At 61.7% G+C, this 56,654-nt stretch carries 53 protein-coding genes (2 of these 53 only partly in view); 25 read left to right on the top strand and 28 right to left on the bottom strand.

The features are described from left to right. From exaC to ACYZTK_RS18575, 11 genes are all read left to right on the top strand, one after another. On the top strand, window positions 1-1,286 hold the 3' portion of the coding sequence (gene exaC, locus ACYZTK_RS18625; protein ID WP_462011189.1) for an acetaldehyde dehydrogenase ExaC. 235 nt of this gene lie to the left of the window's left edge; the window shows 1,286 of its 1,521 coding nt (coding positions 236-1,521); its start codon lies beyond the left edge, outside the window; it ends in the stop codon at window positions 1,284-1,286. A gap of 148 nt (window positions 1,287-1,434) precedes the next feature. Then, window positions 1,435-2,886, top strand: a complete 1,452-nt coding sequence (gene eat, locus ACYZTK_RS18620) for an ethanolamine permease (RefSeq protein WP_462011188.1) — start codon at window positions 1,435-1,437, stop codon at window positions 2,884-2,886. A 51-nt stretch (window positions 2,887-2,937) separates the two neighbouring features. Then, window positions 2,938-4,332: an ethanolamine ammonia-lyase subunit EutB gene (locus ACYZTK_RS18615; protein ID WP_462011187.1), complete on the top strand. Its 1,395-nt coding sequence runs from the start codon at window positions 2,938-2,940 to the stop codon at window positions 4,330-4,332. Next, window positions 4,329-5,165, top strand: a complete 837-nt coding sequence (gene eutC / locus ACYZTK_RS18610) for an ethanolamine ammonia-lyase subunit EutC (protein WP_462011186.1) — start codon at window positions 4,329-4,331, stop codon at window positions 5,163-5,165. The genes ACYZTK_RS18615 and eutC overlap by 4 nt, the downstream gene beginning before the upstream one ends. A gap of 108 nt (window positions 5,166-5,273) precedes the next feature. Beyond that, complete coding sequence (locus ACYZTK_RS18605) at window positions 5,274-5,735, top strand: GNAT family N-acetyltransferase (RefSeq protein ID WP_266011658.1); 462 nt, start codon at window positions 5,274-5,276, stop codon at window positions 5,733-5,735. Window positions 5,736-6,114: 379 nt separating this feature from the next. Further along, on the top strand, window positions 6,115-6,771 hold the full coding sequence (locus ACYZTK_RS18600) for a DedA family protein (RefSeq protein WP_462011185.1): 657 nt from the start codon (window positions 6,115-6,117) through the stop codon (window positions 6,769-6,771). A gap of 6 nt (window positions 6,772-6,777) precedes the next feature. Then, complete coding sequence (locus tag ACYZTK_RS18595; protein ID WP_462011184.1) at window positions 6,778-7,590, top strand: M90 family metallopeptidase; 813 nt, start codon at window positions 6,778-6,780, stop codon at window positions 7,588-7,590. Window positions 7,591-7,703: 113 nt separating this feature from the next. Then, window positions 7,704-8,231 (top strand): inorganic diphosphatase, encoded by a 528-nt coding sequence (gene ppa, locus ACYZTK_RS18590; protein ID WP_045061525.1) that lies wholly within the window; start codon window positions 7,704-7,706, stop codon window positions 8,229-8,231. A gap of 222 nt (window positions 8,232-8,453) precedes the next feature. Further along, window positions 8,454-9,206 carry a S24 family peptidase gene (locus tag ACYZTK_RS18585; RefSeq protein ID WP_462011183.1) on the top strand — a complete coding sequence of 251 codons (753 nt, stop codon included), beginning with the start codon at window positions 8,454-8,456 and terminating at the stop codon, window positions 9,204-9,206. Between the two features lie 594 nt (window positions 9,207-9,800). Further along, entirely contained in the window at window positions 9,801-10,055 is a 255-nt protein-coding gene (locus tag ACYZTK_RS18580) for a helix-turn-helix domain-containing protein (RefSeq protein WP_462011182.1), read from the top strand. Between the two features lie 118 nt (window positions 10,056-10,173). Then, window positions 10,174-10,413, top strand: coding sequence for a type II toxin-antitoxin system RelB/DinJ family antitoxin (locus ACYZTK_RS18575; RefSeq protein ID WP_462014928.1), 240 nt, complete (start codon window positions 10,174-10,176; stop codon window positions 10,411-10,413). A 39-nt stretch (window positions 10,414-10,452) separates the two neighbouring features. Here ACYZTK_RS18575 and ACYZTK_RS18570 read toward each other — a convergent pair whose 3' ends face one another. The 6 genes from ACYZTK_RS18570 to ACYZTK_RS18545 are packed head-to-tail and all read right to left on the bottom strand — an operon-like array spanning window position 10,453 to window position 20,605. Further along, window positions 10,453-11,259: a YfaP family protein gene (locus ACYZTK_RS18570; protein WP_462011181.1), complete on the bottom strand. Its 807-nt coding sequence runs from the start codon at window positions 11,257-11,259 to the stop codon at window positions 10,453-10,455. A 3-nt stretch (window positions 11,260-11,262) separates the two neighbouring features. Beyond that, window positions 11,263-12,882, bottom strand: a complete 1,620-nt coding sequence (locus ACYZTK_RS18565) for a DUF2300 domain-containing protein (RefSeq protein WP_462011180.1) — start codon at window positions 12,880-12,882, stop codon at window positions 11,263-11,265. Between the two features lies 1 nt (window position 12,883). Next, a complete protein-coding gene (locus ACYZTK_RS18560; protein WP_462011179.1) occupies window positions 12,884-17,449 on the bottom strand; it encodes an alpha-2-macroglobulin family protein in 4,566 nt (1,521 codons plus the stop codon). Continuing rightward, window positions 17,446-18,048, bottom strand: a complete 603-nt coding sequence (locus ACYZTK_RS18555) for a DUF1175 domain-containing protein (protein ID WP_462014927.1) — start codon at window positions 18,046-18,048, stop codon at window positions 17,446-17,448. The genes ACYZTK_RS18560 and ACYZTK_RS18555 overlap by 4 nt, the downstream gene beginning before the upstream one ends. Before the next feature lie 32 nt (window positions 18,049-18,080). Then, window positions 18,081-19,778, bottom strand: a complete 1,698-nt coding sequence (locus ACYZTK_RS18550; RefSeq protein WP_462011178.1) for a DUF2138 domain-containing protein — start codon at window positions 19,776-19,778, stop codon at window positions 18,081-18,083. A 35-nt stretch (window positions 19,779-19,813) separates the two neighbouring features. Further along, on the bottom strand, window positions 19,814-20,605 hold the full coding sequence (locus tag ACYZTK_RS18545; protein ID WP_462011177.1) for a YfaP family protein: 792 nt from the start codon (window positions 20,603-20,605) through the stop codon (window positions 19,814-19,816). A 355-nt stretch (window positions 20,606-20,960) separates the two neighbouring features. Here ACYZTK_RS18545 and ACYZTK_RS18540 point away from each other — a divergent pair, with 355 nt between their 5' ends. The 4 genes from ACYZTK_RS18540 (at window position 20,961) to ACYZTK_RS18525 (ending at window position 26,132) form a co-directional block, all read left to right on the top strand. Further along, the gene (locus tag ACYZTK_RS18540) at window positions 20,961-21,203 is read left to right on the top strand and encodes an exodeoxyribonuclease VII small subunit (protein WP_007894317.1); all 243 of its coding nucleotides are present in this window, start codon (window positions 20,961-20,963) and stop codon (window positions 21,201-21,203) included. Beyond that, window positions 21,200-22,087, top strand: coding sequence for a (2E,6E)-farnesyl diphosphate synthase (ispA, locus tag ACYZTK_RS18535; protein ID WP_462011176.1), 888 nt, complete (start codon window positions 21,200-21,202; stop codon window positions 22,085-22,087). The genes ACYZTK_RS18540 and ispA overlap by 4 nt, the downstream gene beginning before the upstream one ends. A gap of 104 nt (window positions 22,088-22,191) precedes the next feature. Next, on the top strand, window positions 22,192-24,090 hold the full coding sequence (gene dxs / locus ACYZTK_RS18530; protein ID WP_462011175.1) for a 1-deoxy-D-xylulose-5-phosphate synthase: 1,899 nt from the start codon (window positions 22,192-22,194) through the stop codon (window positions 24,088-24,090). Window positions 24,091-24,248: 158 nt separating this feature from the next. Further along, a complete protein-coding gene (locus ACYZTK_RS18525; protein ID WP_462011174.1) occupies window positions 24,249-26,132 on the top strand; it encodes a TonB-dependent receptor domain-containing protein in 1,884 nt (627 codons plus the stop codon). Between the two features lie 55 nt (window positions 26,133-26,187). Here the strand turns inward: ACYZTK_RS18525 and ACYZTK_RS18520 are convergent, their stop codons facing one another. The 7 genes from ACYZTK_RS18520 to ACYZTK_RS18490 are packed head-to-tail and all read right to left on the bottom strand — an operon-like array spanning window position 26,188 to window position 33,764. Then, window positions 26,188-27,369, bottom strand: coding sequence for a pyridoxal phosphate-dependent aminotransferase (locus ACYZTK_RS18520; RefSeq protein WP_462011173.1), 1,182 nt, complete (start codon window positions 27,367-27,369; stop codon window positions 26,188-26,190). 49 nt (window positions 27,370-27,418) lie between these two features. Continuing rightward, window positions 27,419-28,108: an ABC transporter permease gene (locus tag ACYZTK_RS18515; protein ID WP_462011172.1), complete on the bottom strand. Its 690-nt coding sequence runs from the start codon at window positions 28,106-28,108 to the stop codon at window positions 27,419-27,421. Between the two features lie 12 nt (window positions 28,109-28,120). Continuing rightward, entirely contained in the window at window positions 28,121-28,834 is a 714-nt protein-coding gene (locus ACYZTK_RS18510) for an ABC transporter permease (protein ID WP_462011171.1), read from the bottom strand. Window positions 28,835-28,873: 39 nt separating this feature from the next. Beyond that, window positions 28,874-29,644, bottom strand: coding sequence for a transporter substrate-binding domain-containing protein (locus ACYZTK_RS18505; RefSeq protein ID WP_462011170.1), 771 nt, complete (start codon window positions 29,642-29,644; stop codon window positions 28,874-28,876). Between the two features lie 54 nt (window positions 29,645-29,698). Beyond that, entirely contained in the window at window positions 29,699-30,511 is an 813-nt protein-coding gene (locus tag ACYZTK_RS18500) for an ABC transporter ATP-binding protein (RefSeq protein ID WP_462011169.1), read from the bottom strand. A gap of 33 nt (window positions 30,512-30,544) precedes the next feature. Then, window positions 30,545-32,128, bottom strand: coding sequence for a zinc-binding metallopeptidase family protein (locus ACYZTK_RS18495; protein ID WP_462011168.1), 1,584 nt, complete (start codon window positions 32,126-32,128; stop codon window positions 30,545-30,547). A 34-nt stretch (window positions 32,129-32,162) separates the two neighbouring features. Next, a complete protein-coding gene (locus ACYZTK_RS18490; RefSeq protein ID WP_462011167.1) occupies window positions 32,163-33,764 on the bottom strand; it encodes a 5-guanidino-2-oxopentanoate decarboxylase in 1,602 nt (533 codons plus the stop codon). 249 nt (window positions 33,765-34,013) lie between these two features. Here ACYZTK_RS18490 and ACYZTK_RS18485 point away from each other — a divergent pair, with 249 nt between their 5' ends. Further along, window positions 34,014-35,126, top strand: a complete 1,113-nt coding sequence (locus ACYZTK_RS18485; RefSeq protein ID WP_462011166.1) for a succinylglutamate desuccinylase/aspartoacylase family protein — start codon at window positions 34,014-34,016, stop codon at window positions 35,124-35,126. Window positions 35,127-35,132: 6 nt separating this feature from the next. Here ACYZTK_RS18485 and ACYZTK_RS18480 read toward each other — a convergent pair whose 3' ends face one another. The 12 genes from ACYZTK_RS18480 to nrdR all read right to left on the bottom strand — a co-directional run bounded on the left by ACYZTK_RS18480 (window position 35,133) and on the right by nrdR (window position 43,917). Further along, entirely contained in the window at window positions 35,133-35,933 is an 801-nt protein-coding gene (locus ACYZTK_RS18480) for a helical backbone metal receptor (RefSeq protein WP_462011165.1), read from the bottom strand. Further along, complete coding sequence (locus ACYZTK_RS18475) at window positions 35,933-36,352, bottom strand: MFS transporter (RefSeq protein ID WP_462011164.1); 420 nt, start codon at window positions 36,350-36,352, stop codon at window positions 35,933-35,935. The genes ACYZTK_RS18480 and ACYZTK_RS18475 overlap by 1 nt, the downstream gene beginning before the upstream one ends. After that, window positions 36,349-36,966, bottom strand: coding sequence for a GTP cyclohydrolase II (ribA, locus tag ACYZTK_RS18470; RefSeq protein ID WP_462011163.1), 618 nt, complete (start codon window positions 36,964-36,966; stop codon window positions 36,349-36,351). The genes ACYZTK_RS18475 and ribA overlap by 4 nt, the downstream gene beginning before the upstream one ends. Before the next feature lie 230 nt (window positions 36,967-37,196). Then, entirely contained in the window at window positions 37,197-37,931 is a 735-nt protein-coding gene (locus ACYZTK_RS18465) for a substrate-binding periplasmic protein (RefSeq protein WP_462011162.1), read from the bottom strand. 23 nt (window positions 37,932-37,954) lie between these two features. After that, on the bottom strand, window positions 37,955-38,458 hold the full coding sequence (locus tag ACYZTK_RS18460) for a phosphatidylglycerophosphatase A family protein (RefSeq protein WP_085697647.1): 504 nt from the start codon (window positions 38,456-38,458) through the stop codon (window positions 37,955-37,957). Then, on the bottom strand, window positions 38,455-39,420 hold the full coding sequence (thiL, locus tag ACYZTK_RS18455) for a thiamine-phosphate kinase (protein WP_462011161.1): 966 nt from the start codon (window positions 39,418-39,420) through the stop codon (window positions 38,455-38,457). The genes ACYZTK_RS18460 and thiL overlap by 4 nt, the downstream gene beginning before the upstream one ends. Before the next feature lie 18 nt (window positions 39,421-39,438). After that, entirely contained in the window at window positions 39,439-39,939 is a 501-nt protein-coding gene (nusB, locus tag ACYZTK_RS18450; protein ID WP_462011160.1) for a transcription antitermination factor NusB, read from the bottom strand. Further along, on the bottom strand, window positions 39,936-40,412 hold the full coding sequence (gene ribH / locus ACYZTK_RS18445; protein ID WP_003185938.1) for a 6,7-dimethyl-8-ribityllumazine synthase: 477 nt from the start codon (window positions 40,410-40,412) through the stop codon (window positions 39,936-39,938). The genes nusB and ribH overlap by 4 nt, the downstream gene beginning before the upstream one ends. Before the next feature lie 90 nt (window positions 40,413-40,502). Beyond that, window positions 40,503-41,594 (bottom strand): bifunctional 3,4-dihydroxy-2-butanone-4-phosphate synthase/GTP cyclohydrolase II, encoded by a 1,092-nt coding sequence (ribBA, locus tag ACYZTK_RS18440; protein ID WP_462011159.1) that lies wholly within the window; start codon window positions 41,592-41,594, stop codon window positions 40,503-40,505. Between the two features lie 16 nt (window positions 41,595-41,610). Next, window positions 41,611-42,276, bottom strand: coding sequence for a riboflavin synthase (locus ACYZTK_RS18435; RefSeq protein WP_462011158.1), 666 nt, complete (start codon window positions 42,274-42,276; stop codon window positions 41,611-41,613). A gap of 46 nt (window positions 42,277-42,322) precedes the next feature. Further along, entirely contained in the window at window positions 42,323-43,456 is a 1,134-nt protein-coding gene (ribD, locus tag ACYZTK_RS18430; RefSeq protein WP_462011157.1) for a bifunctional diaminohydroxyphosphoribosylaminopyrimidine deaminase/5-amino-6-(5-phosphoribosylamino)uracil reductase RibD, read from the bottom strand. Further along, on the bottom strand, window positions 43,453-43,917 hold the full coding sequence (gene nrdR, locus ACYZTK_RS18425) for a transcriptional regulator NrdR (protein WP_003228656.1): 465 nt from the start codon (window positions 43,915-43,917) through the stop codon (window positions 43,453-43,455). The genes ribD and nrdR overlap by 4 nt, the downstream gene beginning before the upstream one ends. A gap of 128 nt (window positions 43,918-44,045) precedes the next feature. On the opposite strand from nrdR, the gene ACYZTK_RS18420 reads away from it, so the two are divergent. The 3 genes from ACYZTK_RS18420 to trxA all read left to right on the top strand — a co-directional run bounded on the left by ACYZTK_RS18420 (window position 44,046) and on the right by trxA (window position 46,215). Next, window positions 44,046-44,510: a YbaY family lipoprotein gene (locus ACYZTK_RS18420; RefSeq protein WP_462011156.1), complete on the top strand. Its 465-nt coding sequence runs from the start codon at window positions 44,046-44,048 to the stop codon at window positions 44,508-44,510. After that, window positions 44,507-45,163, top strand: coding sequence for a class I SAM-dependent methyltransferase (locus tag ACYZTK_RS18415; RefSeq protein WP_462011155.1), 657 nt, complete (start codon window positions 44,507-44,509; stop codon window positions 45,161-45,163). Before ACYZTK_RS18420 ends, ACYZTK_RS18415 begins: the two co-directional genes overlap by 4 nt. Before the next feature lie 179 nt (window positions 45,164-45,342). Continuing rightward, on the top strand, window positions 45,343-46,215 hold the full coding sequence (gene trxA, locus ACYZTK_RS18410; protein ID WP_462011154.1) for a thioredoxin: 873 nt from the start codon (window positions 45,343-45,345) through the stop codon (window positions 46,213-46,215). Between the two features lie 105 nt (window positions 46,216-46,320). On the opposite strand, the gene ACYZTK_RS18405 is transcribed toward trxA, so the two are convergent. After that, a complete protein-coding gene (locus ACYZTK_RS18405; RefSeq protein WP_462011153.1) occupies window positions 46,321-46,662 on the bottom strand; it encodes a hypothetical protein in 342 nt (113 codons plus the stop codon). Window positions 46,663-46,798: 136 nt separating this feature from the next. Between ACYZTK_RS18405 and ACYZTK_RS18400 the strand changes: the two genes are divergently transcribed. From ACYZTK_RS18400 to ACYZTK_RS18380, 5 genes are all read left to right on the top strand, one after another. After that, window positions 46,799-47,389: a DUF2796 domain-containing protein gene (locus ACYZTK_RS18400; protein WP_462011152.1), complete on the top strand. Its 591-nt coding sequence runs from the start codon at window positions 46,799-46,801 to the stop codon at window positions 47,387-47,389. 146 nt (window positions 47,390-47,535) lie between these two features. After that, window positions 47,536-48,246: an ABC transporter ATP-binding protein gene (locus ACYZTK_RS18395; protein WP_462011151.1), complete on the top strand. Its 711-nt coding sequence runs from the start codon at window positions 47,536-47,538 to the stop codon at window positions 48,244-48,246. A 1-nt stretch (window position 48,247) separates the two neighbouring features. Then, window positions 48,248-49,513 carry an ABC transporter permease gene (locus tag ACYZTK_RS18390; RefSeq protein WP_462011150.1) on the top strand — a complete coding sequence of 422 codons (1,266 nt, stop codon included), beginning with the start codon at window positions 48,248-48,250 and terminating at the stop codon, window positions 49,511-49,513. A gap of 11 nt (window positions 49,514-49,524) precedes the next feature. Continuing rightward, the gene (locus ACYZTK_RS18385; protein WP_462011149.1) at window positions 49,525-50,043 is read left to right on the top strand and encodes a DUF3299 domain-containing protein; all 519 of its coding nucleotides are present in this window, start codon (window positions 49,525-49,527) and stop codon (window positions 50,041-50,043) included. Window positions 50,044-50,268: 225 nt separating this feature from the next. Continuing rightward, a complete protein-coding gene (locus ACYZTK_RS18380) occupies window positions 50,269-50,967 on the top strand; it encodes an OmpW/AlkL family protein (RefSeq protein WP_462011148.1) in 699 nt (232 codons plus the stop codon). Window positions 50,968-51,102: 135 nt separating this feature from the next. Here ACYZTK_RS18380 and ACYZTK_RS18375 read toward each other — a convergent pair whose 3' ends face one another. Together ACYZTK_RS18375 and ACYZTK_RS18370 are read right to left on the bottom strand one after the other, a co-directional pair. Further along, window positions 51,103-52,032: an NAD-dependent epimerase/dehydratase family protein gene (locus ACYZTK_RS18375; RefSeq protein WP_462011147.1), complete on the bottom strand. Its 930-nt coding sequence runs from the start codon at window positions 52,030-52,032 to the stop codon at window positions 51,103-51,105. Beyond that, on the bottom strand, window positions 52,025-52,909 hold the full coding sequence (locus ACYZTK_RS18370; protein ID WP_462011146.1) for a sugar nucleotide-binding protein: 885 nt from the start codon (window positions 52,907-52,909) through the stop codon (window positions 52,025-52,027). The genes ACYZTK_RS18375 and ACYZTK_RS18370 overlap by 8 nt, the downstream gene beginning before the upstream one ends. A gap of 135 nt (window positions 52,910-53,044) precedes the next feature. Here ACYZTK_RS18370 and ACYZTK_RS18365 point away from each other — a divergent pair, with 135 nt between their 5' ends. Beyond that, on the top strand, window positions 53,045-56,654 hold the 5' portion of the coding sequence (locus tag ACYZTK_RS18365; RefSeq protein ID WP_462011145.1) for a DNA glycosylase AlkZ-like family protein. It continues 695 nt past the right edge of the window; only the first 3,610 of its 4,305 coding nucleotides appear in the window; it begins with the start codon at window positions 53,045-53,047; its stop codon lies off the right edge, out of view.

The following is a 56,654-nucleotide window of genomic DNA, read 5'->3' as shown; positions in this document are numbered from 1 at the left end:
CGCGCTCGCTGGTATTGCTGAAAATTGCCGATCGCATCGAGCAGAACCTCGAAGTCCTGGCGATCACCGAATCCTGGGACAACGGTAAGGCCGTTCGCGAAACCCTGAATGCCGACATCCCATTGGCCGCTGACCACTTCCGTTATTTCGCCGGTTGCATCCGCGCCCAGGAGGGCAGCGCCGCCGAGATCGACGGCAACACCGTGGCTTATCACATCCACGAACCGCTGGGCGTGGTCGGTCAGATTATCCCGTGGAACTTCCCGATCCTGATGGCCGCGTGGAAACTCGCCCCGGCGCTGGCCGCCGGTAACTGCGTGGTGCTCAAGCCTGCCGAGCAAACCCCACTGGGCATTACCGTGCTCATGGAGCTGATCGGCGACCTGCTGCCACCGGGCGTGCTGAACGTGGTGCAAGGTTTTGGCAAAGAAGCCGGCGAAGCACTCGCCACCAGCAAGCGCATCGCCAAGATCGCGTTCACCGGCTCGACCCCGGTCGGTTCGCACATCATGAAATGCGCCGCCGAGAACATCATTCCGTCCACCGTGGAGCTGGGTGGCAAATCGCCGAACATCTTCTTCGCCGACATCATGGACGCTGAAGAAACCTTCATCGAAAAAGCCGCAGAAGGCCTGGTACTGGCATTCTTCAACCAGGGCGAAGTCTGCACCTGCCCGTCCCGCGCCCTGGTGCAGGAGTCGATCTACGACGACTTCATGAAAGTGGTGATGAAAAAAGTCCTGCAGATCAAACGCGGCGACCCACTGGACACCGACACCATGGTTGGCGCCCAGGCGTCCGAGCAGCAGTTCGACAAGATTCTTTCGTACCTGGAAATCGCCAAGGGCGAAGGCGCCGAGTTGCTGACCGGCGGCAAGGTGGAAAAACTCGAGGGCAACCTGGCGACCGGGTATTACATCCAGCCGACCCTGCTCAAGGGCACCAACAAAATGCGCGTGTTCCAGGAAGAAATCTTTGGCCCGGTGGTGAGCATCACCACCTTCAAGGACGAAGCCGAAGCCCTGGCCATCGCCAACGACACCGAGTTCGGCCTGGGCGCCGGCCTCTGGACCCGCGACATCAACCGCGCCTACCGCATGGGCCGCGCCATCAAGGCCGGTCGTGTCTGGACCAACTGCTACCACCTGTACCCGGCGCACGCCGCGTTCGGCGGTTACAAAAAATCCGGCGTCGGCCGTGAAACCCACAAAATGATGCTCGACCATTATCAGCAGACCAAAAACCTGCTGGTGAGCTACGACATCAACCCATTGGGTTTCTTCTAACACTACGCAGCAACTCGCTCCTCCTCTGTGGGAGCGAGCCTGCTCGCGATAGCGGCCTGTCAGTCAACACATCAGTGATTGAACCACCGCTATCGCGAGCAGGCTCACTCCTACAGGGCCCACCTAAAACAATAAGAATGGTGCATCTATGCCTAGCGAAACTCCGTCCGGCGCGCCGGCGACCGGCTCTTCCGTCGACTTCGAAAAAGTCGGTACCGACTACTTCCAGCAACGTGAACTGAAGAAAGGCGCCGCAGGCTGGGTCCTGCTGGTCGGCCTTGGTGTGGCCTACGTCATCTCCGGCGATTACGCTGGATGGAACTTCGGCCTGGCCCAAGGTGGTTGGGGCGGCATGTTCCTCGCCACGCTGCTGATGGCCACCATGTACTTGTGCATGTGTTTTTCGCTGGCCGAACTGTCTTCGATGATCCCTACCGCCGGTGGCGGATATGGTTTTGCCCGTAGCGCCTTCGGTCCCTGGGGCGGATTCCTGACCGGGACCGCGATATTGATCGAGTACGCCATCGCACCCGCAGCAATCGCGGTGTTTATTGGCGCCTACTGCGAGTCGCTGTTCGGCATTGGCGGCTGGATGATCTACCTGGCGTTCTACATCATCTTCATCGCCATCCACATCTTCGGGGTTGGCGAAGCGTTGAAGCTGATGTTTGTCATCACCGCCGTCGCCGCGCTAGCTCTGGGTGTGTTCCTGGTGGCGATGGTGCCGCACTTCGAAGTGGCCAACCTGCTGGACATTCCAGTGACGGACGCCAAGGGCGCAAGCAGCTTCCTGCCTTTCGGTTATGTCGGCGTCTGGGCGGCTATTCCCTACGCAATCTGGTTTTTCCTCGCGGTCGAAGGGGTGCCACTGGCGGCAGAAGAAACCAAGAACCCGAAGCGCGACCTGCCGCGCGGCCTGATCGGCGCGATGCTGGTGCTGGTGAGTTTTGCCCTGCTGATCCTGGTCATCGGGCCCGGCGGCGCCGGTGCCAACGCGCTGCTGACCTCGGGCAACCCGCTGGTCGAAGCCTTGAGCAAGGCCTATGGCGGCTCGACCTGGATGGGCAGCTTCGTCAACCTGGTGGGCCTGGCCGGCCTGATTGCCAGTTTCTTCTCGATCATTTACGCCTACTCGCGGCAGATTTTTGCCCTGTCCCGTGCCGGCTACCTGCCACGCAAATTGTCCGAGACCAATAAAAGCAAGGCGCCGGTGCTGGCGCTGATCATTCCTGGGATTATCGGCTTCGGCCTGTCCCTGACCGGCCAGGGAGACCTGCTGATCCTGGTGGCGGTGTTCGGTGCGACCATTTCCTATGTCCTGATGATGGCAGCCCACATCACCCTGCGCATTCGTCGCCCCAAAATGGACCGGCCATATCGCACCCCAGGCGGGATCTTCACCTCCGGTGTAGCCTTGGTATTGGCCTGCATCGCGGTCGTCGCGGGTTTCCTGGTGGATCCGCGGGTGGTGATAGGCGCGGCGATCATCTATGGAGTGTTAATTGCTTACTTTGCTTTCTACAGTCGGCATCACCTGGTAGCAGGCACGCCCGAGGAAGAGTTCGCGGCGATTCAGGCTGCTGAAAAAGCCTTGCACTGACGGCCGAAAATCACGGCGCAGGCCCGTCCTGCGCCGTCACGGAGAATCTGTATGGCTAGTTTTGCTCACACTGTCGGCGCCCAGGTTTATCGCTTCGACAGCCTCAAGGACGTCATGGCCAAGGCCAGCCCGGCACGCTCCGGAGACTTCCTCGCAGGCGTCGCCGCACTCAACGATGGCGAGCGAGTCGCCGCGCAAATGGCCCTGGCCGACATTCCGCTGACACACTTCCTGCAGGAAGTATTGATCCCCTACGAAGCCGATGAAGTCACCCGGCTGATCATCGACACCCACGACAAGCAGGCCTTCGCCGTGGTCAGCCACCTGACTGTCGGCGGTTTTCGCGACTGGCTGCTCAGCGACCACGCCGACGAGCCCAGCCTGCGCGCCCTAGCCCCCGGCCTGACGCCGGAAATGGTCGCCGCCGTGTCGAAGATCATGCGCGTGCAGGACCTGGTGCTGGTTGCGCAGAAAATCCGCGTGGTCACGCGCTTTCGCGGCACGATGGGCCTGCGCGGCAGGCTGTCCACCCGCTTGCAGCCGAACCATCCCACCGACGAACCCGCCGGTATCGCCGCGAGCATTCTCGACGGCCTGTTGTATGGCAACGGCGATGCCATGATCGGTATCAACCCGGCGACCGACAGCATTGCCTCCATCTGCGCGATGCTGGAAATGCTCGATGCCATCATCCAGCGCTACGACATACCGACCCAGGCGTGTGTGCTGACCCACGTCACCACGTCCATCGAAGCGGTGAATCGTGGAGTCCCTCTGGACCTGGTATTCCAGTCGATCGCCGGCACCGAAGCGGCCAACGCCAGTTTCGGTATCAACCTGAACGTGCTGCAGGAAGGGTATGACGCCGGGTTGAGCCTGAATCGCGGCACCCTCGGACAGAACCTGATGTATTTCGAAACCGGCCAGGGGAGTGCTTTGTCGGCCAACGCCCACCATGGCGTCGATCAGCAGACCTGCGAAACCCGCGCCTACGCCGTGGCGCGGCATTTCAAGCCGTTTCTGGTGAACACGGTCGTCGGCTTTATCGGCCCGGAATACCTGTACAACGGCAAACAGATCATCCGCGCCGGCCTCGAAGACCACTTCTGCGGCAAGCTGCTGGGCGTGCCCATGGGTTGCGACATCTGCTACACCAACCACGCTGAAGCCGACCAGGACGACATGGACACCTTATTGACGCTGCTGGGCGTGGCTGGAATCAACTTCATCATGGGCATCCCCGGCTCTGACGACATCATGCTCAACTACCAGACCACCTCGTTCCATGACGCACTCTATGCGCGTCAGACCCTGGGCCTGAAACCCGCGCCGGAATTCGAACAGTGGCTGGCGAAAATGGGCATCTTCACCCAGGCGGACGGCAAGGTACTCTTCGGTAACAACTTGCCGCCGGCTTTCCGCCAGGCCCTGGCGCAACTGGGATGAGCGTTGATATGGATAAACCACCTGTTGATCCACAAAACCCGTGGCTGGAGCTGCGCCGGCTGACCCCGGCACGGATCGCCCTCGGTCGCACCGGCACCAGCATGCCCACCAGTGCGCAACTGGACTTCCAGCTGGCCCACGCGCAGGCCCGGGACGCGGTGCACTTGCCGTTTGATCACGCTGGCATCAGCAGCCAACTCGATGCACGCGGGCGCCCGAGCCTGCTGCTGCGCAGTGCGGCCCCCGACCGCCACAGCTACCTGCAGCGCCCTGATCTGGGTCGAAAACTGAGCGATGCGTCAGCGCAGACCCTACGCGAATACGTGCAGGCCAATGCCGGTGGAGTGGACCTGGTCATAGTAGTCGCCGACGGTTTGTCGGCGCTGGCCGTGCATCGGCACACCGTGCCTTTCCTGGAGCGCATGGAAGAGCAAGTGCAAGCCGAAGGCTGGTCGGTGTCCCCGGTGATTCTGGTGGAACAGGGTCGCGTCGCGGTCGCCGACGAGATAGGCGAGCTGCTGGGCGCAAAAATGGTGGTCATCCTGATTGGCGAACGTCCCGGCCTCAGCTCGCCGGACAGTCTGGGCCTGTACTTCACCTACAACCCCAAGGTCGGACTGACCGATGCCTATCGCAACTGCATTTCCAACGTCCGGCTCGAAGGCCTGAGCTACGGCATGGCCGCGCACCGCTTGCTGTATCTGATGCGCGAAGCCTGCCGGCGGCAGTTGTCAGGGGTCAACCTCAAGGATGAAGCCCAGGTGCAAACCCTGGAAGTGGACCCGGATGTGCAGATGAAAGGCAACTTCCTGCTCGGCCCACCTGAAGCCTGAACCGTTTCCGCATTGCGCTGGGCCTGCGGTTTCAGGCAGGATCGACGCACGGCTGCCGGTTCGCCGTCGGAGCACGTGAAGACAGCCACTTGAAGACGAGACCTATCGATGCGGATTATTCAAGCGACCCTCGAACACCTGGACCTGCTGACCCCGTTGTTCGTCAAATACCGAGAATTCTACGGCTCGCTGCCGTACCCGGACTCGTCCCGGGCGTTCCTCGAGAAACGCCTGCGACGCAAGGAATCGGTGATCTACCTGGCCTTGTCCGATGACGACAGCAACAAACTGATGGGTTTCTGTCAGCTGTACCCAAGCTTTTCATCGCTGTCGCTGAAACGGGTGTGGATCCTCAACGACATCTATGTCGCCGAAGACGCCCGCCGCCAATTGGTGGCCGACAACCTGATCCGCACCGCAAAAAAAATGGCCAAGGACACCAACGCCGTGCGCATGCGCGTGTCCACCAGCAGCGATAACGAAGTCGCGCAGAAAACCTATGAATCCATCGGATTCAAGGAAGACACCGAGTTCAAAAACTACGTGCTGCCCATCAGCGACGAGCTCTGACTGGTACACCATGGGCTGTGGGCTATGTGGGCTATGTGGGCTGTGGGCTGTTGGCTATTGGCTATTGGCTGTTGGCTGTTGGCTGTTGGCTGTTGGCTGTTGGCTGTGGGAGCAAAGCTTGCTCGCGATAGCGGTGGCACATCCACCGCCGGAGTGACAAGACATACCAGATCGCGAGCAGGCTCGCTCCTACAGATTACTGCAAATACACCGCCGGTCCCCCCGACATCCCCCGCTACAAACTCATCGGGCTTTTCAGTTGTCAGTTCGTATAATGCCGACCTTTTCGGCTCGTAAGAAAAACTACACTCCCCTGTAGGCTTTCGCGTAGTCATTCGCACAGGCCTGCCGAGTCGGGCCGTCACCACAGGTGCTTTCCATGGATTTCAACCCGCTCGACCTTATCCTGCATCTCGACGTCTACCTCGACATGCTGGTCAACAACTACGGGCCATGGATCTACGCCATTCTGTTTTTGGTGATCTTCTGCGAGACCGGGCTGGTGGTCATGCCCTTCCTGCCGGGCGATTCCCTGCTGTTTATCGCTGGCGCCGTAGCCGCTGGTGGCGGCATGGATCCGGTACTCCTGGGCGGCCTATTGATGCTGGCGGCGATCCTCGGTGACAGCACCAACTACGTGATCGGACGAACGGCGGGCGAACGTCTGTTCAGCAATCCCAATTCAAAAATCTTCCGCCGCGACTACCTGCAACAGACCCACGACTTCTACGACAAGCACGGCGGCAAGACCGTGACCCTGGCGCGCTTTCTGCCGATCATCCGCACCTTTGCACCGTTCGTCGCTGGCGTAGCAAGAATGCCCTACCCGCGATTCTTCTTTTTCAGCGTGTTGGGCACGATCCTCTGGGTCGGCGGCCTGGTGACGCTGGGCTATTTCTTCGGCAACGTACCGTTCATCAAGAGCAACCTGTCGTTGCTGGTGGTCGGCATCATCCTGCTGTCGCTGGTTCCGATGATCATCGGCGTCGTGCGCAGCCGCCTCGGTGGTTCCAGCTCCAAATCCGCCTCGCACTGAACGTCCATGTGGTCCCTGAGCGCCTGGCGACGCCAGCGCATCCTGGCCAAACACCCGATTGCCGACGACCTGTGGCAACGGGTGCGCCATCATTTGAGCTTTCTCGACGGCATTACCGCCGAGGAAGACCAGTGGCTACGCGAAGCCAGCGTGCTGTTCCTCGACGATAAACACCTGACTCCCCTGCCCGGCGTCGAACTGCACCAGGAGCAACGCCTGCTGCTGGCCGCCCAGGCGCAACTGCCGCTGCTGCACCTGGGCGACCTGAACTGGTACCAGGGTTTCCACGAAATCGTCCTGTACCCCGACGACTTCCTCAGCCCCCAGCGCCATCGTGATGCCAGCGGCGTCGAACACGAGTGGGACGGCGAACACAGCGGTGAAGCCTGGCAGCAAGGACCGATCATCCTCGCCTGGCCCGGCGTCATGGCCAGCGGCGGCTGGGAAGGCTACAACCTGGTCATCCACGAACTTGCACACAAACTCGACATGCTCAACGGCGACGCCAACGGCCTGCCGCCGCTGCACGCTGACATGCGGGTCAGCGACTGGGCCAGGGTGATGCAGGAGGCCTACGACGACCTCGACCGGCAACTCGACCGCAACCCAGACGCGCAAACCGCCATCGACCCCTATGCCGCAGAGAATCCAGCGGAGTTTTTTGCCGTCACCAGCGAATACTTCTTTAGCGCCCCGGATTTGCTGCACGAGGCGTATCCTCAGGTCTACGAACAGCTGAAGCTGTTTTACCGCCAGGACCCGCTTGCCCGGCTGCGGCAACTTCAGGCCACAGACCCGGTCTATCAGGCACACGACTAAGGTCTCTACGACCCTTGGTACGTGGCATCGACGGCGGAATATGCCTATAATCGCCGCCACTTTTTGGTCAATCCGGCCAAGTGTTTTTGGTCAACTAACGGGGGCACCGCCCAATGAGCTACAGCAAGATTCCGGCTGGCAAAGACCTGCCGAACGACATCTACGTCGCGATCGAGATTCCGGCCAACCACGCGCCGATCAAATACGAAATCGACAAAGACAGCGATTGCCTGTTCGTTGACCGTTTCATGGCCACCCCGATGTTCTACCCGGCCAACTACGGTTTCATCCCGAACACCCTGGCTGACGACGGTGACCCCCTCGACGTGCTGGTCGTGACCCCTTACCCGGTTGCCCCAGGCTCGGTAATCCGCGCGCGCCCAGTCGGCATCCTGCACATGACCGACGACGGCGGCGGCGACGCCAAAGTCATCGCAGTGCCACACGACAAGCTGTCGCAGCTGTACGTCGACGTGAAGGAATACACCGATCTTCCAGCCCTGCTGCTGGAACAGATCAAGCACTTCTTCGAGAACTACAAGGATCTCGAGAAAGGCAAATGGGTGAAGATCGAAGGTTGGGGCGACGCAGAAGCAGCCCGTACCGAGATCATGAAGTCGGTTGCGGCCTACAAAGGCTAAGAATCAACTTCAAGCTTCATTCTTCAAGAAACCCCGGTAAATCCGGGGTTTTTTGTGGGCGCTGGGAAAATCACGTTAAACGCTGCGTTTAACGGAAGGCCGGATTGGTTTTTCCTTGTTTAATTTTCCCACAATGCGTCTTACATCCAGTCGTAAAAATCAGGCGATATTTGAACGGCTCGTTGATTCAAAGCCTTGGCCCGCGACATTAGACTCGCGTTTATGAAAAAGAATAAAACCTGCGGTAAACGATTCAAGGCTGTCCTCAAGGAGGCGAAAATCACGACGACGGCATTCGCCGACTTCCTGAAAATCCCCCAGGCCCAAAACGTCCATAACTGGTACACCCGCGGCGTGCCCGAGTACCGCATGGAGGAAGTCGCCAGGATTCTGACCATCAACAGCGAGTGGCTGAAGACCGGCGAGGGCCCCAGGGACACCAAGGAAACGCGCCTGATCCAAGACACCGGCAACATCTTCGACGCCCACGCCATCCGCGGTACTTATCAGGTCATCGAGCCGACGGACGTCGAGGTGCCCTTTTACAAGGAAATGCCCCTGACACCCGGCTCCAGCAAAACCCACGTCATCAAGGACCCGGAAAACTCCATCCGCCTGCCCCGCTGTGACCTCGACTCCCTGGAAATCAACCACGCCGACGCCATCTGCGCGCGCATGATCGGCAACAGCATGGCTGAAAAAATCGAAGACGGTTCTCTCCTGGCAATCGATCGCGGACTCACGCAAATCGTCGACGGCGAGATCTACGCAGTCGAGCATGACGGCATGCTCCTAATCAAATACCTGCACCGCGTACCCGGCAACGCCATACGCATGCGCAGCCACAACCAGGCTCAATATCCCGACGAAGTCTTTCGCTCGGCGCAGATTGAAGAGCAAAACATCCGGGTGCTGGGTTGGGTGTTCTGGTGGTCCACCCTGAACAAACGCCGGCCGATCGTGCCGTTCCTCTAGCCCTGAGGTCGTAACCTGAAACACGCGATAACCGGAAACCTGTAGCAGCTGGCGCAGCCTGCGTCCGGCTGCGAAGCAGCCGCAAACCATCCCCCACGATCTCTCAGCCACACCGCATACACACCAACTTGCACAACCACTACGCAGCCTCCGGCAGCTGCCACACAAACCGCAACGCTCTACCCCGCACATCACACTGGGAATCACCGAAAAAAATCAGTATGCTGCGCCCCACATTTGCGCATCGACCCTACCCAAGGCTCAGATCGCACCGACCTGGCAGATGATTTTCTCCCCAGGTCCCACAGCCGGACGCAAGATCCGGGTGTACGTTTTGAAGGCTGGCGCGGTTTACCAAAAATGAATCAAGCCAGTCCCCGAGAAGCCGGCCACAAGCCGGCTTTTTAATACCTGAAAAAAACCCATGCTGGCCGCAAGCGTCCTGAGAGCTCTTGCTGGTCGACGCAACGAAGCGCACTCCACGCCTTCCAAGAAAATCAAAGCCTATCACAAACCCAAAATAGGTTAAACCTGTTTTGGGATAAACCCGAAAAAGGTTTATTTGATCTGTCGGTAAAAAATCGGCAGGACAACATGAAGACGATCCACACAGCACCGTATCAACATCTTCTCTCGTTACTGATTGAGGCGCGCAAGATCTCGAAGCTAACTCAGCAAGAGCTGTCCGAAAAGCTGGGCCGCCCTCAGTCCTATGTCTCAAAATATGAGCGTGGGGAGCGCAGGCTCGACGTGATTGAGTTTCTTGAGGTGTCGGCGAACTTGGGTGCTGACCCGCACTGTATTTTGAGAGAGATTGAACAAATGCTGCTCAGGAACAGCCATGCCTGACATGGCGGGCCACGATTTGCGCGCATTTGCCGAGGCGTGGCAGGAGCCACAATTTGTGCAAGAGGTGCTTGCACATTTGCTCTGGTATCGCGACAAACGTCATCACAGGCATCCCACCATGGCATCCATCACCATCCGCATCGACGATGATCTGAAACAGCGCTCTTTCGCAGAGCTGGAAAAGCTCGGAATAACACCCTCAGAACTTCTGTGCCAAATCCTCCAATACGTTGCCGAAAGCGGCGAGCTGCCCTTCATCGCTTCATTACTTAGCGAAGAGGATGAAGTACTCATAGCCGAGGTCACCGAGCGCCTTGCCACTCCTCAGCGAGTCAAAGTTAACCTGGACAACTTATAAATTCGTTTCCTGACGCTCATCAACTCCGCCGAAATCCCCTCACGGATAACTAAAACCCTTAACCAACGTCAACTCCCCCACCGCCCGCATCGGTATCAGAAAAGTCTCCATCTTCTCGCTAGGCGTGCCCTCCTCCGTAATCACCGTCACCTGCGCGGTCGTCAGCGGCTGCACTGCATCCTCCTGCCCCTCAGCATCACTGCGATACCCGCCGCCAAAATAATTCACATACACCAGGTATTGCCCCTTGATCGGCGCCGGCATGGCGAAGATTTCCGGGCCGTAGCCGGTGGTGACGTCGACGTCGAGCGCAGCGCCGTTCGGGGCGACTCGGTCGCCGTACCAGATGTGCGCGCCATCCGGGATGATGAGGTGCAGGTCGAGGTCGGTGTTGTCGCTGTCCCAGGCCAGCAGTACCCGCAGTTTGGCCGGGGTGGCGCCGCCGCTGGTGTTGAGGAACTGGGTGCGATGGCGTTGCTGGCCGTCGGGGCTGCGGACTTCTACGCTGTTGCTGCCGTTGGGGAACGAGAACGGGCGATCGAAGCGGCCGGTGGGGTCGATTTTCAGGGGCATGCTGACGCCGTTGACGATCAGGCGTCCGGGCTCTGTGGACTTGGGCGTGGCTTTGATCTGGCCAGTAATGCGGGCGGTGCTGGCTTGGCCGGCCGGGGTGTTGACCGACGAAGCCGGGTAGTTGACGGTCTGGCGGAAGTTTTCGCCCTCGCCTTCGGGCGCACCGGTGCGCCAGCCGCCGACGGGGGTGTCGAGTTTGACGGCGCTCTGGGCAGCAACCATTGCAGGCAACACGCAAAGGAACAGGATGATCGGTGAATAGCGGAGTTTCATGGCCTATTCCAGCAAGAGATGACGGGCGAGCCCTTCGATGTAGGTTTCGTCCTGGCCGTTGGGATGCGCTTCAAAGGCCAGGTGCAGGTATTCATGGGTCAGATCGAGGCGATCCTGCAGCGACAGCACGCCGCGTACGTACAGGCGCTGGCGTTCGCGATCGACATAGGGGCGACCGAAGGCCAGGCGGCAGACTGCGAAGGTGCTGACGTCGTTGTAGCCGGTTTCGCTTTCAAGCCTGGGACGCCAGCCCCGGCGCTGCTTTTGCAGCCAGTCCTGGGCGGCGGGCAGTGCTTCGCAGGACGCGACGGGGTTGTCCCAGCGACTGAGGCTGGCGCGGGGGTAGGCGTGCAGCAGAATGGCGTCGTAGCGCTGGCCGGCGTTGGCTTGTTCGACGGCTTGCTGCCAGGAGAGCTTGTCCGGCCCCGGTTGGTCCGAATGGTAGGTGACGGTGCTGCCGGCGAGCACCAGGTCGCTGGTCCAGGCGGCGATGTGGCGGGATTCTGCGGTGGCGGGCCGTGGGGCGACCCGTTGCCGGCTGCTGCTGTCGTCGATGCTCAGGCAGTCGCCATTGCGGCTGGCGTTTTGCAGCAGGTAGGTTCTGATCGCAATGGCCAGTGCTTTCGCGGCCTCAACCGGTTCAGCTTTGGCTTCTCGCTGAAGCACGCGGGCGACGTATTCTTCGCGGTCGAGTCGGGCAACGAGCTTGGCGTTGAGCAGGAACAGTTCGCCATCGCTGTGTATATCGAGCTGGTTGCCGTTGGCGAACTCGACTCGAAAATCGCCCTGCAGCGGTCCGGACGCTACTACCCGGTCGCCTGACATGACCCGCCCAATGGGATAACGCGAAAACAGCCCCACCTCGACGCAACGCCCGGCATCTGCAGGCCAATCCACAGGCAGCACGGACGCCAATGCTGCGCCATGTTTGCGCAGCACCCTCTGACTGGTTCCGCGCCCGCCGGCCCAGAGCGGCGCGCCATCCACTGTCCACCCGGCAAAACCACCCTGACGCGATGATGGGTCCTGATCGCCCAGCCAGCTCCAGGTCTTCACCCGCAAACGACCGCCGAGTTCGCCGACGACGTTGCCATCAGCGGCGTTCAACACTACGTCGAGCAACACCTGCCGCGCCTTGTCCTGCGCCGGCATCAGCGCCAGCGCCTGAAGTAACTGCGCCACCGACACTCGAGTGGCGGGCTGCAATGACGGCAGGTCCAGCAGCCATGACGGTGCCTGCCGCGCTTGCCAGTAAGTGCGCCAGTCAGTGGCATTCAGGCCCAGCCGCGCAGGTTCGAAGTACAAACCGCAGGATTTGACCAAGGCCTGGTCGCGCTCGATCTTGCCGCCTGCGGTGCAGCAGTAGACTTCTTCCTTGGACTGCCCGCGGCATTCATATGGCGCTTCACGCGCTCCGGTATCCACCAGCCAGGCGTAGACAAACAGCTTCCACAGACTGCCCAGCGGCGCCTGCAGATCCGCAGACAACGGCTGGCGAGAGATCAGCTGCGTGCGGCTCAATGACAGCAACTCACCTTTGAAAGCCAGGCGCAACGGCTCCTCCTGCGCTGTCGCCAGCGCGGGAATCAGGCACAGCATGCTCCAGACCAGAGCCCGCCCCATGTCAGTGGACCGTGACCTGGCCCAAGGCCGGTTTCTGTTCCTGGGCCTGATGCTGTGGCGCATAGACCTGGGTAAAGCGTACCGGAGGCAGACTGAACTCGCCCTTCTGTGAGAACCGCACCAGATGGCGCAAGCGCAGCTCGCCGCTCAAGGCGTCGACTGGCACGGCGTAGGCCATCTGGCCCGGTTCGAAACGCGCCTTCTCCAGCGCTGTCGGTTCGGTGCCCGCCTTGCCCATCAGCTTGATGCCCCAGGTGGTGCGCTCGACATCGGCACCCGGGGGCAGCGGCACTTCCAGCATGCCGTAGCGCAGCGGTTTCGCGGCTTTGCTGGTGACGATCACTTCGTCCAGATACAGGCTGTCGCTGGACAACGGCTTGCCGGTCACTGCTTCGAGCTTGAAGGTGAAGGCTTCGTCGCCTGGCACCAGCCGTGACAGGCGGCGGGTGATGGTCACGGCCAGCGGATCAACGGGTGGCTGTTGGGTCTGGAAGCTCAACGCGGCCTTTAACGGACGCTCCTGGGTGCCGGACAACATCAGCACGCTCGGCACCGGCTGGGCGCCCTGCCATGTCCAGTACAGCTCACCGGTGTCGCCATGTTGTTTTTTCCAGCCTTCGCCCGGTGCCAGCGCAATGGTCGGCGACGCCTGCTCAATGCTGCGCGCCAGCCAGGTCAGCGCCAAGGCGCGCTCCAGGGTTGACTGCTGCGGCAACAGACGCTGCAACAGGGCTTGCGCGTGGGCCTGATCGAAGGGTTGCAGCGACAGGTCCAGCGCCTCGGCAAAGGGTTGTGAACTGACCGCCAGGCGCTGGCGGGCGTCCGCCAGCTGACGGTTGAAGGCATCCGGAAAATTGACCTTCAACTGGTTGGCCAGGGAGGCCGTCAACACTCGAGCCGCCGCCAGGCCCAGTGCCGAATCCGGGTCGCCCATCACCAGGCTGTCTCCGGCATCGTCGAGCATGTTCGCCGCATGCCCCTCGCCGGCTTTTGCCAGGTCATCCATCAAGCCGCTGAGCAAAGTGTTCACCGGCAATTGCATCTGCCGGGCAAAGGACAGAATCAGCGCGCGCTGCAACAGCGGCGTGTTCTTCGCCTGCTTCGCGTAGACCTCAAGCACCCGCTGCCAATGCTCCGGGGGCAGGCTCAGCTCCAGGGCTTTGCTCGCATGCCAGTCGGCGTAATAGGCATAGGCAGTGAGGAACGCATCCGGCTCGCCGTCCATGCCCCACCAGGTGAAACTTGCCGACGGGCCCGCCATCTGCACCAGGCGCAGGCGGCTGTTCTGCATGATCAGGCGCAGGCGATCGCGGACCTGCGGGGTGGATGCCAGGGCCGGATAGGCAATGCTCAACGGCAGCAAACGGCTGGCGGTCTGCTCGACCCCACCGTAGGGATAAGCCAGCAGGTCGTCGAGCGCCGAGCGGAACACCGCTTGCGCACTGTCATCCAGGCGCAGGCGGATATCCGTAGCGTCCGCAGGCAGGCTTAGCGGTGTATCACCGCTGACCGCGTCCAGACTTTGGCTCTGGGTGACCTGCCAACCTTCGCCGCTGGCGGTCAGGCGCACGGTAAGGGCATCGGCGGTCTTGCCGTCCTGCAGCAGTTCGGCGGACCACTCACCCGAGGCCAGTGCAAACGCTGGCAGTGCGATGTAGTTGATGCCGTGATTGAGTGCCACGGGCAGGCGCTGGTCTGCGCCTGCGTAATGAATCAGCAACTCGGCCTTTAGCGGTTTTTCCGCCTGGCTAAAGGCAAATACCCCGAGCTCCGGCTTGTCGCCATTACGGAAGCGGGTCGGGCCACTCCACTTCAGGTACAACGGTTTTTCCGAGCGCACAAATTGCTTTTTCTGCCCCACCTGGCCGTCATCGGCGATGGCTCGAGCCGTGATGCGCCAGCGGGTCAAAGAGTCCGGCATGGTGAAGGTGAAGCGGGTCTTGCCGTTGGCGTCGGTGACCAGCTCCGGCTGCCACGCGGCGGTATCGACGTCTTCACGACGCGGCCGTTCCAGCACTTTCACACCCCGCTCGCTGCGATTGGCCTTGCCCGGCGCGCCAGGGCTGCCCGGTAACGCCACGTCATAGCTGATGAACGACAGGCTGGCGCTGGTGCGCACGTTGTTGCGGCGCGGGTGATAGAAGAACTGGTCGATGGTGGGCGCAACTTCCGGTTGCAGCGCGTAGACCATTTCATCGACCACGCTGACTGTCAGATGCGCCGGCACCGGCTTGCCGGCGAACTGGGTGGTGAGGTCGACCGATACGGTTTCGCCCGGCTGATAGGTGTCTTTATCCGTGGTGATCGCCACGTCGATCTGCGGGGCAGTGACCTTGATCCCGGCGTTCTGGAAGCTGTACTGACCGCCCTTGGTGTAGAGCACGGAGAACGTCAGGTTGGGAGCGAAGTTGTCTTTCACCGGGATGCGCGCGCGGTACTGGGTCTCGCTGAGTTTTTCCATTTTCAGCCAGTCGCCGCCTTTGGACAGCAGCGCAGTGGCCTCGACTTTATCCCGCTCCAGCGACAGCAATGCATCACTGACCGGCTCGGGGAAAGTGATCAACGCCATGGCTTCGTCACCCGTCCTGTACTCGGGTTTGTCGAGGACAATTTCCACGGTGCCGGGCACGGCCTTCACGCCTTCGCCAGTGACTGAGTGGCCGGTGGCACCGACCACTCGCCCCTGAGCATCCTTCAGCGTCAGGTTGTAGGTACCCGGGCGTTCGAATGCCAGGGTGAAGCCCTTGTCCGCCGCGCTGAGCTTGCCTTCAGCAGTACTCTGGTCTTCCAGCCGCACCCAGCTGTAACTGCTCGGCAGCACGGTTTTGCCTTGCTCGCTGCCACCTTGATCGAGATAGCTGAACTGCACTTTTTCGCCCATCGCACTGAAACGCTGCGGTGCGCCCAGGCTGAAGTTGGCGGCGCCACGGTCGATGAGGATTTCCTTGGTGGTCCTGACCCGATACGCCGCGCCGTCGCTGGCGAACACCGTCAGCATGTAGCGACTCGGTTTGTCGGCGGCGGGCAGGTCCAGGGTCGCGTTGCCCTTGGCGTCGGTGGTCAGTTCAGTGCTGGTCAACTCGACCGGGAATTGCCCGAGGTATTGCAGTTCGTTGTCGACCATCGACAGTTGCTGGGCACGCAGGCTCAGGCTCAACCGCGCATTGGCCACGGGCTTGCCATCCGGATAAAGCAGCACCAGGCTGCCCTTCACCGGCTCGCCAGTGCGGTAATCCTGCTTGGCCAGGTTCAGCGATATTTCGAAGTGCGGCTTGATGTATTCGGCGACGCGGAAGGCGCTGCTGTAGGCCTGATCCTTGTAACTGAAACGCAACTCGTAACCTCCCGCCACCGCGTTCTCCGGCAACTGGAACCGGCCTTGGGTCCCGGCTTTGGAGTCCAGCTTCAGCGCCATCGATTGCAGGGCGGTGCCCGTGGCGTCGAGCACGGTCACGCTGACGTCTGCGGCGGTTGGCAGCACTGAATCCCGGGCATTCTTGAACTCACGCCCGACGATTTTCAGCGACACCCAATCCCCTGGCCGATACAGCGGCCGATCGGTAAAGGCGTAGAGCTTGGTGTCGTAGATTTCGCTGTCGTAATAGAAGTTCTCGGAGACAAACACGCCGCCCTCTTCGTCCTCGCCAATCACGAACGAACGTTCGGGGCTCACGTGTTTCAGGCGCAGCAAGCCATCGGCATCGGTGGCCCCGCTGCTCATCACCCCAAGGCCATCGGTCCACAGCACATTCACTTTTGGCACCGAACTGCCTTCGTGTTTGCGCGCGGCCCACACAACCAGTTCATCTCCAGCAATCTTGCTCACGGCCACGGTGTTGGAGACGAACACCATGGTGGTAGCGCGGTACTTGCCGATCAGCGCTTCCACCAGGTACAGGCCCGGTTTCAGGTGACCCAGCGGGATGTAGACATTGCCCGGGGCGACGCTGACGAAATCGCTGGAGGAACCGGCCAGGTTAACCCCTGCTGGTGGCTGGATCGGCTTGGCTTCCCACAGTGGATAGCGGAACTGACTGACCACCGGCAGGCCCGGAATCAAGGCGAATTGCGGCTGGGCGTCGTAGGGCGTGGGCGCGGCCATGGCGGCGCCCATCTTCAGTTCCGGCACTTCCTCGGTGACCTGTTTGCGCGACTCGTAGGAAAACGCCCGCTGCATCACCCGCCGCGACTTGCGATACCAGTTGTCCCAGAGGTAAGAGAGGGTGTTCGACAACCCTTCACCCTTGAACTGGCCGTCGCTGATCACCCGGTGCAGATTCTTCTGGCGCTTGAGAAAATCCAGCGGCTTGTCGATGCGATACACCCGGATGTCCGCACCGCCATAAGGCTCCATCCGAAACCGGCGATAATCGCGGCCCGGTGCTTCGAGCCGCACCATGGCCTGTTCATCGCTGGCGAAACTGCTGTCGGCCAGCAGGAAAAAACTTTCCCCGGACACCGGCGTGTAGCCGCTGGGCTCAACGCTGTCTTCGGCGTTAGCCGGCGCAAAAGGCAGCATCAGGAGCAATAGCACAGGCAGTAGACGCAACATGCGGGCACCTGTCATTGGGAGAGAAAATTCAGTCGATAGACGCCGATGAAGTTGGGGTTGGCTGCGTCGGGTATCCATCGGGTGTCCTTCCATGTCATGAGTTGCTGCAGGCTCGCGGAGCGCATGCCATTGTCAGTCGGGGTGGTGGTGCCAGTGTGATAGGCGATGTTGCGGCCCATCCAGATCATCAGGTGTTGATCGTCGCCCTGATCGAAAAACATCAGGTCGCCGGGCCGGGCCTGGGCCACGTCACGCCCGACCAGATGACTGTTGAACTGAATCAACTTGATTGCATTGACGTAGGGGCCGACCTTGCCACCACCTTGCTGCCATTGCTGCGCGAGCGAGCGTTGTGCCTCGCTCAGTTGCAACTCCGGCGGCAGGTAGCGATTGGACAGGCCATTGCTGCGCAGCCATTTATCGTCATGCACCTTGAGCGCTTCGTTGGCGGCGAAACGTACCAGCCCGGCGCAGTCCTGCTGGTACCAGCGCGGACTAGGCCCCTGCACCAACTGTTCCTGGGCGATGCGCACGAACCAGGCGCGAAATACCTGGGACTGCTGCGGATCGAGCGGGGCCGCTTCGCTGGCAAATACCCGACTGCCCAACAGCATCGCCAGCAGGCCGAGGCTTCGAATGAACACTGTCACAGCGCTTTCCACTCCAGCGGCAGCCACTGCCAATGGCCGTCGGGCTCACTGCCTTCGGGCAATGTCAGGGCGTATTTGCCATAACCGCCAAGGGTGCGCAGTTTCGGAATCAGGTAGGTTTGCGCGGCGTTGTAGAACACCGGCTCCATGTCTTGCGGCAGGCTGTCGAGGGTTTCCTGCTGCATCAGTTGCGCCATCGAGTCCGGGCCGAAGTACACCGGCATCAGCAGGTCCTTGGGCAGCACGTCGGCCATCGGCGGGAAGCGTTTGTTGAGGGTACCGAGGGCTTTGTCGACAAGCTTGTCGTCGAGGGAAAACAGCAGCGTCGAGCCGTGGCGCGCCAGGCTCACCCGCATGAACGCCTTGCCACTGATCGCATCCGGCTGTTCGGCTTCCTTGGCCGCATAGGGGCCGAAGTTGGAGCTGACCTGGCGCTGCCACTGATGGGTTTCACCTTGCTGTTTTTCCACCACCGGAAAAGCATGCTCATCGACATTGCCTTCATACGCGCCGACCATCGAGCCAAATAGAGTGCCAAGGTCGCCATCGAGCTTGGCGCTGTCATCATCGTCCAGGCTAGCCACCAGCAACGGCGTGTACAGCCGCGAATCGGCGTACCAGCACAGGCCGGCAGCCCCCGCCATGTGTTCGGTCAGCGCCTGGGCGACCTTGTCGTCAGCGCCGAGCTTCACCAGCAGAGGTTTCTGTTGCTCGGCGGCCAGCGGCAAGGCCACACAAGCGCTGGCGCCCATGGGCATGGCTTGCCAGATCGGCTTGAAATCGAAGTCCGGCTGGTTCTCCAGTTCGTCCATGGCGAGGAAGCTGTGCCAGCCCTTGTCGTCCATGTCAAAACGCAGCCCGGCGAAATTGGGGATAAAGCGCTGGTAGCCCATAGCCAGGACGCTGGAATTCACCGACAGCCGCTGTTTCACTTCGGGTGTACGGGCTTGCAGGCCGAACGCTTCAGGGAAGAGTTTTTCGCCGTTGAGCAACGCCGCGATGGCCTGGCTGGAAACGCTGCCGGGCTCTGGCGGGGCACCACTTTCAGGGTCCTGGAGGCGGGTCGGATTGGACAGCACCACCAGTTTGTCGCCATGGGAGGCGAACAGCATTGCCTTGGTGGCGTTGTAGGTCAGTTGATACAGCGCGACGTCGTCGGCACCGACTTTCAGGTCAGCGACTTTGCTTAGCTGTGTATCATCCAGCGCCACTTTGGCCAGCGGCTCGAGCACCTTGGCCAGGCCTCCGCGGTCCATTACCAGCAGGAAATCCTTCAGACGCCCATCGGTCCCACGCCATAGGGCAACGTCCGCCGGCTGGTCGAACAGCTGCTCGATGAGGTTGTCCTGCAACTTCAGGTCATGCTCGTAGATGATCCGCCGCAGACTGCCAATCAGGCCCAAGCGATCGGCATGGGTTTCGTAATAGAAGACGAAATCTTCGGTCAGGGTTTCCTTGAGAAACGGCACTGCCAGCAGGTCCTTGGGCAGCTGGCTCAGGGAATGGGTTTCGAGCAGCCCGTCGGGCCGGCTCATGCCCAGTTTGTCGCTGGCCAACAGGGCAATCGGCGGCTTAGGCTTGAGCATGAACCAGCCCATGGCCCCCGCGACGCCGGCCACCACGCACAACCCGAGCAACAGCGCCGGCCAGCGACGGGGCGGATTGGCTGACACAGGTACAGAGTTATCGCTCATATCAAAAGCCCAATTTCATCCGTGGAACGGGATGCTTAGTAGGTGAAAGTCTTGACCAGCAACAGGTCACCTATCGCGCGCAGGGGCACGATGAAGGTTTCGCGTTTTTCGTCGACAGTGTTCTCGTTCAGCACCAGGTTGATCTGCGAGGTGATCACCTCGTTCTGGTTGCTGGTCTCATCGAAGTTATAGCCGCCGCTACCGAAGTTGCCCCAATAGTTGACGTATACCAGATAGGTGCCGCGCATCGGCGCGGTCATGGTGAACATTTCCGGGCCCGGGCCGTCCACGCCGTCGGGGTCCAGGCCGCCACCGTTAGTCATCGCCGGCCGAGCCCAGAACGCATGCTGGCCATCGGGGGTGACAATGTGCAGGTCGAGTTCGGCTTTCGGATCGTCCCAGCCCAGCGCCACACGAATCCGCGCCGGCGTGCGCAGGTTGTTGGCTTCATAAAACTGCACGCGTTTAAGCGACTGACCTTCGGCGCTGCGCACTTCGACGCTGTTGGAGCCGGCGCCAAACGCATAGGGCCGGGCGAAACGGCCCTGGTCGTCGGTGTACAGATTGAGGGGATTGCCATTGACCGCCAGGGTGTGCGGCCCGCGCTGGGTACCGATAGCCTTGAGCTGCCCTTCGATCATCGTGCGATTGCGCTGCACGCCCCGGTCGATCGGCGGAGTGGGATAGGCCACACGAGGGTTTTCGCTGCGGTCCAGCAGGCCGTTGTAGCGCCAACCGCCTACCGGTTCCGACAGGTCGGTCGTTGGCTCGGCCCAGGCAGCGGTCGCGCAGGCCCAACCCAGCAACGCCAGAAGAAATGTACGCATGTAACGCCTCCTGCCCATGCACAACGAAACCTTGCGCCTGACCCTCGGCGCGTGACAGATCCAGATACTGCGTTTCGTCAAAAAAGACCCGTGACCGTCCGGTCGTGGATGGCGCGAGGTTAGACAGTCGACTGGTTTTTCACAATCAGATCCGTCTGAATTTGCTGTGGGAATCACGCGAATTTGGGGTGGTGAGCCGAATAGCGATGTTATTCGGCTCACTAAATGAGCCGAATAGCCTTTTTATTCGGCTCATTCATCTTGAGAGAGCACCTGGAGGTACCCCGCTCATTTGCCCATAACCCCCATGTCTGCTAGTGTCGCGCCGGTTTAACGTCAACCGGAAATAGCCGCCATGGCCCGCAAAAAAGCTGCACTGGATTTCGAACAATCCCTCGCTGACCTGCAAACGCTGGTCGAGCGACTGGAGAACGGCGAATTGTCGCTGGAAGACTCGCTGACGGCTTTCGAGCAGGGCATCGGTCTGACCCGTGATTGCCAGGCGGCGCTGGCCCAAGCCGAGCAAAAGGTCCAGGTGCTGCTCGAACGTGATGGCGAACTCGCCGAGGAACCCTTCGACGCGGACCAGCCAGAATGATTGGAGCGTATTCGGCAATCAGCCAGGCGCGGGTCAACGCTGCGCTGGAGACTTTGTTCGTCGCCCCGAGCCCCGAACTTGCACGTTTGTACGAAGCCATGCGCTACAGCGTGATGAACGGCGGCAAGCGCGTGCGGCCGTTGCTGGCATACGCCGCCTGCGAAGCGCTGGGCGGACAGGCTGAACAGGCCAATGGCGCCGCCTGTGCGGTCGAGCTGATCCACGCCTATTCCCTGGTGCACGATGACCTGCCGGCCATGGACGATGACGATTTGCGTCGCGGCCAGCCGACGACTCACAAGAAATTCGATGAAGCCTGCGCGATTCTGGCCGGCGACGGCCTGCAGAGCCTGGCGTTCAGCGCCTTGCTCGATCCGCAGCTGAGCACGGTCGATGCCGCGATCCGCCTGCAGATGGTCCGCGCCCTGGCGTTGGCGGCAGGCCCAGCCGGCATGGTCGGTGGCCAGGCAATCGACCTCGGCTCGGTCGGTTTGAAGCTCGATCAGAAGGCGCTCGAATACATGCACCGGCACAAGACCGGCGCGCTGATCGAGGCCAGCGTCAAGCTCGGCGCCCTGTCCAGCGGCCGCGCCGAGCAGGAACAGCTCAAGTCCCTGCAGACCTATGCCCAGGCCATCGGCCTGGCGTTTCAGGTGCAGGACGACATTCTCGACGTCGAAAGTGATACCGCCACCCTAGGCAAACGCCAGGGCGCCGACATCGCTCGCGACAAACCGACCTACCCGGCCCTGCTCGGTCTCGATGCGGCCAAGGCGTATGCCCTGGAACTGCGTGACCAGGCCCTGCACGCCCTGCGACCGTTTGACGCGGCAGCGGAACCGTTGCGCGACCTGGCCCGCTATATCGTCGAGCGGCGCAGCTGACGGCGCAGTCGATGGCGTATCGGCCAAGATAAAACCAACGCGTGGGCAGGGGGCGATGCATCAGGTAAACTGCCGCATCTTTTATACCTATAACGATTCGCCTGATGCCCACGACGTTTCATGAGATTCCCCGCAAGCGCCCGACCACGCCCCTGCTCGACCGTGCCAACACGCCGGACGGCCTGCGCCGGTTAGGCGAAGCCGAGCTGGAAACCCTGGCCGATGAGTTGCGCCTGGAATTGCTCTATACGGTCGGTCAGACCGGTGGGCATTTCGGTGCGGGCTTGGGCGTCATCGAGCTGACTATCGCGTTGCATTACGTGTTCGACACCCCGGATGACCGGCTGGTGTGGGACGTGGGTCATCAGGCTTATCCGCACAAGATCCTCACCGGCCGCCGCGAGCGCATGGCCAGCCTGCGCCAGAAGGATGGCGTTGCCGCCTTCCCGCGGCGCTCCGAGAGCGAGTACGACACCTTTGGCGTCGGTCACTCCAGCACCTCGATCAGCGCAGCGCTGGGCATGGCCATTGCCGCCCGCCTGCAGAACAGTGATCGCAAGGCGATCGCGGTGATCGGCGACGGCGCACTGACTGCGGGCATGGCGTTCGAAGCGCTGAACCATGCGCCCGAAGTGAACGCCGACATGCTGGTGATCCTCAACGACAACGACATGTCGATCTCGCGCAACGTCGGCGGCCTGTCGAATTACCTGGCGAAGATCCTCTCGAGCCGCACTTACGCGAGCATGCGCGAAGGCAGCAAGAAGGTCCTGTCGCGCCTGCCCGGCGCCTGGGAAATCGCCCGTCGCACCGAGGAATATGCCAAGGGCATGCTGGTTCCCGGCACGTTGTTCGAAGAACTTGGCTGGAACTACATCGGCCCGATCGATGGCCACGACTTGCCGACCCTGATCGCCACCCTGCGCAACATGCGCGATCTGAAAGGCCCGCAGTTCCTGCACGTGGTCACCAAGAAAGGCAAAGGTTTCGCTCCGGCGGAAGTCGACCCTATCGGTTACCACGCAATCACCAAGCTCGAACCGCTCGATGCACCCGCCGCTGCGCCTAAGAAAGCCACAGGGCCGAAGTACTCAGGCGTGTTTGGCGAGTGGCTGTGCGACATGGCCGCCGAAGATCCGCGCCTGGTGGGCATCACGCCGGCCATGAAGGAAGGCTCGGACCTGGTCGCCTTCAGCGAGCGTTTTCCGCTGCGCTATTTCGATGTGGCGATTGCCGAACAACACGCCGTGACCCTCGCGGCCGGCATGGCCTGCGAAGGCGCCAAGCCCGTGGTGGCGATCTATTCGACCTTCCTGCAACGGGGCTACGACCAGCTCGTGCATGATGTGGCGGTGCAGAACCTCGACGTGCTGTTCGCCATCGATCGCGCCGGCCTGGTGGGTGAAGACGGCCCGACCCACGCCGGCAGCTTCGACCTGTCTTTCCTGCGCTGCATCCCCGGCATGCTGGTGATGACCCCGAGCGATGAAAACGAACTGCGCAAGATGCTCACCACTGGCCACCTGTACAACGGGCCGGCGGCGGTGCGTTATCCACGCGGCAACGGTCCGAACGCGACAATTGAGAAAAACCTCGAGCCGATCGAAATCGGCAAAGGCATCGTGCGCCGTCAGGGCAGCAAGGTCGCTCTGCTGGTGTTCGGCGTGCAACTGGCCGAAGCGCTGAAAGTCGCCGAGACCCTGGAGGCAACCGTGGTCGACATGCGTTTCGTCAAACCGCTGGATGAAGCCCTGGTTCGCGAAATCGCCGGCAGTCATGAGTTGCTGGTGACCGTCGAAGAGAACGCGATCATGGGCGGCGCCGGTGGCGCGGTCAGCGAGTTCCTGGCTCGGGAGAATATCCTCAAGTCGGTGCTGCACCTGGGCTTGCCGGATGTCTACGTCGAGCACGCGAAGCCGGCGCAGATGCTGGCCGAGTGCGGGCTGGATGAAGCGGGGATCGAGGCGTCGATCCGTCAGCGCCTGCAATTGCTAAACTTGTAGGCCACCCGTAGGAGCTGCCGAAGGCTCGGGCCGCGATCGGACGATCTTTTGATCTTGCTCTTCGGCAGCTCCTAATCTGCAAAACACAATCAAAAGATCGCAGCCTTCGGCAGCTCCTACAGGGAGTTGTGTCGCGCCTGAATCACCTCGGACTGCCAATGAAACTCTCCCCCCTCGCCCTGACGCTGACCCTTCTGCCGTCCGGCCCGCTGCTGGCTGACTCATTTGAACGCGATCAAGCCCTCAAGCTCCCCGACGTATTGATCAGCGCCAATCGCCAGGTCGAGGCCCGTAACGACAGCAGCGCCGCCAACACTGTATTCACTCGCGAAGACCTCGACCGCCTGCAACCGAGCAGCGTCACCGACCTGCTACGACGCGTACCGGGCGTGCAAGTCGGGCAAACCGGTGGCCGCGGCAGTCTGCCGGGGATTTACATTCGCGGCACCAAGTCGGCGCAGAGCCTGGTGCTGGTCGATGGCCAGCGTATCGGCAACTCGACTTCCGGCGACAGCAACCTGCAGCACATCAACATCGAGCAGGTCGAGCGCGTGGAAGTATTGCGTGGCTCCCGCTCGGTGATTTATGGCAGCGACGCGATTGGCGGAGTGATCCAGATCTTCACCCGCCGTGGCGGCGAAACGGGCCTGCAGCCGCGCATGCATGTCGGCTTTGGCAGCAATCAGACCTGGGAACGCAGCATTGGCTTGTCGGGCGGGGATGAGAAAACCCGCTTTGATCTCGGGGCGAGTCTCGATGAAACCGCCGGAATCGATCGCACTCATGAGTCATACACCAGTGATGGCGATCACGATGAGTACCGCAACAAGTCCGTCAGCCTGAGCCTGAGTCACGCACTGAGCGACGACATCGAAATCGGCGCCAACCTGCTGGATAACCGCGGCAAGAGCGCTTTCGACAATCCCTTCGGGCGCTTTGACAGCAACACGTTCGAGTCAGTCCAGCAGCAGCCCTACAGCGATTTCACTGTGAGCAGCGTCAGCAGTTACGTTGATGCAAAGGTCAACGACGCCTGGAAAACCCGGCTCGAACTGGGCCACAGCGAGAACCGCGAGAAGACGCTCGACAAACTCAGTGATGAGCGCAGCGTGTTCAATACCTACCGCGATTCGCTGAACTGGCAGAACGACCTGACGCTCAACGCCCGCAACAGCCTGATCCTCGGTGGGGACTGGTACGAAGACCGGATCAACAGCAGCACTCCGTTCGACGAGGACAGTCGCTGGAACCGCGCCGCGTTCATTCAACATCGCTACCAGGCAGACAGTTTCTCCACGGAGCTGGGCTTGCGCCGGGACCAGAACCAGCAGTTTGGCGGCCAGAACAGCTGGAGTGGCACCTTCACCCTGCCGCTGAACCCGGACAATGACCTGCTGCTGAGCTACAGCGAAGGTTTCCGTGCACCGACTTTCAACGACTTGTATTACCCGGATTTCAGCAACCCTGACCTCAAGCCGGAAACCTCGAAAAGCTACGAGCTGCAATGGCGTAGCCAGTTGACTGAGAGCAGTCGCCTGGAAGCGTCGCTGTACCGCACCGACCTCGAAGACGCGATCATCTTCGGCAGCAATTCTCGCCCGCAGAATGTCGCGTCGGCGCGGATCAACGGGTTCGAAGCCGCCCTGAAACAGGAACTGTTCGGTTGGCAAGGCAACCTGAGCGTGGCGTTCATCGACCCTCAGGACCGCGCCACCGGCCACACCCTGGCACGCCGCGCTCGACGCACCCTGAGCCTGGACCTCGATCGACAGTTTGACCGACTGGGGCTCGGTGCCAGCTGGCAGGCGGTGAGCAGCAGCTATGACGATGAGAACAACCTGCAGCCGCTGGGTGGCTATGCGCTGTTGGGGTTGCGCAGCAGCTGGGAATTGAATCGCGAGGTCAAGCTGGAGCTGAAGGTGGATAACCTGCTGGACAAGGGTTACAGCCGGGCGCTGTACAGCCATGACGGCAGCCAGTATGGCTATCGCGAGGAAGGTCGGGCCTGGATGTTCGGGGTGACGTGGACGCCGCAGCTCTGACCTTGAGTTATTTCAGGTCAGCGCTTCGGCATCACGGATCAGCGGATGCCGGGTCTCAGCGGCGCGCCTGAAGGTCCTCGACAAACTTGCCGATGCGACCGCAGGCATCGCTCAAGGCGGCATCGGAAACGGTAAACGAGATCCGCACAAATCCGGCGGTACTGGCTCCGAAAGCGCTGGCGTCGAGAACCGCAACGCCGGTTTCACGGAACAGCTGCCAGGCGAAGTCGGTGCTCGACAGCCCGCTGTCTCGCACATCCACCAACATGAACATGCCGGCCTCGGGCACCTTGCACTTGAGCAGCGGTACATGGCGCAGCCCTTCGACCACCAGGTCGCGACGCCGGCGATACAGGGCCCGCGCCTGGCTGACCACTTGCTCATCGAGCTCCAGTGCCTTGAGCGCGGCCGCCTGGATAAAGCCTGGCAAGCCGTAGAGCATGCACAGCAACAGGTTGTCCAGGTGCCCGATCAATTCCCGCGGCCCCACCACCCAGCCTACCCGCCAACCGGTCATGGCGTGGGACTTGGACAGACTGTTGAGCACCACGGTGCGCTCGGCCATCCCTTCAAGGGTCGCCACGCTCTGGTGCGGGCGGTCGTAGGTAAGCTGGCCGTAGACCTCATCGCTGATCACCCACAGATTATGGCGCTGGGCGACCAGTGCCACGGCTTCCAGTTCTTCGCGGGTGTAGACGTTGCCGGTGGGGTTGTTGGGCGTGGCAAGGGCGATGCCGCGGGTTTTGTCGGTAATCACCGCCTCGATGGCGGCCAGGGTCAGGCGGAAACCATTTTCCGCTGGCTGGGCAATTGGCACCAGGCGCGCGCCCGAGGCCTGGATGCTGGCCTCGTACGTCAGGTACATCGGCGCCGGCACCAGCACTTCATCACCCTGCTCGAACAGGCACATGGCGGTGGCGTACAAGCCGTTCTGCGCCCCGGCAACCAGCGCTACGTTGTCGGCAGACACCGGCTGGCCGAGCAAAGCCGTTTGCTTGGCGGCAATCGCTTCGCGCAGCTCAGGCCGGCCGATCACGTGGGTGTAATGGGTGTCGCCAGCGTTGATGGCCTGGACGGCTGCCGCGCAGATTTCATCGGCGGTGGCGAAATCCGGATCGCCGATGCTCAGCACGATTGCATCTTCACCCCGCGCCTGCGCATCACACGCGGCGTAGTGGATGTCCCAGGCAGTGACGGTTTCGCCACTGATGCGCTTGACCATGGACGAGTATTTCATTTGCAACTCCTTAAAAACCTTCGGGCCGACGTTTCAATCGATTTTGCAGTCAGGCCTGACGTTGGGGCGTCTTGCCGATACGGGCAAAACCTTGTTCGATGACAATCGCCAGAATGATGTAGATCACCGCCACCACCAGCAGCGGCTCGTAGACCCGCAACGTTTGCGCGCGTACCAGGTTCGCCGCACCGAGCAGATCGGTCACGGCTACGGTCGACGCCAGTGCCGTGGCCTTGAGCAGCATGACGCTCTCGCCCGCCAGCGTCGGGCGCAGCATCTGCAAGGCCCGTGGCATCCACACCCGGCGCAGCACCAGCCACGGCCGCATGCCATAAGCCCGCGCCGCTTCCAGCTCACCGCGTGGTACCGCGCGCAACCCCCCGCGCAGCACTTCGCCCACGTACGCCGAAACGCTCAGGGTCAGGGCAAACGCGACGTACCAGAAGCCTTCACGCAGATACGGCCAGAACACGCTGCCGCGTATCAGGGGAAAGGTCGCGAAGACGCTGCCGACGCCGTAATACAGCACGTAGATCTGCACCAGCAACGGCGTGCCGCGCAGCACGCTGGTGTAAAAACGCAGGCCGTTGGCCACAAAGCGATTTTTCGACAACCGCCCCAAGGCCACGCCCACTGCCATCACGAAACCGAAAGAACCCGAGATCAGCAGTAACTGAAGGGTTAGCCCGACACCCCTGACCAACTCGCCGTAAAAACTGCTCAACCAGTGAAAGTCCATGACCAGCCTCCCTTATGCGTGCCGTGGCATCCAGCGCTCGAAGCGAACTTCGACCTGCCGGAACACCGAACTGGAAACCAGTGTGATCAGGTAATAGAACGCGGCAACCGCGAGATAAAACAGCAAGTAGTGTTTGGTCGACGCCGCCGCCTGGCGACCCGCCGTCAAGAGTTCGCTGTAACCGACCACGCTGATCAACGCGCTTTCCTTGATCAGTACCAGCCACAGGTTGGACAGGCCCGCGATAGCAAACGGCAACATGCTCGGCAGGATCACCCGCCGCACCAGCAGGCTGCGGTTGATGCCGTAGGCCCGTGCGGCCTCGATCTGACCATGGGGAATCGACTCAATGGCCCCGCGGATGATTTCACCCGAGTAAGCCCCCTGCACAATCCCCAGCACCACGATGGCCGCCATGAAACCGTTGATTTCAACGCTCGGTTGACCGAGTGCCGCCATCGTCAGATTGATCAGGTCGGCGCCGGCGTAATACAGCAGCAGAATCAACAGCAACTCCGGCACTGCGCGGTACAGGGTGGTGTAGCAATTGGCGCAGACCACCATCCAGCGTGGGCCCTTGAGCTTGACCATCGCCACAATCAAGCCAATCGCCAGGCCGAGGATAAAGGCGCCCACGGAAATGCCCAGGGTTTTCACCATGCCTTGCGCCAGGGCCTGGAGCCAGCCGTCGGCAAAAAACAGCCGGGAAATGTCAGATAACGTCATGAGCCCTCCTTTGCAGGACTTGCTGGAGCGATCGGATCACTAAAGGGCCGAGATGTCGGTCTTGAAGTAACGCTGACGGATTTTTTCGTAGCTGCCGTCATCGCGCAGCGATTGCAGCGCCACGTTCAACCGTTCGCGCAGCGCATCGTTACCCTTGCGCACACCGGCACCGACGCCATCGCCGAACAGTGGATCAAGCGGGGCCACACCCTTGCTGGCGAGCATCGAGTTGTCGGGGCTGTCCAGCAACGGCTCGACCACCAACTGGTCCGCCAGCATGATGTCGACGCGACCGCTGCGCAGGTCGGCAAGGATGTCGTCCTGATCGTTGTAGTAACGCACTGTCGATTCGCCGTAGTACTTTTTGACGAAAGCTGCGTGGGTGGTCGAACCCTGTACACCGATGATCTTGCCCTTGAGGCCGGCCGGCGACGGGTCGAGTTCCATGGCGCGATCACCGATCCACAAGGCGCGGGTGAAGAAATACGGCTGGGTAAAATCGATCACCTGCTGGCGCTCCGGAGTGATCGACAGCGAATTGAGCACCACGTCCACCTGCTGGGACTTGAGCGCAGGGATCAAGCCGTCCCAGGACATTTCATTGAGTTTGCACTCGGCCTTCATGCGCTCGCACACGGCGGTAATCATCTCGGGCTCAAAGCCGCTCCAATCGCCCTTGCCGCTCTTGAACGAGAACGGCGGATAGGGTTCCAGGGCGATGCCGAACACCAATTTGTCGGCGGCGTACGCGGTGCTCGCGATACCGGCCAACAGGCAGGCTTGCAGGGTAACCAACAGTGTCTTTTTCATGTTTGAGTGCCTCATTCTGGTTATTGATATCGAGGTTGAAACAATCGCTGCGGGCTACCCGCGGTTATCCTGCGCCATCACAAACTGCCGGCAGCGCTCGCTGCGCGGGTCGAGCAATACTTGCGAAGGTGGGCCCTCTTCCTCGACCCGCCCCTGATGCAGGTAAATCACCTTGCTCGACACATCCCGGGCAAAGGCCATCTCGTGAGTCACCAGAATCATCGTGCGCCCCTCTTCGGCAATGCCCTGGATCACCCGCAGCACTTCGCCCACCAACTCAGGGTCGAGGGCCGATGTCGGCTCATCGAACAACATCACTTGCGGGCGCATGGCCAAGGCCCGGGCAATGGCCACCCGCTGCTGCTGCCCTCCGGAAAGGAACGCCGGGTAAACATTGCGCTTGTCGATCAAGCCGACTTTTTCCAGCAACTGTTCGGCGTGCGCAATGGCTTCCTTACGGTCCTCGCCGAGCACGTACACCGGCGCTTCGATGACGTTTTCCAGCACCGTGCGGTGCGGCCACAGGTTGAAGCTCTGGAACACCATGCTCAGGCGGGTACGCAAGCGCTCGACCTGACGCGGGTCGGCGACCTGCGCGACGCCATTGCGGCCGGTTTTCAAGCCAACCGTTTCGCCGTTGATTCTCAGGCTACCGCTGCAGGGGATCTCCAACAAATTGATACAGCGCAACAAGGTACTTTTGCCCGAGCCGCTGGAGCCGATCAGCGAGACCACTTCACCTTCGTTGGCGCGCATCGAAATGCCCTTGAGCACGTGGTGATCGGCATAGCTTTTGTGCAGGTCGTCGATGGCGACAACCGAGGTATCCGTTTGCTGCTGCGGGATGTTCACGTTGAGTGCTTGCACGTCTGGCTCCTCGAATTCTTGTTGTTATGCGAACTACTCGTCTTCCCGGGCAGGGATCCACCATTCCTCGCCGCGCACGGTGCGGATGTACTCCGGCCAGCGAAAACGATGGGGCGCCTGGAAATCAGCCGGCAATAAGGGTGCCTGCCAATGCTCGCCACCTATGCCACCGCCGGTGCGCTGGTTGAATTCGGCCTTGGCGGCGCCCAGCAACTCGTCCCGGCAGAACAGATCGAGCAAGGTGGTGGCGATGGTTTTCGACGCCACGTCAATCATCGGGTCGATGGTCTGGGGTATGCCGCCCAAGGCGTTGGAAACCCAGTCCGGGTACACGTGGCCTGCGGGCGCGGCAAGCATCGGCCGAGCCACCAACAGGCGCACCGTCGGGCAATGCCAGGTGTATTCGGGATAGTCGTCGGATGTCAGGTACTTTTGCCATGCGGGCATTTGCAGGCGCATCTGCCGCTCGCATTCCTGCGGCTCGATCAATTGTTCGATGGCGGGCAGGAACGGTTCGGCCATCGGCTCCAGGCCCAGGTTGCCCTGGATTTCCCGGGCGATATCGCAGGCTTCGCGTCCCCACTGTGGGGCACCGATAGCGGCCAGGTTGTCATAGGTCGCCTGCGCCAGCACATGGTTGGCCAGACCGCCGCGGGATTTGCACACCCAGGTCTTTTTCCACTGGCAGCCGGTCGCCATTGCAGCGGCGGCGGCGTTGTTGTCCATCACTGAAGAAATGGTTTCGGCTTGTTCGATCGAATCGCAACGCAGCAGATACTGGATCTGCGACAAGTGCGGTGGCAGGTTATCGGCCGTGGCCTGCCCGGCCGTGAGGATTGCTTCGTTGTAACTCCACAGGCCGGTAAACGGCAGTGTCGAGCGGCGCAGGCTTTCGTTGAGGCTATAGAAGTGCATCAACGCATCGTTGGCCCCCGGCGCACGTGCAGCCAGATGGTTCTGCGGAATCGGGCTGTAGCGGTCGGCGGCAATCCAGTTTTCCGGATCCTCGCAGGTGAAGCTGTAGATGTAGGCGTAGGCGATACCGCAGTGGGTATCCCAGGTGGTGGTGTTGTTGAGCGGCAGCATGTAGGTGGGGTGAAAGCTGATGGCCGCATCGAGATCGTCGTAGTAACCCTTGGCGGCGTGCACCGGCTTGGAGGCGCGGAGTTTTTCCGCGGGCTCACCAAAGAAACGAATGGTGCCCTGGATGCCGAACTCGAGCATCGTCGCCTTGGCCGCCAGCACGCCGCCCAGCGCACTGATGCCCAGCGCCGAATGCGGATCGGTGTGGCCCGGGGCAAAACGCGACAAACCATCGCGGGGCATTTTGCGCGTGGTGGCGGCCTGGCAGTTGCCCGGCACCGCGTCGTATTCAGCATAGGTCGCCAGTACCGGTCCGTCGCCATTGCTGAAGGTGGCGCAGAAGGCGGTCGGCATGCCGCCGCTGCCTTCTTCTACGGTGAAACCTTCTTTGCGCAACAACTCCACGTACCAGGCGCAGGATTTGTATTCGCGAAACGCCGGTTCCGCGAAGTGCCAGATAATCTGGTGCCAGTCCGACAGTTGTTGACGATGCCGTTCGATCCAGTTCAGGGCAAAGCTTTTTTGCAGTTCCATGCGGTTCACTCCCTCGATTTCAGCGGCGTTATGCTCAGGCAGACAAGAAGGCGGCGGCGTCCAGTTCCAGCAGCACCGGCTGACGGGTATCGGTCAGACTGACAAGCACCTCGCGCAATTGCTCGCGACTGCGTACCGGCAGATGCTGTACGTGGCAGGACTTGGCCAGGGCGACAAAGTCCGGGGGCAGGATGTCGACACCCAGTGGAGGAATATCACGGGTGGTCATGTAGTCGCGGATCTCGGCGTAGCAGTGGTTGTTCCACAGCACCACGATCACCCCGGCCCCGGCCTCCCGCGCGGCAATCAGTTCGGCACTGGAGAACTGCATGCCGCCGTCGCCCACCACGGCGATGACAGGTCGCTCGGGCATGGCCAGCTTGGCGCCGATGGCGGCCGGCAAGCCGTAGCCCAGGGTGCCGAAACCGGTGCCGGCGTTAAACCAGCTATTGGCCTGGGGTGCGCGATAACCCAACGCGCCCTGATAAACCGGTTGGGTCGAGTCGCCCACCACAATCGGCGCCGGCAGGCTGTCGCGCAGGGTGTCGAGCATCAGCTGCATGACGTTTTGTTTGGCGCTCCAGCCGGCACGTTCGGCAGCGTTGACCCGGGCGACGCTCTCTTGTGCCCAGTCACTGGCAGTTGCTGGCGGGAGTGCGGCCAGCAACGCTTGCAAACCTTGCTCGGCATCGCCCAGCAAGCCGACGTCGGCCCGCGCCGCACCGAGAATCTGCAGCGGATCGATGTCCAGGCGAATCAGCGGCGCATTCAACACCAAAGGCCCGAGGCCAAAAAAGTCGTAGTCGGTTTCCCCCAGTTCAGTGCCCACCGCCAGCACCACATCGGCCTCTGCAAACAGCGCCCGACCATGGGCCGACGATTGCACGCCATCGAGCAGCAGCGGGTGTTCGGGGGCCAGCAGGCCACGGGCGTTGGTGGTCAGCGCGACTGCGGCCTGAAGGCGCTCGGCCAGGGCTTGCAGCGCCTGGCCGGCACGGCGTGCGCCGCCGCCGGCAAGGATCAATGGCTTGCGCGCCGACTTCAGCAACTTCACCGCCGCATCGATGTTCGCCGTCGCCGGAGCCGGCGCTTGCGGCAAGGTACGCGGGCGCAAATCGAGGTCGTCGGCGGGCATTTCCAGCACGTCCAGAGGGATTTCGATGTGCACCGGACGCGGACGGGCGCAGCTGAACAGCGCAAAAGCACGGGCCAGCACTTCCGGCAGATCCTGGGGACGCTGCAGGGTATGGCTAAAGGCGCAAACCCCGGAGACCACGGCGCGCTGGTCGGGCATTTCGTGCAGATAACCATGGCCCAGTCGCTGGTGCTCCCGACGGCTGGTGGTGGAGATCACCAGCATCGGCACCGAATCGGCGTAGGCCTGCCCCATGGCGGTGAGGATATTGGTCATGCCCGGGCCGGTAATGATGAAGCACACCCCCGGCTTGCCGCTGGCGCGGGCATACCCGTCGGCCATGAAGCCAGCACCCTGCTCATGCCGCGGACTGATGTGGCACAACGAGCTGCCGTGCAGGCCGCGATACAGCTCAACCGTGTGCACGCCGGGAATGCCGAATACCGATTCCACACCGTAGCCTTCAAGCAAACGCACAAGCGCCTGAGCACAACTGGTCATGCGAGCACCTCTTATTTTTCTTATGGAGGTCAGGCGCAAAGCGCCTGAATCGAGGGCTCTAGTATTGGTGACAAAAAAATTACATCAATCAAATTAAATTCGCGCAATTGTCCAATTTATTTGAACAGATTCGCCCTCGGGCGAGGGATCGACAGGATCATTTGGCTCACCATTGAGGCGCAAATTATTCGATTGTGGGGGGCATTTAATTTCTTAAAGATGGCTCGACTACCCCCGCAAGGAAGACCCATGCGCGTCGCACACCATCCTCTGTTGACTCGCACCCCCTGCACCCGGCGCGAACTGATCAGCCTGCACTACGGCCAGGCGGGCCGTGCCGGCAAGGTGTACCTGCAAGCCAGCTTGCATGCCGACGAACTGCCCGGGATGCTGGCGCTGCATCATTTGCGGCAATTGCTCGATCGCGCCGAGGCGCATGACGAGATCCTCGGCGAAATCGTGCTGGTGCCTATCGCCAACCCGATCGGCCTGGAACAAACCCTGATGCACGATGCCATGGGCCGTTTTGACTTCAACAGTGGCGAGAACTTCAACCGCCGATACCCTGATCTGGCCGCGATGGTCGCCAATCGGCTGGCCGACAAGCTGACTGAGGAGCCTGATCAGAACGTTCAGATTATTCGCCGTACCATGCTCGATGCACTGCAACAGCTGCACCCCGGCAGCGAGATCGATTCCCTGCGCCGGGCGCAATTGCTGCTGGCTGTCGACGCCGATGTCGTCCTCGATCTGCATTGCGATGCGCAGGCTGTGGTCCACCTCTACGCAGAGACGCCTTGCCGGGAGCAAATCGAACCGCTGGCTCGCTACATCGGCGCCCAGGCCACGTTGCTCGCCGACGGCAGCGGCGCCGGCTCATTCGACGAAGCCTGCGGCCAGCCGTGGTGGAGACTGGCAGAACAGTTCGCCGGCCGCGTACCTTCGGGTTGCCTCGCCGCAACCGTCGAGTTGCGTGGCGAAGCCCTGGTCGAGCACGCACTGGCTGCCCAGGACGCGGCAGCCCTTTACGCCTTCCTGCAATACCGCGGCATCATCAAGGGTACTCCTCCACCCATGCCTGCCCTGCCCCACCCGGCCACTCCCTTCGAAGGCTCACTTACCCTGCGTGCGCCCTGTGCCGGACTGGTGGTGTTCCTGCATCAGCCTGGCGCCTGGATTGAATGTGCTGAGCCAGTGGTCCACATCATTGATCCCATTAGCGGTGTTACCCAAGTGGTGTGCAGTGCAGTCAGCGGCTTGATGTACATGCGCAGTGCGATCCGCTTTGCGGCGGCCGGGGTCGAGCTGTGCAAGGTGGCGGGGGCGACGGTGCTGGAGGGTGGGGTGAGCGTTTCTGCGTGATCTCGATCACCGATCGGGCGCGATCAGCTGGCACAACTTGGCTGTCGCCTCGACCATCTGCCCACTCGGCCGCTCCAGACCTTTGTCAGTGACCAGCAGCAATTGCCCTCGTGCCACCGCCGCCACTTGCGGCCAGGTTTTCCACTGATCGAGCTGTGCCTGGTCGCTGGCCAGAATCACCTCGGGATTACGCTGCAACACAGCTTCCACGCTGACCTGCGGTGCTGGCAGTTCGAGGTCGGCAAACACATTGCGTGCCCCGCACACCTCAAGCGCATCACTGATGATCTGCCCTCCACCGACGGTGTACAGCGGCCGATCCCAGACCTGATAAAACACCCGCAGCGGCTCATCGCGATGGTAGCGCTGGCGCAGTGCAGCAAGGCGCGCTCGCAGGCTGGCCGCCAATGCCACGCCGCGCTCGGGTCGCCCGAGCTGCGCGGCAATCGCTTCGATCTGCGCCGTGAGTTGTTGCAGGTCATGGGGTTCGGCAACGAAGGTGGGAATGTGCAGGCGCTTGAGCTGTTCACGCTGGGCGGGGCCGGCGCTGCCGGGCCACAGCAACAACAAATCGGGCTGGAGGCTGAGCAGGCGCTCAATGTCCAGCTGGCCGTAACGACCGACCGAAGCCAAATGGCTCAGCCCGGGCGGACGCTCGCCGGCATCCAGCACGCCCACCAGCAGATCTGCGGAATTCAGTTCAGCAACGATTTCAGTCAGGGACGGCGCCAGGCTGACCACCCGTTCGACCGCTGCAGCGTTGCCGCTCACAGCCAGCAGCAACACCGCCAGCCAATAACGCAACATCAGCCGAGCTGACGCGGGATACGGTAGAGGTAGAACAGCACGGCGGTCGACAGCGCCAGCAAAAACAGCGGCACGGCTTCCAGGCCGACAAACACCGCCAGCGCGCCGATCCAGGCGGGCAGGCCGGCGACCAGGAACGCACTGCGGCGCCTGGCGGCCAAGGCAACCCAGGCGGCGGGCTCTTCAGGGGTATCGAGGGCTTTTTGCGTGGCGATCAGCGCGTGTTTGTAGGCACCGAAAAATTTCAGGCTGACAAACATCGACGCGACGCCGGCAATGAACAAAGGCATCGCCAGCACGGGCAGGATCGGCTCGCTCTGGCCGAACACGCCGTTAATCACGAACAGCGGCACCAGCGCCAGCGCCAGGTATTGCCACCAGTTGACGGACAGCCGCCGCCGGACCTGGCCGCGGGTCACGCCCGATCTACCTCGCCCTGATGCTCGTTGCCCATCATGTGGTCGAGCTTGCTGGCCTTGGTCGCCAGGTAGAGCTTGTTGTGCGGATTGTGCCCGGTGTGCAGCGGCACGCGCTCGGCGACCACGATACCCATGTCGGTCATGGCTTTGACCTTGCGCGGGTTGTTGGTCATCAGGCGCAGGGACTTCACTCCCAGATGTTCGAGCATCGGCAGGCACATGGCGTAGTCGCGCTGGTCAGCAGCGAAGCCCAGGCGTTCGTTGGCTTCAACGGTGTCGGCACCGCCGTCCTGCAGTTCATACGCACGGATCTTGTTCAGCAGACCGATACCGCGACCTTCCTGGCGCAGGTACAGCAACACCCCGCGGCCTTCACGGGCGATAGCCTGCAGGGCAGCTTCGAGCTGCGAGCCGCAGTCGCAACGCTGACTGAACAGGGCATCGCCGGTCAGGCATTCGGAGTGCAAGCGACCGAGTACCGGGGCACCGTCATCGAACTCACCCAGGCTTAGGACAACGTGCTCGCGTCCGTTCTCTTCATCGAGAAAGCCGTGCATGGTGAATTGCGCAAAAGGCGTTGGCAGCTTGGAAGCGGCGACAAAAACGACAGGCACCGGTGTGCTCCTGATCTATAGGTACTGGAGATTCGCAGACGCGGCATTGTAACAGCAGGTTCCAGCAGACGCTCAGGCTGAATTATTGAGCATAACGATCAAGAAGTTTGATCTCCGGCCACCTCTTTCCCCTGTGGGAGCTAGCCTGCCAGCGATTGCGGTGTGCCAGTCGGCGTCAATAACTGTTAGACCGCCATCGCGAGCAGGCTCACTCCTACAGGGATATGAGTTCAATCTGGGGAGAATGGGTATGGCTGCTTCCACTTCTCGAATATCGGCTTGAGCTGCCCGTTTTTCACCAGCTCTTCCATGCGCTGATCGAATAACGCCATCAGCGCGCGGGCATTCGGGTTATCCGAAAAGCACAGATACAACGGCAACTCCGCGACATGCGTGCGGCGAAACTGCGAAGGATCCTTCGCGCGACTGACTACGTAATTTATTTCGGTCAGGGCGTCGATGTAATAGTCGGCCCGGTTGTAGGTCAGCATCGATAGAATCCCGGTACGCCGGATCACTTCGTTGTAACGGGTGACGTTGGGCAGATACGCCTGATACTGGTAGCCACGCACCCACGCGAGTCGATAGCTTCCAAGGGTCTCAAGGGTCGGCGCGGGATTACTGGCCAGGCCCAGGGCGTAGATGTGATCGGTGTCGTAGTTCCAGCGTGGGTAGAGCAGATCGCTGACTTCATCACGATAACCGCCGACGCAGGCATCGACTTCGCCCCGCTGGGCCAGACCAATGGAACGCATGTAGGGTTCGGAGCGGATGTCCAGCTTCACACCGGCGGGCTCGAACACTTCGCGCAATACGTCCCAGGCCAGGCCATGGCCATCGGCCGCGGTATAGTCGTCCCACTCTTCGCTGGCCAGGTGGATAACGGAAGGCGGCGCCAGCTCATTCGCCTGCACCCACGAGCAAAGCATCGCGAAAATCATCACCGCCAAACCGCGCCGAGCCATTCCCTGTCTCCCTGATCAGTCCCTCAAGCGAAAAGCCACACCAGGCCTTGCATCGCCAGCCAGGCAAACACGCCGGCCAGCACATCATCGAGCATGATCCCGACCCCGCCGTGCACGTGCCGGTCGATCCAGCGAATCGGCCACGGTTTGAGGATGTCGAAGAAGCGGAATACCAGGAAACCTGCGAGCAACCAGTACCAACCTTCCGGTACCAGCCACAAGGTGATCCACATGCCGACCATCTCGTCCCAGACGATCCCTTCGTGGTCGTGCACGCGCAGATCGTCGGCGACCTTGCCGCACAGCCAGAAGCCGAACAGCATGGTGATGCCCAGCATCAGCCAGTAACCCCAATCGGGCAGCATCTGCCATAAAGGGATAAAGGGTAGCGCAACTAACGACCCCCAGGTGCCCGGTGCTTTTGGCAGGGTGCCCGAGCCAAAGCCGAACGCCAGGAAATGCCAGGGATTGCGCCAGACCGACGGCGGTACGAATTCCGCCGGGACCTGTTTGGGATGATCTGTCACGGTGTCTCCCGAAAATGTTGGTAACCCCGGGTTTGCGGGGTGATGTCTCGTCCATCGGCGTCCAGCAGCGTCACGCCTTGACCACTGACTACACGTCCGACCACATGGATCGGCCAGCCGTCGGCCAACAATCCAGGCAATTCGACGGACGGTAGGGTAAACGCCAGCACGTAATCGTCGCCACCGCTCAAGGCGGCGTCTTCGGCGCCTGCCTGACCGAGGAAGGCCACCAGCGGTGCAGAGACAGGCAGCTTACTCCGCTCGACCTGAACACCCACCTTCGAAGCGAGTGCTATGTGCCCGCAATCGGCGAGCAGACCGTCGGAGATATCCAGCGCCGAGGTCGCCTTGCCCCGTAGCGCTTGCCCCAAGGCCAGCTGCGGTTGCGGCGACCAGTAGTGCGCCAGCAGCGGCTCGGCAATCGACGCTTCGGCCGTGCGCTGGCCAAGCACCAGTGGCAAGGCTCCTGCAGCGTTGCCCAACTCGCCGCCCACGCATAGCAGGTCACCCGGCTGCGCGCCGCTGCGGACCAAGGCTGCACCGCTCGGCACCCGGCCAAACACGGTCATGGTCAGGCTCAGCGGGCCACGGGTCGTGTCGCCCCCCACCAGTGCCACGCCGCAGCCCTGGGCCATGAGGTTCAAACCACGGGCGAAGGCCTGCAACCAATCGGCAGTCACCGTCGGCAATGTCAGGGCAAGAGTAAAGGCAACTGGCGTGGCGCCCATGGCGGCCAGGTCGCTGACAGCCACGGCAAGCGAGCGCTGGCCGAGCAGAAAAGGGTCGCAAGGATCTGCGAAATGCACACCGGCCACCAGGGTGTCGGTGGAAATGGCCAACTGCTCCCCGGGGGGAACAGCGAGCAAGGCGCAGTCGTCGCCGATTCCAAGTGCAACGCCCTCGCCGCCTTGCGCACAAGGCGCGGCGGCGAAGAAATTGCGGATCAGCTCAAACTCACCCATCGCGATAGCAAGCGCCGGTTAGCGCTTGAACGCCTTCACTTCAGCTTCACGCAGGCGCGGGGCCAGCTTGTCGAGCACGCCGTTGACGAACTTGTGACCGTCGGTGGAACCGTAGACTTTCGCCAGTTCGATGCCTTCGTTGATCACTACGCGGTACGGCACGTCGACCCGCTTGAGCAGCTCCCAGGTGGACAGGCGCAGTACGCACAGTTCAACCGGGTCGAGCTCTTCGATGGTCAGGTCCAGGCACGGGGTCAGCGCGGTGTCGATCTCGGTCAGGCTGGCCGGAACACCGTGCAGGATGTCGTGGAAGTAGCTGGCATCGGCGAAGGTGAAATCGTTGTCGACGCGGAACTGCGCCTCGATTTCATTCAGCGAAGTCTTGGCCATGTGACGCTGGTACAGCGCTTGAGTCGCCAGCTGGCGGGCAGCCCGGCGCTTTTCGCTTTTCGAAGGCTTGCCGGCGTCCGCTGGACGAGGGTCGCGCGGGTTGAAACGATCGCTTTCGTCGCTAATCACTTGGCCTCCAACTGCGCCAGCAGGCTGACCATTTCCAGGGCGGACAGGGCAGCTTCAGCACCTTTGTTGCCGGCTTTGGTGCCGGAACGTTCGATGGCTTGTTCAATGGAGTCGACGGTCAGGACGCCAAAAGCGACCGGTACGCCAAATTCCATGGACACCTGGGCCAGGCCCTTGGTGCATTCGCCAGCGACGTATTCGAAGTGCGGGGTACCGCCACGAATGACTGCGCCCAGGGCGATGATTGCAGCGTACTCGCCCTTCTGAGCGACTTTTTGCGCAACCAGCGGGATTTCGAAGGCGCCAGGGGCACGGATGATGGTGATGTCGCTTTCGCTTACGCCGTGGCGAACCAGGGCATCCACTGCACCGCTGACCAGACTTTCAACAACGAAGCTGTTGAAACGGCCTACTACCAAAGCGTAGCGGCCTTTAGGGGCGATGAAGGTACCTTCGATGGTCTTCAGGGTCATTCGTTAGATCTCTTAAAGAGCCGGGACGCGCTTTCTACGCGTCCCTCAGTGATATTTGAACCGCGAATCGGGACCGGAAACACCCAGGTCTTATTCGGAGGGCACGTATTCTACAACTTCCAGATCGAAACCGGATATCGCATTAAATTTCATTGGCGCACTCATCAGGCGCATTTTGCGCACGCCCAGGTCCCGGAGGATCTGCGAACCGGCACCGACGATGCTGTAGGTGGTCGGTTTTTTCACGACGGCCTGGTCGGCCGTCTCGCGGATGTGCGCAAGCAATACGTCGCCATCGAGCGGGTGACCGAGCAGCAGCACCACGCCACTGCCGGCCTCGGCGACCGCAGCCATCGCGGCACGCAGGCTCCAGCGCCCAGGCTGCTTGACCATCAGCAGGTCGCGCAGCGGGTCCATGTTGTGCACGCGAACGAGGGTCGGCTCGTCGGCGCACACGGTGCCCAGGGTCAGCGCCATGTGCACGTCACCTTCCACGGAATCACGATAGGTCACCAGGTTGAATTGGCCCAGTTCGCTGTCCAGCGGCTGCTCGGCAATCCGCTGAACGGTACGTTCGTGGATCATCCGGTAGTGGATCAGGTCAGCGATGGTGCCGATCTTGATGTTGTGTTCGGCGGCAAAGGCTTCCAGTTCGGCGCGACGGGACATGGTGCCGTCGTCGTTCATCACTTCGCAGATCACTCCGCTCGGCTCGAAACCGGCCATACGCGCCAGGTCGCAAGCGGCTTCGGTATGGCCGGCGCGGGCCAGGGTGCCGCCGGCCTGGGCCATCAGCGGGAAGATGTGGCCAGGGCTGACGATGTCTTCGGCCTTGGCGTCTTTCGCGGCAGCCGCCTGCACGGTGCGCGCACGGTCGGCAGCGGAGATGCCGGTGGTCACGCCGGTGGCCGCTTCGATGGACACGGTGAACTTGGTGCCGAAACCGGAACCGTTGCGTGGCGCCATCAGGGGCAGCTTCAACAGTTCGCAGCGCTCGCGGCTCATCGGCATGCAAATCAAACCACGGGCGTGCTTGGCCATGAAGTTGATGTGTTCAGCCTGGCAGCACTCGGCGGCCATGATCAGATCGCCTTCATTCTCGCGGTCTTCGTCATCCATGAGGATGACCATCTTGCCTTGGCGGATGTCTTCAACCAGTTCTTCGATGTTATTGAGCGCCACAAGGCACCCCCTTGATTCAGGATTTGAGGTAGCCGTTGGCGGCCAGAAAGCTTTCGGTAATGGTGCTGCCAGCAGTCGACTCTGCAGCCTTGTCGCCCAGCAGCAGGCGCTCCAGGTAACGGGCCAGCAAGTCGACTTCCAGGTTCACCCGGCGACCTGGCTGGTAGGCAGCCATGATGGTCTCGCTCAAGGTGTGCGGGATGATCGTCAGCATGAACTCGGCGCCATCGACTGCGTTCACGGTCAGGCTGGTGCCGTCGACGGTGATCGAGCCTTTATGGGCGATGTACTTGGCCAGGTCTTTTGGCGCGCGGATGCGAAATTCCACGGCCCGCGCATTCTCGGTGCGCGCAACCACTTCGCCGACGCCGTCGACGTGGCCGCTGACCAGGTGTCCGCCAAGACGCGTGGTTGGGGTCAGGGCTTTTTCCAGGTTGACCGGGCTGCCGCTTTTCAGGTCATTCATTGCGGTGCAATCGAGGGTTTCACGACTGACGTCCGCAGCGAAACCATTGCCTGGCAGCTCCACCGCAGTCAGGCAAACGCCGTTGACCGCGATGCTGTCGCCCAGTTTGACGTCGCTCAGGTCGAGCTTGCCGGTTTCTACATAAACCCGCACATCTCCGCCTTTTGGGGTCAATGCACGAATACTGCCGATGGATTCGATGATGCCGGTAAACATGGAGTCCTCCTCGAGAACGGGCCAGCGCTGTGGCGATGGCGGGGAATTATACGCTTGCTGCTGGTACAGGAATGGCAGTGACCCGCCAGTCATCGCCAACCGCACGAATTTCGGTGATTTTAAGCTCGGGCGCATCTTTCATTTGCGCAAGCGGCCAGTCCAGCAGCGGTCGTGCGGATGAGCCGAGGAACTTGCCGGCGATGAAAATCTGGAACTCGTCCACCAGGCCTTGTCGGGCAAATGCACCCGCCAGGCGCGGTCCCGCTTCGACCAGTACTTCGTTGACCCCGCGAGCGGCCAGCTCGACCAGCAGTTTGCGCAGGTCGACCTGGCCATCGTCACCGGCCACGATCAGGCATTCCGGGCCGTTGGCGTACTGCTCTTCGACCGCCATGCACGTGGCGACCAAGGCTGGGCCGGCCTTGAAAAACGCCGAGTCGAGGGGTACCCGCAGGCGGCCGTCGATCAGTACGCGCAAGGGCGGACGGCTCATGGCCAGGGCGGTTTGTTCAGCATCCAGGCCCAGTTCGTCGGCACGTACGGTCAAGCGCGCGTTGTCCGCCAGCACGGTGTCCGCACCGGTCAGCACCACACTGGCCTGGGCTCGCAGGCGTTGAACCGCCGAGCGCGCCGCTGGCCCGGTGATCCACTGGCTTTCGCCGCTTTCCATCGCCGTGCGACCGTCGAGACTCATGGCCAGCTTCACCCGCACCAACGGCAAGCCATGTTCCATGCGTTTCAGGAAACCTTCATTTAGCTTGCGCGCCTCGCCTTCCAGCACGCCGCTTGCGATGGCGATGCCGGCCTGGGCCAGGCGCTGCATGCCGCGACCAGCCACCGCCGGGTTGGGATCCTGCATCGCCGCGACCACCCGCGCCAGACCGGCATTCACCAGTGCATCGGCGCACGGCGGCGTGCGGCCATGATGGCTACAAGGCTCCAGCGTCACGTAGGCGGTGGCCCCGCGGGCCTTGTCGCCGGCAGCACGCAGCGCATGGACTTCGGCATGCGGCTCGCCGGTGCGCTCGTGCCAGCCTTCGCCGACAATCTGCCCGTCGCGCACGATGACGCAGCCGACCCGTGGATTAGGGTGGGTCGTGTAGTGACCCTTGCGCGCCAGTTCCAGGGCGCGGGCCATGTAATGGGCATCGAGGATGGCAAGTTCTGCGGATGTGCTCATTCTTTCACCGGCTCACGGGCCAGGCGATCGATCTCTTCGCGGAACTCGTTGAGGTCCTGGAAGCGTCGATACACGGAGGCAAAACGAATGTAGGCGACTTCATCGAGCTTTTGCAGCTCGGCCATCACCAGTTCACCGACCACCAGGGATTTCACCTCGCGCTCGCCGGTGGCTCGCAGTTTGTGTTTGATATGCACCAGCGACGACTCAAGGCGTTCGACACTCACCGGACGTTTTTCGAGGGCACGCTGCATGCCGGCGCGGAGTTTTTCTTCGTCGAACGGCTGACGACTGCCGTCGGTTTTGATCAGGCGCGGCAACACCAGTTCAGCGGTCTCAAACGTCGTGAAGCGTTCGCCGCAGGCCAGGCATTCACGCCGGCGGCGCACCTGTTCGCCCTCGGCGACCAGACGCGAGTCGATGACCTTGGTGTCGTTGGCACCGCAGAAGGGACAGTGCATGGTGGCAGGCAACAAAAAAAGGGAGGGCCATGGTAGCGCATCCCGGTGGCAAGACAAGCCATAGGGTTTGCGGTATACAGACTGGCTATATCGACCGATCCATGGATTTCACCTTGCTGGAGCCGCAAATGCCACTAAGACCGCTCGTATTACTCAGCCTTTTCAGCCTGCTGGTGGCCTGCGGCACTGATGCGCCCAAGCCCCAGCCGCCGACTCCGGGCCCCGCACCGCAACAAGCGCAGAAGAAAGCCCGGGAATCCGCCGCCCTCGGTCCGCTCCCGGCTTATCAGCGTGAACTGAGCGGCACGTTGCAAGGCGTACCGGCCGGCGCCGAAGTCGAACTGGCGCTGCTGGTGATCGATGACAAAGACCGCCCGCAGCAATTACTTGCCAGCTCCAGCCTGATCGGCACCAATCAGGTTCTGCCGTTTCACCTGCGCTTCAATCCGGAATCCTTTCCGGCAGGCCAACGGGTGGAGCTGCGTGGCCGCGCCAGCCAGTCGGGGCAGCTGATTTTGCACTTGCCGTCGCAGGTCATCACCCAACCAACCACCCAGGCCGTGGGCCAGCTGCAATTCGTCAAAGCGCCATGATTGCACCGCTCGACCTGCAGCAGGCACTGGGAGAACTGCTGGGTGACGCGCAACTGGTACCCGTGGCATTGCCCGGGACCGAGCTGAAACTCTGGCTGATCGACGGCGACAACATGGACCGCGCCTTCAGCCCGGAAGAAACCCGGCGCATCCTGCATGAGCCGCCGTACTGGAGTTTCTGCTGGGCCAGCGGCCTGGCAGTAGCGCGTTACCTCGCAGAACACCCACAGTGGGTCGCAGGTAAACGCGTGCTGGACTTCGGCGCCGGCTCCGGGGTGGCGGCAATTGCCGCCGTCAAGGCCGGGGCACTGGAAGTGGTGGCCTGTGATCTCGACCCCCTGGCCATCGCCGCATGTCGGGCCAATGCTCAACTCAATGACGTGGAACTCAGCTACTCGACGGATTTTTTTGCCGAGGCGGATCGGTTTGACCTGATTCTGGTGGCCGACGTTTTGTACGACCGGGCGAACCTGCCGTTGCTTGATGAGTTTCTGAGCCGTGGCCAGCAAGCGCTTGTGGCAGATTCGCGGGTTCGGGATTTTCGCCATCCGTTATATCAACGCATCGAGATGCTGGAAGCGATGACCCTGCCGGATCTGGCTGAGCCAGAGGAGTTTCGGCATGTAAGCCTCTACCATGCGCGACGCGGCTAAAAGCATCGCGAGCAGGCTCACTCCCACCCTGGATCTGCGCCATACCGAAAATCCCTGTAGGAGTGAGCCTGCTCGCGATGGCAATGTAGCCGGCGCCGCAGAACTTGAGGCCACCCCGCTTTCGGCCACACCCCGCGAAGTCGTATAGTTGCCCCATTAACGCTTCCAAGAGATCCCCCATGAGTCAGGAAACGCCGTACATCTTCGACGCCACCACCGCCGATTTCGACCAGTCGGTGATCGAGAACTCATTCCACAAACCGGTCCTGGTGGATTTCTGGGCCGAGTGGTGTGCGCCCTGCAAGGTGCTGATGCCGATGCTGCAGACCATTGCCGAGAGCTACCAGGGCGAACTGCTGCTGGCCAAGGTCAACTGTGATCTGGAGCCGGACATCGTCGCCCGCTTTGGCATTCGCAGCCTGCCGACCGTGGTGCTGTTCAAGGACGGCCAGCCGGTCGACGGCTTTTCCGGTGCACAGCCGGAATCCGCAGTGCGCACCCTGCTTGAGCCGCATGTACAAATGCCGCCACCGGCAGCCGCCGATCCGTTCGAACAGGCTCAGGCGCTGTTCGACGACAGCCGCTTCGCCGATGCCGAAGCGGTGCTCAAAGTGCTGCTGGGCGAAGACAATAGCAACGCCAAGGCGCTGATTCTCTACGCCCGCTGCCTGACCGAACGAGGCGAACTGGCTGACGCGCAAGCGGTGCTCGACTCGGTGAAAAGCGACGAACACAAGGCCGCCCTGGCCGGTGCCAAGGCGCAAATCCAGTTCCTCGGCCAGGCCAAGGGCCTGCCGGATGCCGCAGACCTGAAAGCGCGCCTGGCGAAAAATCCTCAGGACGACGAAGCCGTCTATCAGCTGGCCGTCCAGCAACTGGCCCGCCAGCAATACGATGCGGCGCTGGATGGGTTGCTCAAGCTGTTTATCCGCAATCGCAGCTACAGCGAGGGCCTGCCACACAAGACCCTGTTGCAGGTGTTCGAGCTGCTGGGCAATGACCACCCGTTGGTGACCACGTACCGTCGCAAGTTGTTTGCTGCGCTGTATTAAAGGTCAAAAGATCGCAGCCTCGCTTCGCTCGACAGCTCCTACAGGGGGATATCGTCCCCACCCTGTAGGAGCTGTCGAGTGCAACGAGGCTGCGATCTCTACGATTTACTCGACCCAGCTATAAAGCGGCGTATCACCCCCGCTAACCACCTTCACATCCGCACAATGACGCAGCCTCACCAGCAAACGCTTGCCTGACGCCGCACTGCCGGTCAAACCTTCCAGCTGTTCAAGCAAGTCCGGCCCACTCAATTGCCCAGCCTTGCGCAACAAATCCTTGGCGATCTGCCACAACGCATCATCCTGATTAACCGGTTTCGCCACAGGCGCACTGACCTCAACCGGGGTGACCTGCAACTGCGCGCCGAGCCGTGCCCAGTCGCCGTCGTCCATCTCCAGCGTCAAATCCACCGGCCATTCGCCGATCTTTCCGCGTAAACGCAACATAAGCCTGCTCCCGCACATTTCTTCATTCCATGCTCCCATGGGACTTGTGCAACGCCAAGCAGCCAGTCAAACTCTCCGCACTTACGTTATAAGATCACATAACATTTAATTTATCTTTCCTGTCCGGAGAATTCCCATGCGTCGTCTGCTGCTCGCTTTGCCGTTCGCCCTGTTGCCGCTGACTACGGCTCACGCCGCCGAAGCCCATGATCACGAGCATGACCACGAGCATGGCAGCCTCGAAGCCCATGAGCACGGCGTTGGCCGCTTGAACGCAGCGCTGGACGGCCAGACGCTGGAGCTGGAACTGGAAAGCCCGGCCATGAACCTGGTGGGCTTCGAACACCTGGCTACCACCGATGCCGACAAGGCCAAGGTCGCCGCCGCCCGCGCACAACTGGAACAGCCCCTGGCCCTGTTCAGCCTGCCAAAAGCTGCCGGCTGTGTGGTTGCCACCCAGGAGCTGGAAAGCCCGTTGTTCGGTGACAAGCCGGACGCCGATGATGATCACGCTGAAGCGGCCAAGGGCGAGCATCACCACGATCACAGCGAAATCCACGCCCACTACCATTTCACCTGCTCGACACCGGGTGCGCTGAAGACCCTGGACCTGGCGAATATCTTCAATACCTTCCCGGCCACCCAGAAAATTCAGGTACAACTGATCGGCCCGAACGGGCAGCAAGGGGTTGAAGTAACGGCCAAAGCGGCAGCCCTTAAATTCTAATTCACCCCGATTGCCTGTAGGAGCTGTCGAGTGCAACGAGGCTGCGATCTTTTGATCTTGCGGTTAAAAAAACAAAGTCAAAAGATCGCAGCCTCGTTGCACTCGGCAGCTCCTACGGGATTAATCACGCGCATGAAACCGGTGTTATGACCCAAGCACTCATCGAACTGTCCGACCTGGGCTTCAGCTGGCCCGGCCATCCGCCATTGCTCGACATCCCGGCGTTTCGTCTGGAAGCCGGCGAGACCCTGTTCCTCAAAGGCCCCAGCGGCAGCGGCAAAACCACCCTGCTGGGCCTGCTCGGTGGCGTGCAGAAACCCGATCGCGGCAGCATCCGCCTGCTCGGCCAGGAACTGACCGAACTATCCGCCGGTGCCCGCGATACGTTTCGCGTCGATCACACCGGCTACATCTTCCAGCAGTTCAACCTGCTGCCGTTCCTCTCGGTGCGCGAGAACGTCGAGCTGCCTTGCCATTTCTCCAGGCTGCGTGCCGACCGCGCAATCCAGCGTCATGGCAGCGTCGACCAGGCCGCCGCCACCCTGCTCGCCCATCTCGGTTTGAAAGACCCGAAACTGTTGAGCCGACGCGCCGATTCCCTGTCCATCGGCCAGCAACAACGCGTTGCCGCCGCTCGGGCACTGATCGGCCAGCCTGAGCTGGTGATCGCCGACGAGCCGACCTCGGCGCTGGACTACGACGCCCGGGAAAACTTCATTCGCCTGCTGTTCGCTGAATGTCGCGAAGCCGGCTCGAGCCTGTTGTTCGTCAGCCACGACCAGAGCCTGGCGCCGCTGTTCGACCGTCACCTGTCCCTGGCCGAGCTCAACCGCGCCGCCACGCCCGAAGAGGTTTGAGATGTATCTGTTTCGTCTAGCCATGGCCAGTCTGGCTAACCGCCGCTTCACTGCGATCCTGACTGCGTTCGCGATTGCCTTGTCGGTCTGCCTGCTGCTGGCGGTAGAGCGTGTACGCACCGAAGCCAAGGCCAGTTTCGCCAGCACCATTAGTGGTACCGACCTGATCGTCGGCGCGCGCTCCGGCTCGGTGAACCTGCTGCTGTACTCGGTATTTCGCATCGGCAATGCCACCAACAACATCCGCTGGGACAGCTTCGAACACTTCGCCAACAACCCGAAAGTGAAGTGGGCCATCCCGATGTCCCTCGGCGATTCCCATCGCGGTTATCGGGTGATGGGCACCACCGAGGCGTACTTCGAGCACTACCAGTACGGCCGCGAGCAACACCTGCAACTGGCCGACGGCCGCGCATTTGCCACGGATCCTTTTGAAGTGGTGCTCGGCGCCGAAGTGGCGGATGCGTTGCACTACAAACTTGGCGACAAGCTGGTACTGGCCCACGGCGTCGCGGTGATCAGCCTGGTCAAGCATGATGACAAACCTTTCACCGTAGTCGGCATTCTCAAACGCACCGGCACTCCCGTGGACCGAACGCTGCATATCAGCCTCGGCGGCATGGAAGCGATTCACGTCGACTGGCATAACGGCGTGCCCGCTCAAGGCAAAGGCCGCATCAGCGCCGATCAGGCGCGCAACATGGACCTGACGCCGCAGGCGATCACCGCCTTCATGCTAGGGCTCAACAGCAAGATTTCCACCTTCGCCGTTCAGCGCGAGATCAATGAATTCCGCGGTGAACCGATGCTTGCGATCCTGCCCGGGGTCGCCTTGCAGGAGTTGTGGAGCCTGATGAGCACCGCGGAAAAAGCCCTGTTCGTGGTGTCGCTGTTCGTGGTGCTGACCGGTTTGATCGGCATGCTCACGGCGATTCTTACCAGCCTCAACGAGCGCCGGCGCGAGATGGCCATCCTGCGCTCGGTGGGCGCCCGGCCTTGGCATATCGCTTCCCTGCTGGTGCTGGAAGCGTTCGCCCTGGCATTGTCCGGGGTGATCGCCGGCGTGGCACTGTTGTATGTGTGCATCGCCGCCGCCCAGGGTTACGTACAGGCCAATTACGGTTTGTATTTGCCGCTGGCGTGGCCAAGTGAATATGAATGGACGCTGCTCGGTGGCATTCTGGGCGCCGCGTTGCTGATGGGCAGCGTTCCGGCCTGGCGCGCCTATCGCCAATCCCTCGCGGATGGCCTGTCGATCCGTTTATGAGGAAGTTGAAAATGCCCCGCGCTTTGCTCGCGCTGTTGCTGCTGGTTGCCCTGCCCCTCTGGGCAGCCGAGCCCAAGGACCTGACCTGGTCGGAAATGATTCCGCCGGACGCGGCACCGGAAGTGCCGAACATGACGCCGCTGCACGACCTGTCGCAGATGAGCAGTGCGCTGTCTGCCGAGTCGGCGCCAGCGGCGAAGCAGGACCTGCCGAACGCTCCGGTGGTGCAGAAGCTCGATGGGCAGAATGTTCGCCTGCCGGGTTATATCGTGCCGCTTGAAGTCAGCGAGCAAGGCCGAACCACGGAGTTTCTGCTGGTGCCGTACTTCGGCGCCTGCATCCACGTGCCGCCCCCGCCTTCCAACCAGATTGTCCATGTGAAAAGCGCGGTGGGTGTGAAGCTGGATGAGCTGTATCAGCCGTACTGGATCGAGGGTGCGCTGCAGGTGAAGGCGTCGAGCAGCGAGTTGGCGGATGCGGGGTATCAGATGGAGGCGGACAAGATTTATGCGTATGAATTGCCGGAGTGAGTCTGGTGGTTCTGTGCTGTTTGATCGATAGCTATCGCGAGCAGGCTCGCTCCCACATCGGATTTACGCATCCCCCCTGTAGGAGCGAGCCTGCTCGCGATGGGGCCCGCAAACCTTGAGCAAAAACCCGGCTCATCACCCTTTCATTGAGCTGCATCAACAGACCTGATCCTTAGCCGCCTTACCATTGGACATCGAAAACTTTTAACGTCCTTTGGAGCCCCCATGCACAAGTCATTGCTCAGCGCTTCGTTGTTTGCCCTCGCGCTCGCAGCCCCGCTCGCCCATGCCCACGACGCTGGCGACATCATCGTTCGTGCCGGTGCGATCACCGTCAACCCTAAGGCCGACAGCTCCAGCGTCAAGGTCGACCAGGGCCCGTTGGCAGGTGCCGACCTGGGTGGCAAGGCCACCATGAGCAGCGATACGCAGCTGGGCTTGAACTTCGCCTACATGATCGATAACAACTGGGGCATCGAACTGCTCGCCGCCTCGCCGTTCGAGCACGACGTGAAGATCAAGGGCACCGCCCTGGGCGCGGCCAACGGCAAACTCGGTTCGCTGAAACACCTGCCGCCAACCCTGAGCGTGGTGTACTACCCGCTGGATCATAAATCCGTGTTCCAGCCGTATGTCGGCGCCGGCATCAACTACACCTGGATCTACGACGAACACGTCGGCAGCGAAGCCAGTGCCAACGGTTTCAGCAACTTCAAGGCGGAAAACTCCTGGGGCATGGCGTTCCAGGTGGGTGCCGACTACATGATCACCGACAACATCATGCTCAACGCCCAGGTGCGCTACATCGATATCGACACGACTGCGACCGTGGAAAACAATGCGGTGGCACCGGGCACTCGGGCCAAGGTTGACGTGGATGTTGATCCGTTCATCTACATGGTTGGGCTCGGTTACAAATTCTGAACCGCCATCGCGAGCAGGCTCACTCCTACAGGGGGGTACGCATGCCCATGTAGGAGTGAGCCTGCTCGCGATGGCGTCAGCACAGACCACGAAAATCCAGAAACAAAAAAGGCGCCTTTTCCATTGCAGCAAAAATCAGCGCCCCAACAACCGCGCCAACCCCACGCTCATCGGCGTCTGCTCCGGATAAGTAAACCGCTCAAGCAACCGCCGATTATTCGCCCGCGAATGACGAATATCCCCCGAGCGCGCCGGCCCGTAGCTCACCGGCGGCAGCTCCCCCACCACCGCTTCCAGCGCGTGCAGCATCTGCTTGAGCGTAGTCGCCTGGTTCCAGCCGACATTGATCGCGCCTACCTCAACCCGCGGCTTTTCGATGGCTTGCACCAGCAGGTCGACCAGGTCTTCGACGTAGACAAAATCCCGGGTCTGCTCGCCGTCACCAAACACGGTGATCGGCAGGCCTTTCTGCGCCCGCTCGCTGAAGATGCTGATCACCCCGGAATACGGCGAGGACGGGTCCTGGCGTGGGCCGAAGATATTGAAGAAACGGAAGATCACCGGTTCCAGGCCATGCTGGCGCCGGTAGAAATCAAAATAATGCTCGCTCGCCAGTTTGTCCGAGGCATAGGGTGTCAACGGCGACTTGGGCGTGTCTTCATCGATCGACTCGCCTTCACCGTTGTTGCCATAGACCGCCGCGCTGGAGGCAAACAGCACGCGTTTGACGCCAGCCTGGCGCATCGCTTCGCAGACGTTCAGCGAGCCAATGAAGTTGCTCTGGTGGGTCTTCACCGGATCATCGACCGAGGCCTGCACCGAAGCGACTGCCGCCAGGTGCGCGACGGCGCTGCAACCAACCATCGTCCGGGCGACCAGTGCTGCATCGGCTACGTCGCCGACGATCAACTCGACCCTGGGATTGTCCAGCGGCAGGTTGCTGCGCTTGCCGGTGGACAGGTCGTCTAGGATTCGCACCGAATGCCCCTTGGCGAGCAAGGCGTCAGTCAGGTGCGAGCCGATGAACCCGGCACCGCCGGTGATGAGAATTGAGCCGTCAGCCATGGCGATAGAACCTGTCCAGTAAGCCAGGGAGCGCCGCACGCCAGGCGCGCGGCTTGATTCCGAACGTGTGCAGAATTTTCTTGCACGCCAGCACCGCATGTTGCGGTTCTTCGCCAGCGTCCGGGCGCGCGGCGTGAGCCTGGGCGGTCGGCGCTTCGATGGCCAGCGGGTGCAGGTTGCGAGCTTCGGTGAGGATAGCCTGCCCCAGCGCCAGCGGCGTAGTCGCCTCATGCCCGGCGTAATGGTAGGTGCCCCACAGCGGAGCTGCACAATCAAGTTGCTTGAGCACCGAAATAATGACCCGGGCGGCGTCGTCGACCGGCGTCGGATTGCCCCGGCGGTCGTCGGCCAGCAGCAGTTCTTCAGGTTGTTCGGCGCGTGCCAGGAAACGCCCAAGGGCGCCGTCGGCGCTGTCATCGAGCAGCCAGCCGAAACGCAGCAGTACGTGCTGCGGGCACGTGGCGCGTACGCTTTGCTCGATGCGCCACAGGGACTGGCCGCGCAGACCCAACGGCACCGGCTCGTCTTTTTCGCTGTAGGCGGTGGCCCGGGAACCGTCGAACACGCGATAGCTCGATGGCTGCACCAGGACGATGTTGTGGTGCTGGCAGAGTTCGGCCAGGCGCTCGATCGCACGTTCCTGGCCGGCCAGGCGCTGTTCGCTGACCGCCTCCGCCTGGAACCAGTCGAAGTAGTAGGCAAGGTTGATCAGCGCGTCGGGGCGGGTGTCGTCGAGCAATTGCGTCAGGCTCGCGGCATCCCAGCCGTCTTGCGGCGGGCGGGGGGCGAGGAAACCGATGTCTTCCTCCGCACCGAGGCGAATCAGCGCCTGCCCAAGGGCATTTCCGCCACCCAGTAACATAAGGCGCATTCGCATAGAGTCAGCAGGCCCAGTCTGATTGGAACGATGGCTTTTAGACAGCACCCAGGGTGATGTCATTGATAATTACCGGAATCGTTGCATTTTGCGGGTTTAGTACGCAACCGTCACCCGTAAAGTGTAAATTGCCTTATGAACCTGCCAATCCCTCCGGACGCGGCCCTTACTGGGTTCCACCCTGCCGTCAGCGCCTGGTTCCGCAATACCTTCCCGACGGTCACCGCCGCCCAGGCGCGGGCGTGGCCGTTGATTCGCCAGCGCCGTACGACATTGATCGCGGCGCCCACCGGCTCGGGCAAAACCCTGACCGCGTTCCTGGCGGTGATCGATGACCTGGTGCATCGAGGCCTGGAGACTGAAACCGGTCTGCCTGACGAAACCCTGGTGGTCTACGTCTCGCCGCTCAAGGCGCTGTCCAACGATATCCAGATCAACCTGCAGAACCCGCTGGCCGGCATCACCGAACAGTTGCGGGTGATGGGATTGCCGCCGCTGCAGATCAACACCGCCGTACGTACTGGCGACACACCGCAAAAAGAACGCGCAGCGATGCGCAGGATTCCGCCGCACATTCTGGTCACCACCCCGGAATCGCTCTACGTGCTACTGGGCTCCGACTCCGGCAGGCAGATGCTGGGCACTACGCGCACGGTGATCGTCGATGAAATCCACGCCATCGCAGCCAGCAAGCGCGGCAGTCATCTGGCCTTGAGTCTGGAACGACTGCAGGCGCTGTGTGCCGAACCGCTGACGCGCATCGGCCTGTCGGCCACGCAAAAACCCATCGAAGCCGTATCCCGATATCTGGCGGGGCGTGATCGCCCTTGCGAAATCATCGACATCGGCCACGCCCGCCCGCGGGATCTGGGAATCGAAGTACCGCCGGTGCCGTTGTCAGCCATCATGGCCAATGACGTGTGGGAGCTGGTCTATGACCGCCTCGCTGCCCTCGCCCGCGAGCACCGCACCACGCTGATATTCGTCAACACCCGGCGCCTGGCCGAGCGCCTCAGCCGGCACCTGAGCGAACGCCTGGGCAAGCCGGCAGTGGCCGCCCACCACGGCAGCCTGGCCAAGGAGTTTCGCCTGGATGCCGAGCAACGGCTCAAGCGCGGCGACCTGCAGGTGCTGATCGCGACGGCGTCGCTGGAACTGGGGATCGACATCGGCGACGTCGACCTGGTGTGCCAGATCGCCTCGCCACGTTCGATCGCCGGATTTCTGCAAAGGGTCGGTCGCTCCGGGCATCAGGTCGGCGGCACGCCCAAGGGTCGACTGTTCGCGACCACCCGCGATGACCTGATCGAATGCACCGCCCTGCTCGACTGTGTGCGCCGGGGTGAACTCGACACCTTGCAAATCCCCAAAGCGCCGTTGGATGTGCTGGCGCAGCAGATCATTGCCGAGGTCAGCTGCCAGGAATGGCAGGAACAGGCGCTGCTGGACATGTTCCGCAGAGCGTCGCCCTACGCCGACCTCGACGAAGAACACTACCAGGCATTGCTGCAGATGCTCGCCGAGGGCTACAACGGCAGTCAGGGGATCCGTAGTGCCTACCTGCACCGCGATGCCCTGACCCGCACATTACGCGGGCGCCGGGGCAGCAAGCTGACCGCAGTCACCAGCGGCGGGACGATTCCGGACAATGCCGACTACAGCGTGCTGCTGGAACCCCAGGCGCTGAACATCGGTAGCGTCAACGAAGACTTCGCTGTGGAAAGCATCGCCGGCGACGTGTTCCAGCTGGGCAATACCTCGTATCGAATCCTCCGGGTCGAAGCCGGCAAAGTGCGGGTCGAGGATGCCCACGGCCAGCCGCCGACCATTCCGTTCTGGCTCGGCGAAGCACCTGGGCGCAGCGCTGAATTGTCATTCGCCGTGGCGCGCCTGCAAGCCCGACTCGATGACCTGCTGGGCGCCACCCCCGGCGACCTGCAACCGGCCCTCGACTGGCTGACCGAGACCCTCGGCCTGAACCTCGCCAGCGCCGAACAGCTGGTGGATTACCTGGCCCGCGCGCGCCTGACCCTGGGCGCCCTGCCGTCCCAGGACACGCTACTGATGGAGCGCTTCTTCGACGAATCCGGCGGGACCCAGCTGATCATTCACACGCCCTTCGGCAGCCGCATCAACCGCGCCTGGGGCATGGCCCTGCGCAAGCGTTTCTGCCGTACGTTCAACTTCGAACTGCAGGCCGCTGCCAGCGAGGACGCGATCGTCCTGTCGCTGTCCAGCAGCCACAGTTTCGAGTTGGACGAAGTCTGGCGCTACCTGCACAGCAACAGCGCCGAACACCTGCTGATCCAGGCCGTACTCGAGGCGCCGTTGTTCAACGTACGCTGGCGCTGGAACGCCGGAGTGGCCCTGGCGCTGCCGCGCTATACCGGCGGGCGCAAAGTTGCGCCACAGATCCAGCGGATGAAAAGTGAAGACCTGATCGCCAGCGTGTTTCCCGATCAAATCGCCTGCGTGGAGAATCTCGCCGGCGAACGCGAAGTGCCCGCGCATCCGCTGGTGGAACAGACCCTCGACGACTGCCTGCATGAGGCCATGGATAGCGAAGGCTGGCTGCACCTGTTGCGGCGCATGGAGCGTGGCGAAGTGCGCCTGATCAGCCGTGACCTGCCAGCGCCCTCACCCCTGGCGGCGGAAATTCTCAGCGCCCGGCCTTATAGTTTTCTTGACGATGCGCCGCTGGAAGAGCGCCGCACGCAGGCGGTACTCAATCGCCGCTGGACCGACCCGCAGTCCACCGACGACCTCGGCGCGCTCGACGCCGATGCGATTCAGGCGGTGCGTGAGGAAGCTTGGCCTGCGCCCACCAGCATCGATGAAATGCATGAGGCGCTGATGAGCCTGACCTGCATCACCGAGTCTGAAGCCCAGGGCAACGCCAATTGGTCGCAGTGGCTGAGCGAGCTTGCCGCGAGCGGGCGGGCCAGTTGCCTGGCGGGCTCGCTGTGGTTTGCCTTGGAACGGCTGACCTGCCTCCGGGCGATTTATCCACAGGTATCCCTGGAACCGCCGATGGCAGCACTCCCCGGTTTCGATGAAGCCTGGAAGCGCGACGATGCCGTGCTTGAATTGGTGCGGGCACGCCTAGGTGCTTTCGGGCCGCTGCCGTTGCAGGCGATTGCCGAACCACTCGGTTTACCCGTCGACGACATCACCCAGGCCCTGGCACACCTGGAACGCGAAGGTTATGTGCTGCGGGGCCGGTTTACCCCCGGCGCCAGCGAAGAAGATTGGTGCGAACGCCATCTGCTCGCACGCATCCATCGCTACACGGTCAAGCGTTTGCGCCGGGAGATCGAGCCAGTGGCCTTGCAGGATTTCATGCGCTTCCTGTTCGACTGGCAGCACCTGTCCGCCGCTACCCAGGGTCAGGGCAGCGCGGTATTGCCGGCGATTGTCGCGCAGTTCGAAGGCTACCCCGCCGCTGCTTCTGCCTGGGACAGCGACATTCTGGCGGCGCGCATCAAGGGGTATTCGCCGAGCTGGCTGGATGATTTTTGCCGCAGCGGCAAACTGGTATGGACGCGCCTGACGACTCGCGGCAAAGGCGCCAGCACTGCGTTGCGCAGCACGCCGATTCTGTTGCTGCCGCGCAACCGGGTCGGGTTGTGGAGCAGCCTGACCGAGCAGACGCCGGTCGAAGAGCTTTCGCCCAAGACCCGCAAAGTTTATGAAGCCCTAAGCCAACACGGCGCGTTGTTTTTTGACGAACTGATCCATGAGGCCC

Source organism: Pseudomonas sp. LB3P31 (assembly GCF_054897945.1).
The sequence above is the reverse complement of the archived record's forward strand: the minus strand, read 5'-3'. Positions and strand labels throughout refer to the sequence as shown.

Excerpts from the sequence above, each read along its gene's own strand:
- eat (WP_462011188.1), top strand. The coding sequence starts at position 1,435 with ATGCCTAGCGAAACTCCGTCCGGCGCGCCGGCGACCGGCTCTTCCGTC.
- ACYZTK_RS18615 (WP_462011187.1), top strand. The coding sequence starts at position 2,938 with ATGGCTAGTTTTGCTCACACTGTCGGCGCCCAGGTTTATCGCTTCGAC.
- eutC (WP_462011186.1), top strand. The coding sequence starts at position 4,329 with ATGAGCGTTGATATGGATAAACCACCTGTTGATCCACAAAACCCGTGG.
- ACYZTK_RS18605 (WP_266011658.1), top strand. The coding sequence starts at position 5,274 with ATGCGGATTATTCAAGCGACCCTCGAACACCTGGACCTGCTGACCCCG.
- ACYZTK_RS18600 (WP_462011185.1), top strand. The coding sequence starts at position 6,115 with ATGGATTTCAACCCGCTCGACCTTATCCTGCATCTCGACGTCTACCTC.
- ACYZTK_RS18595 (WP_462011184.1), top strand. The coding sequence starts at position 6,778 with ATGTGGTCCCTGAGCGCCTGGCGACGCCAGCGCATCCTGGCCAAACAC.
- ppa (WP_045061525.1), top strand. The coding sequence starts at position 7,704 with ATGAGCTACAGCAAGATTCCGGCTGGCAAAGACCTGCCGAACGACATC.
- ACYZTK_RS18585 (WP_462011183.1), top strand. The coding sequence starts at position 8,454 with ATGAAAAAGAATAAAACCTGCGGTAAACGATTCAAGGCTGTCCTCAAG.
- ACYZTK_RS18580 (WP_462011182.1), top strand. The coding sequence starts at position 9,801 with ATGAAGACGATCCACACAGCACCGTATCAACATCTTCTCTCGTTACTG.
- ACYZTK_RS18575 (WP_462014928.1), top strand. The coding sequence starts at position 10,174 with ATGGCATCCATCACCATCCGCATCGACGATGATCTGAAACAGCGCTCT.
- ACYZTK_RS18570 (WP_462011181.1), bottom strand. The coding sequence starts at position 11,259 with ATGAAACTCCGCTATTCACCGATCATCCTGTTCCTTTGCGTGTTGCCT.
- ACYZTK_RS18565 (WP_462011180.1), bottom strand. The coding sequence starts at position 12,882 with ATGGGGCGGGCTCTGGTCTGGAGCATGCTGTGCCTGATTCCCGCGCTG.
- ACYZTK_RS18560 (WP_462011179.1), bottom strand. The coding sequence starts at position 17,449 with ATGACAGGTGCCCGCATGTTGCGTCTACTGCCTGTGCTATTGCTCCTG.
- ACYZTK_RS18555 (WP_462014927.1), bottom strand. The coding sequence starts at position 18,048 with ATGCTGTTGGGCAGTCGGGTATTTGCCAGCGAAGCGGCCCCGCTCGAT.
- ACYZTK_RS18550 (WP_462011178.1), bottom strand. The coding sequence starts at position 19,778 with ATGAGCGATAACTCTGTACCTGTGTCAGCCAATCCGCCCCGTCGCTGG.
- ACYZTK_RS18545 (WP_462011177.1), bottom strand. The coding sequence starts at position 20,605 with ATGCGTACATTTCTTCTGGCGTTGCTGGGTTGGGCCTGCGCGACCGCT.
- ACYZTK_RS18540 (WP_007894317.1), top strand. The coding sequence starts at position 20,961 with ATGGCCCGCAAAAAAGCTGCACTGGATTTCGAACAATCCCTCGCTGAC.
- ispA (WP_462011176.1), top strand. The coding sequence starts at position 21,200 with ATGATTGGAGCGTATTCGGCAATCAGCCAGGCGCGGGTCAACGCTGCG.
- dxs (WP_462011175.1), top strand. The coding sequence starts at position 22,192 with ATGCCCACGACGTTTCATGAGATTCCCCGCAAGCGCCCGACCACGCCC.
- ACYZTK_RS18525 (WP_462011174.1), top strand. The coding sequence starts at position 24,249 with ATGAAACTCTCCCCCCTCGCCCTGACGCTGACCCTTCTGCCGTCCGGC.
- ACYZTK_RS18520 (WP_462011173.1), bottom strand. The coding sequence starts at position 27,369 with ATGAAATACTCGTCCATGGTCAAGCGCATCAGTGGCGAAACCGTCACT.
- ACYZTK_RS18515 (WP_462011172.1), bottom strand. The coding sequence starts at position 28,108 with ATGGACTTTCACTGGTTGAGCAGTTTTTACGGCGAGTTGGTCAGGGGT.
- ACYZTK_RS18510 (WP_462011171.1), bottom strand. The coding sequence starts at position 28,834 with ATGACGTTATCTGACATTTCCCGGCTGTTTTTTGCCGACGGCTGGCTC.
- ACYZTK_RS18505 (WP_462011170.1), bottom strand. The coding sequence starts at position 29,644 with ATGAAAAAGACACTGTTGGTTACCCTGCAAGCCTGCCTGTTGGCCGGT.
- ACYZTK_RS18495 (WP_462011168.1), bottom strand. The coding sequence starts at position 32,128 with ATGGAACTGCAAAAAAGCTTTGCCCTGAACTGGATCGAACGGCATCGT.
- ACYZTK_RS18490 (WP_462011167.1), bottom strand. The coding sequence starts at position 33,764 with ATGACCAGTTGTGCTCAGGCGCTTGTGCGTTTGCTTGAAGGCTACGGT.
- ACYZTK_RS18485 (WP_462011166.1), top strand. The coding sequence starts at position 34,014 with ATGCGCGTCGCACACCATCCTCTGTTGACTCGCACCCCCTGCACCCGG.
- ACYZTK_RS18480 (WP_462011165.1), bottom strand. The coding sequence starts at position 35,933 with ATGTTGCGTTATTGGCTGGCGGTGTTGCTGCTGGCTGTGAGCGGCAAC.
- ACYZTK_RS18465 (WP_462011162.1), bottom strand. The coding sequence starts at position 37,931 with ATGGCTCGGCGCGGTTTGGCGGTGATGATTTTCGCGATGCTTTGCTCG.
- thiL (WP_462011161.1), bottom strand. The coding sequence starts at position 39,420 with ATGGGTGAGTTTGAGCTGATCCGCAATTTCTTCGCCGCCGCGCCTTGT.
- ribH (WP_003185938.1), bottom strand. The coding sequence starts at position 40,412 with ATGACCCTGAAGACCATCGAAGGTACCTTCATCGCCCCTAAAGGCCGC.
- ACYZTK_RS18435 (WP_462011158.1), bottom strand. The coding sequence starts at position 42,276 with ATGTTTACCGGCATCATCGAATCCATCGGCAGTATTCGTGCATTGACC.
- ribD (WP_462011157.1), bottom strand. The coding sequence starts at position 43,456 with ATGAGCACATCCGCAGAACTTGCCATCCTCGATGCCCATTACATGGCC.
- nrdR (WP_003228656.1), bottom strand. The coding sequence starts at position 43,917 with ATGCACTGTCCCTTCTGCGGTGCCAACGACACCAAGGTCATCGACTCG.
- ACYZTK_RS18420 (WP_462011156.1), top strand. The coding sequence starts at position 44,046 with ATGCCACTAAGACCGCTCGTATTACTCAGCCTTTTCAGCCTGCTGGTG.
- ACYZTK_RS18415 (WP_462011155.1), top strand. The coding sequence starts at position 44,507 with ATGATTGCACCGCTCGACCTGCAGCAGGCACTGGGAGAACTGCTGGGT.
- trxA (WP_462011154.1), top strand. The coding sequence starts at position 45,343 with ATGAGTCAGGAAACGCCGTACATCTTCGACGCCACCACCGCCGATTTC.
- ACYZTK_RS18405 (WP_462011153.1), bottom strand. The coding sequence starts at position 46,662 with ATGTTGCGTTTACGCGGAAAGATCGGCGAATGGCCGGTGGATTTGACG.
- ACYZTK_RS18400 (WP_462011152.1), top strand. The coding sequence starts at position 46,799 with ATGCGTCGTCTGCTGCTCGCTTTGCCGTTCGCCCTGTTGCCGCTGACT.
- ACYZTK_RS18395 (WP_462011151.1), top strand. The coding sequence starts at position 47,536 with ATGACCCAAGCACTCATCGAACTGTCCGACCTGGGCTTCAGCTGGCCC.
- ACYZTK_RS18390 (WP_462011150.1), top strand. The coding sequence starts at position 48,248 with ATGTATCTGTTTCGTCTAGCCATGGCCAGTCTGGCTAACCGCCGCTTC.
- ACYZTK_RS18385 (WP_462011149.1), top strand. The coding sequence starts at position 49,525 with ATGCCCCGCGCTTTGCTCGCGCTGTTGCTGCTGGTTGCCCTGCCCCTC.
- ACYZTK_RS18380 (WP_462011148.1), top strand. The coding sequence starts at position 50,269 with ATGCACAAGTCATTGCTCAGCGCTTCGTTGTTTGCCCTCGCGCTCGCA.
- ACYZTK_RS18375 (WP_462011147.1), bottom strand. The coding sequence starts at position 52,032 with ATGGCTGACGGCTCAATTCTCATCACCGGCGGTGCCGGGTTCATCGGC.
- ACYZTK_RS18370 (WP_462011146.1), bottom strand. The coding sequence starts at position 52,909 with ATGCGAATGCGCCTTATGTTACTGGGTGGCGGAAATGCCCTTGGGCAG.